This is a genomic window from Streptomyces reniochalinae, assembly GCF_003323735.1.
Classification (GTDB): domain Bacteria; phylum Actinomycetota; class Actinomycetes; order Streptomycetales; family Streptomycetaceae; genus Streptomyces; species Streptomyces reniochalinae.
This window is the reverse complement of sequence record NZ_QOIM01000036.1, coordinates 167864-224328: the sequence shown is the minus strand read 5'-3', so window position 1 is coordinate 224328 and position 56465 is coordinate 167864. Positions and strand designations below refer to the sequence as shown.

Sequence of the window (56465 nt, the reverse complement as noted above, 5' to 3'; positions counted from 1 at the left end):
CAGCAGGATGACGCCTATCTCGGCGCCGGTGGCCACGAACTCCTCACTTGCCTGGAGAGGGAGGATGCCTCCTTGTCCGAAGGCGAGCCCTGCCAGCAGGTAGAGAGGGATGGGTGAGAAACCCACCCGTCCGGCGAGGCGCCCCAGGAGACCGAGGGCGAGAATGATCGCCCCGAGTTCGATGAGCATGGCAGTGGTGTTGTGCACGGGCGTCTATCCTCCGATGATCAGTTCGGCGACGGCGTCCACGCCCTCCCGGGTTCCGACGACGACGAGGGTGTCGCCGATGGCGAGGCGGAAGTCCGGGGTGGGCGAAGGGACAGCCGCGGTCCGGCGCAGAACGGCGACGATGGAGGCGCCGGTGCGGGTACGGGCCTGGGTGGAGCCGAGCGTGCGTCCTGCGTACGGCGAGCGTTTGGTGACCTCGATGTGTTCGGTGACCAGGTCGATCTCGACCTGCTGTTGCAGGTGGGCCACCGGGTCGTCGGTCAGCAGGTTCGCCAGCGCGGTCGCCTCGTGGGGTGTGAGGGTGGCCGCGTCTTTGCAGCTGTCGTCGTCCTCGGGGTCGTGGAAGGCGAGGATGCGCCGGCCGTCCTGGCAGACGACGACCGAGAGGTGGGGACCGGCACCGGTTTCCAGGTCGTAGCGGGTGCCGACGCCGGGCAACGACGTCTTGCGGGTGTGGGTGGAAGGCTCCATGAGGTGCTCCAGAAGGCGCGGATCGGGATGTGCGGCCGGCAGGCGTCGCGACGTGGGGACCGCGTCGCGACATGTGCCTGTACTGCCTCTGCCCGGGAGGACTCCTGCGGCATGCGCCGGACGGCGTGCGTGCGCTGTCAGGGCACGCGGCCGGTGAGCGCCCCTGGTCTGGTCCGGCAGGGGCGGCGATCCGGGAGCGTCAGCGTCAGCGCAGGCGGCAGGTATCCGGCACGCTGCCGCGCGCGGCGTTCTCGACGCGCACCGGGACGGGCGGCGGTGCCGGTGGGCGACAGACCACCGCGACGGACAGATAGAGGGCGTGGCTCCCCTGACCCATGTCACGCCCCCCTTGCCCTCTCGGTGCCATGGCCGTCAGCCGCCAGGACTTCACGTAAGCATTCACCCGCTCAATGGAGCGTAATGCTTCGGCAAAGAATTGTACCGCAGGAAGAATGGCGCAAATGTGCTGTTGCTATTGCACAGGGGGAGAAGAAGGGCGCTGTCCGATCCGCGAATTCACGGAGACCGGCGCTCGTCGCGGTGCGTCCGACCGGCGTCCGGCCTGCCGGGGCGACGCCGCTCGGGGTCGAAGAGGTGCCCGGCGGCCCCGGCGACCACGAGGCCGGAGGTGATGAGCAGTCCGTCACTGATCACCACGCCGAGGCCGAGCAGGACGACGCCGACGGCCAGGGACGACCACGCGCGACCGCGCCGGTACTCCCGCGGCAGGCACGGCCTGCCGCTCTCCATGGCATGTGCGAACCGCGGATCCTCGCTCCGCATCCGGGCGTCCATCTCGTCCAGGAAACCGTTGCCGTGGCGGCCGGCCATGGCCCCTCCCTCCCACTCCCCGGTCTCGTCCGTCGGCGGCCGTCCCGCGGCGGGCGGGCCTGGCCCCGGGGAAGCTGGTGCCGGTTCCGTCTCCACGATCGCGCGGCCCCGCGGCCGCCGCCATCCGCAGCGACACCCATTCCCCGGGGGACCGGAAATGTACCTGCGCTTCTCAGCGGTGCGCGGGACGACCGGGACGCGCCACGCCCCCGCTGCGAACGGAGCGGGGGCGTGGGAACGCGTGGGTGGGGTGTGGCGGTGCTACTTGCGCTGCCACACGTCCGCGACGGCCTCACCGACAGCCGTGGGGTCGGGCCTCTCGGCCGCTTCGGTAGCCCCACCGCTCGGCAGCTGGTGCAGACCGGGCAGTAGTTGTGCCGCCAGCAGCGTGGCCAGCGCGGAGGTGTCACTGCCGGCGGAGCCGTCGGTGCGCAGCACGACCGGCTGTGGAGCCTTGCCCGCGAGCACAGCACCCACGTCCAGCCTGCGCCGCGCCAGCTCGTACTGCAGTACCGCGCGGTTGTCGCGGTAGGCCTGCGCGAGGGTGCGCTGGGCGCGCGCCTCGTTCTCGGCCGCGATCAGCCCGCTGCGGCCCCGCGTCTCGATCTCGAAGCGCACGTTCTGCGCCTCGGTCTCCTGCTCTTCCAGGAGCTGCGCGACCTGTTCGCGCGCCTTGTTGAGCGCCGCCTTCACCTCGACGATGCGCGCGTCGCGCACCTTCTTGGCACGCTCGATGTCCATTTGCAGGCTGTCGATGCGGCGCTTGCGCGAGAGCCCCCACTCCTGTTCGTACGCGGTGGCCTCCTTGGCGACCCGCTCCCGGGTCGCCAGGTGCTGCTGGTACTGCGCGGGCAGTTGCACATCGGGGATGTTGGCACCGGTGATGCGCACGCCGTAGCGCGAGAGCTGCCGGTTCAGCAGCTCCTGCATGTCGGCGACATCCGAGCCCCGCAGGTCGTACGCCTGCTCGGTGCGCACGCGGCGGCCGCGCTGCCGGATCGCGTCCTGCACGGCGTTGGAGAGGACGAGATCGAAGTTGCCCGCGCCGATGGTACGCACGAACAGCACCGCGTCCGTGATGCGGAACTTCAGGAAGAACTCGATCGCGCGCAGCGGCACGTTCTCCCGCGTCGGGCAGGCCACCACCGGTGCCGAGTACGGGATCTCGGTGGCCGTGTCCACCACGAAGTCCACCCGCGACCAGGGATGCCACAGGTAGTGCCGGCCCGGATCCAGGGTGCGCGTGATGGCACCGTACCGGGTCAGAATCCCGTTGGTGCCCTGCTCGATCTCCACGATCGAGGAACGCCACCACCACAGCGCCCCGACGACGAGGAAGAGCAGCCCGAACACGAAGGTGACGGTCGCGAGCGTGTCGAACACCTCGCCCGCGGTGCCGTCAGGGGCCTGCACGGTGGCCATGGCGCCGGCGGCCACGGCGAGCAGACCGAGCCAGAACGGCACCATCCACCACACGCGGCGGCGGTGCTTGGGGATGATGACGGGGACGAGTGTGCCCGCCTCGCCGCCGCGCAGAAGCTGCGGAATGTCGCTCCAGGGCGCCACCTCCTCCGAGATGACGGACCTGCGGCTGCCCACCGCCGTGCTCATTCGGACTCCCCCCAGACATCATCGCTCGGCCCGAAGGGATCGTCGGCGCCGTCCCAGGACCCGCGCCCGCTCCGCTCCGCGGCGGACCGGCCGTCGTTCTTCTCTTCTCCGGCGCTGTGCGGCCCCGCGCCCTCGGGCGCCGCCGCACCACCGCCGCCCACCTGCGCGGGCACGGTCGGCTGATCGGCCTCGCGCAGTGCGCTGATCTCGGCTTCCCGCTCCTCGATCCGGGCCGACACCTCCGCGAGCCGTGCGCGGACCGCCGCCATGTCCTCCTGGGAGAACAGCTCTCCGCCCCGCTCGCCGACCAGTTCGCGGGCGAGCGAAAGGAAGTTCACGCCGACAGCGCCGTCCGCGCCTTCGTCCGCACCGCCGATCCGCACCAGCCTGGGCAGGTGGTCGGCGACCTTTTCCAGGGTGTCCAGCACCTGCTGCTGGTAGCGGTACTCCAGGATCTCCGGCGCCTCGGCGGCGGTGACCGCGCGGATGTCCAGTGCCTGCGCTTCCAGAAGCGCCGCGTTGGCCTTCGCCTCGGACTCCGCCTGTACGTAGCGCTGCCTGGCCAGCGCTCCGGCGCGATTGGTCTCGCGCTCGACGGAGGTGTCCATCTGCGCCTGGTACTGCGCGATCTCCGCCTGGATCGCGGACAGTTCCTCCTGCTGGGAGGCCAGCTCCTTGGTGAGGTCGCCCTCGTCCTGCTCCTTGCGCAGCTGGAGCGCGTACTCGTGCGTGTAGGCCTCCTTGGCGACCCGCACCATCTCCGGCGAGGCCAGGTCCATGCGGTATCCGCGATCCGAGGGTTCGGCGTGTGTGATGTTGGCGTTCGTCAGCTCGACAGCGGGCCGGAACTGCTGGTTGAGCTGCTCCAGCAGTCTGCCGGTGTCCTCGCCCACCATGTCGTAGATGCCCGCGGCCTCCTGCTCGTAGATGAGGCTGCGGATGGTCTCGCTGACGGCGTTGCTCAGCTTCTCCTCGAAGCCGCGCACCGCACCGAGCGTGTAGACGAACTCCACCGGGTCACTGATCCGGAACTGGATGAACAGGTCGATCGACGCCTTCACCCCGCCCCGTGTCGGCGCCTCGCGCACCGGCGCGTTGAACGGGTACTCGCGCGTGGTGTTGATGATGTACGAGACGCGTTTCCACGGGTTGAGCAGGATGACCCGTCCCGGGCCCACCACCTGTTCCAGCTTTCCGAACCGGGTGATCAGCGCGTGGCACCCGTCCGGCACCATCACCATCCCCTGTCGCCACCACACGAAGGCGACCGCTGCGAGGGACAGCACCCAGTAGTGGATGCCGAACAGCGGATTGAGCAGCGGACCGCTGTCGGTGAACGACGAGATGGCGGAGGTGATCGCCACGCCGATCAGGCCCACGACGAGCAGCATCGAGACCGGCAGCATGGTCATGAACGACCGCCCACGCGGCAACACCATCGGACAGATGCGGTGCACCTGTTCCAGCCCGTCGCGTTTGAGCGCGCTGTGGTTGAGTTCCTCCCCGGCCTCGTCGAGCGGCACCGTCTTCTGTTCCATGACGGTGTCGATGGAGCCACCCTGTTCGCGCGCGGCGGGGAAGTCCGACGGATCGATCCCGTCCTCCCTGCGCTCCCCGTCCTGCGCCGCGCCGCCGGCCCTGCGGCGCACCTCCGACTCGGCAGCTTCGCGCGCATCGGCGCCCTTGGTCACGGCCCGTGCGACTCTGCGCACACTCTCCCGTGCCACACAACCCCCTTGTTCACGTGGGACGCGCGTCGCACGCCCCCGTTGCTCTGCACCTGTGAGGGGCCCCGCCCAGAACACGGTGAAGTAAAGGATTCATCAAGGCCCCCGGTAAGCGGCTGCTTCCCCGTTGCCGGCGGTTAACACATACGCGCGCCAACAGTTGCCGTCTCACATGCGGTGTCGGGGCGGATTCGATGCTTGGCGCAGGTTCGGTGCCGAACCAGGTACGCCGCCCGAGCGGACTCGGTGTGGCCCGGGCGCGGGACATCCGCAGGTGTCTTCGTGCCGGACACCTGGGTCACGCCGCACTCCTCGCACCGCGGGCGATGTCCCGGGCGAGTCCCGCGGCGTTGCTGTGCGAGACGACGATCTCGTCGAAGTCACCGCCCGCGGCCGCCCTGTCGAGCAGGACCCGCACCCCGGGCTCGCCACGTCGGGCCGAGACGAGTTGACGCGTCCCGGTGAAGAGGCCCCACACACCGATCTTCGTGAAGAAGGACTGATAGCCCTTGCGGCCTCCGCGGGTCTCGCGCAGCGGTCGCTCGACGCACGTGACCTCACGCACGGCCGCCAGCGGAACCGTCACCGACCGCCTGCGGGCCCACACGCTCTCCCGGCTGCTGAACTCGACCGTCAGCGCACCCCGGTGCACCTTCACCATTGCCATGGACACTCTCCCCCTCTCGTCCGGCACCGCCGGAGGGTGCCGACCCCCGATGAGCACCTGTTCTAGTGAATGTATAACAGATAGAGTGGACTGGTGCACCTAGTACTCGACCTCGACAGTGAGGTGCCGATCTACCAGCAGATCCGGGACCGCGTGGTGGAGGCCATCGCCGACGGCCGGCTGCCCGGCGGCACCTCGCTGCCCTCCACCCGGCAGCTGGCGGTGGACCTGGCCATCAACTTCCACACCGTGAACAAGGGCTACGACCTGCTGCGCCGTGAGGGAATCATCAGAATCAACCGCAAGAGCGGAGCCGTGGTGCGCCCGGACGCGGGCCAGGGCCCCGCGGACGCGGAGGGGGCCGCGCACTGGGAGCGGCGGGCGCGCACGCTTCTCGCCGAGGCCGTGGTGCGCGGAATCCCCAGGCACGAGGTCGTCGACCGCGTGCGAGCCGTCCTGGACGGTTTCGAGGCGGCGGAGGACCTCGGCTGAGCGGTGCCGAGGCGCGGCGCGCTCCCTGCCGCAGGCGTCAGGCGAACAGTCCGGCGGTCGCGAGAGCGGCGGAGCCGAGGGCGACCAGGGCGACGATCATGCCGGTCAGTGCCCGCGGGTTGCCGAGGTTGAGGGTCCAGCCCATACCGACGCGACACGGCACGAGGATCGCCGGGTCGCCGCCGTTGGCGTAGACGGTGCCGCCCGCGTGCCAGTACCGGTCGTCGTCCCGCTGCACGAGCCCGGTGTTCTCCGCGCCCTCGGTGTCCCGCCCTTCCACGAGCCGCTGCCCTGCGGGCCCGACCCGGACGACGAGTCCTGCGACGATCCCGAACGTGACGAGGGCCGGGATGCCGACCACGGCGAACAGCGGCGCCGTGGAACGGACGCCGGACCACACCATGACGGACAGCCCCAGCAGCATGAGGTCGGACACCGCGCAGATCGCGAACAGGGCACGCGAGGTGGCGGCCAGAAAGCGGCGGTGGCGTACCGCTCCGGCCCGCGGTCGCGACGCGTCCAGACCAGGCCGCGAGCGCAGCACGGCGGCGACGAGCGCGAGCACCGCAGCGGTGCCCACGAGCTGGCCGAACACCAGGCTGAAGGCCGTCCAGAAGGTCGTGGCGACCTCGTGGTACCGCGTCCCGTCGCCCGTGCGCGTCGGTATGGCCAACGTCTCCGGCAGCGTCGGGTAGACGGCAGTGCCCACCGCGGCGGTGGCCACGATGACGAGGTACGACGGGACCGACCACGCCCACGGGACGCGCACCGGGTCGGTACGCAGCGAGGTGTCGGCCACCACCCCCTGCCGCAGCCCGGCGTACCACTGTTCCCGCTTCTTCGTCTCGGCCAGGGCACGGTGCGCGCGCAGCCACACCGCGGCGGCGACGGCGCACAGCGGCAGGCCCGCCACCGCCCCGGCCGCGACGCCGTCGAGGAGCGCGCCGAGTCCCGCCGCCGCCGCCGTGGCGGCCGCGGTGGCCCACAGCACCGCCGCGCGGTACTGCCGGCGTACAGCGCCGACCCGCGGGTCCTGGGTCCGGCTCGGGGGCACCCGGACGCCGAAGGGCACCGTTCCGGGGTTCAGCAGCGCGCTCGGCGCCGCGTAGAGGGCGGCGCCCAGGAGCAGGAGCAGACCCGCGTTGAGGAGCGAGCTGACGAGCACGGCATTCACCTGTTCCGTTCCGCACCGGATCGTTCCGCCCCACCGGGCTTCGGTGGTCACCGGTGCCGCCTGGCCTGGACCGTTCGGGCCGAACAGGGAACCGCCGCGCGTGTCCCTCCGGGCCGGTTCCCTGCCCTTCAGTAGCGTAACCGCGCACGGCGGGCCGTCTCGCGGGGCCGCCACCTCAACTGGGCGGTCACCGCGCGGATTTCGTCGGCACGAGCAGGTCAGGTGCGCATGGCCTTGTACAACTCCGCACGACTTGGCATGCTCACTTCGCTTCCATTCCCCCCACTGCAAGGGAGCGCTCATGCGTATCAGATCCGCGGCCATGGCCGTGGCCCTCTCCGCCACCGGGCTTTTGACCGTCCCCGCGCTGGTGCAGCCGGCCGCTGCCGAGTCCTCCACCATCCACGCCCAGCCTCTCGACGCGGGCCGGGTCGCCCAGCAGGTCGACGCGCTGCCGGGCGGCGCCGCCCGGCCCGTGGACATCACACGTGACGGCTCCACGCTGCGCACCGACGGCGCCAGCACGAAGGCGTCCAAGACCCTCGACGTCGACTACCAGGTGCAGGAGACCGGGTACTGGTGCGGTCCCGCCGCCACCCGCATCGCCCTCTCCGCACGGACGGCCCCGCCCTCCCAGGCCGACCTCGCCGCCCAGCTCGGCACCGACGAGAACGGCACCGACCACATCGGCCAGGTCACCACCGTCCTCAACAGCAACCTGGGCACGGACTGGTACAAGACCACGGAGATGCCGAACGACCCGCCCACGCAGCAGCAGAAGGACCAGCTGTGGTCCGATGTCGTCAGGGGCATCGACAACAACTTCCCGCTGGTGACCAACATCGTCGCTCCGCCCGGCAACCAGCCTCCCGGCTATCCGTCGGACCAGACGATCTACCACTACTTCACCGTCATCGGCTACGACGACGCCAACGGCAGCGTGCTGATCGCCGACCCCGCCAACTTCGGCGGCAACCAGATCTACTGGCTGTCCTTCGACCAGCTGGCGAGCCTGGTACCGCCCAAGGGCTACGCCGGCTGAGTCCGATGTCCCCTGCGGCGGTCTGCCGGACGCAGCCACCGCAGGGGCGCTTCCCCCACCTTTTCGATGCTCAGCGCAGGGCCGCCAGGACGGCGTCGCTCGACGAGCACCACACACGGCGTGCCTCGCCGAAACCCGCTTCGCGCAAGGCGTCCAGGTGCCAGGCCGTGGTGACGGGGCGGTCCTCGCGGATCTGTCCCTCACCTCCGGACTTGGGCTGCCGCGGGTCGTCGAACAGGTCGAACCGCCGACGGGCCTGCTCCGCGAGGGCGGGATCCTGTGCGACGCCCGTCCACCACGCGCGCCAGTCCTGCGCGCCCGCCCCGAGCTCACGCTCCTTACGGGCGGCGTGGTGGGTCTCCAGTGCGGCATTGAGCCGCGGCGCCTCGTCGTCGCGCATGTGGTCGGCGTTGAGGAACACACCGCCCTCGCGCAGCACCTCGGCGACCTGACCGTAGACGACGCGGAGCGCGTCGGCGGTGAGCCAGTGCAGCGCCGTCGCCGTGACGACGGCGTCGTAGGGGCGGCGCGGCAGCGCGTCGGGCCAGTTGGGGTCGGTCAGGTCCGCCGTCACGAACTCCACCCTGTGCTCGTCGCGGAAGGTGCCCTGCGCGACGGACAGCAGCACCGGATCCAGGTCGAGGGCCGTACTGCGCGCACCGGGCAGGCGTTCCAGCAGCCGGGCGGTGATGCTGCCAGGTCCGCAGGCCAGGTCCAGCACCACGGGCTCGGGGCCCGCCACCGCCTCGACGACCTCCAGCATGACCCGGAACCGCTCCTCGCGGTCGGGCATGTACCACTCCTGCTGCCGGTCCCAGCTGGTCTGCCACGCCTGCCAGTCGGTCGTGAGGGACGTGTCGGTCACCGTTGTTTCTCCTTCGTCGCTGTCATGGGTCCTCCTGTCGGTGGCGGCTCAGCTCACCTGGTTCGCCCCGGTCTCCGCCGGGAGAGCCGTCTGCCGCCGCCGTCCCAGCTCCTCGGCGTCCAGCAGGCGCCGCGTCGCCTCGGAGACGGGCCGCTCCAGTACCCGGGCGCACGGCCCCGCCTCGGCGGCGCGGCCGCCGTCGAGCACCAGGAGCCGGTCCGCGACGCGGCGCATCAACCGCAGGTCATGGCCGATCCACAGCACGGCTGTCCGGGTGGTGCGCAGGTGCTCCACGTGCGTGAGAACGCGTTCGGCCGTCTCCGCGTCGAGTGCGCTGGTGATCTCGTCGCACACCAGCACATCAGGGCGGGCCAGAGCCGCGCGGGCGAACGCGGCACGCTGGAGCTCGCCGCCGGACAGCGCGCCGGGCGGCCTGGCGGCCGTCCCAGGCGGTACGCCGAACTCGTGCAGCAGTGCGCCGGCTTCTTCGCTGGCCTGGCCGGCCGCAAGGCCACGCAGCCGCACAGCCGTTCGGGCCACCTGGTCGAGAACGGTGCGTCGAGGGTCGAACGAGTCGTGGACCTCCTGCCACACGTACTGCACTCGCCGCTTCTGTTCCCTGTCGCGGTGCACGAGAGCGGGCAGCGGCACCCCGTCGAGCAGGATGTCGCCGCCGCGGCGCTCGTGCAGTCCGGCCAGGCACCGCGCCAGGGTGGTCTTGCCGCTTCCCGAGGGGCCCGCCACCCCGACGCACTCCCCCGCGCGAAGGCGGAGCGAGACATCGTGCAGCACGTCGTGTCCGCGCCGGCGGTGCCACGCGCTAAGTGAGCGTGCTTCGAGCAGCGGCGTACCGTCAGGATGCTCTTCCCCGCGCCCCCGCACGGTGACGGGAGCGGGGGCGGCGGGCAGGACCGCCTCGGGTGTGCCCCGTGCGGTGACGCGTCCCGCTTCCAGGACAACGGCGTCGTCCGCGAGCGCGCGCACCATCGCGTGATCGTGGCTGAGCAGCAGTATCGCCGGTCCCGAGCGGGCCAGTCGGGCCAGCTCGCGGGTGAGAGCCGCCCGCGTCACCGTGTCCAGGCCGGTACCCGGCTCGTCGAGGACGAGCGCCCGGGGTCCGCAGGCGAGTACCTCCGCCAGCGCCACCCGCTGCTGCTGCCCGCCGGAGAACTGGTGGGGGAAGCGCCGCAGCACCGACCGCTCAGGCGGCAGTTGCGACTGCTCCAGCGCCGCGCGGGAGAGGGCGCGGGAGGCACCTCGCCCGCCGCCGGAGGGGGCGTGCAGGGCGGCGATTTCGGTGAGGACCGCGCCGATGCGCCGCGCCGGGTTGAGCGCGTTGCCCGGGTGCTGCGGCAGGTAGGCCACGGTGCCGCCTCTCACACCGGCGGCGTGCGCGGTGATTCCGTGCGCCCCAACGACCTCGGTCTCCCCCACCCGCACGTGTCCCGACAGCCGTACGCCCGTACCCGCTTCTCCCAGCAGGGCGAGGGCCGTGGTGGTCTTGCCGCTGCCGGAAGGACCGACGAGGGCGGTGACGCGCCCGGAGACCATCGTCAGATCGACACCGCGCACCAGAGCCGTGCCGTCGGCGGCGTGAGCGGCCAGCCGCCGCACCTCGATCAGCGGCCGCGTCATGTCCGGCCCTCCTTCCGCGCGACGGGTACCCGGGCCCGGCGGTCACGGCGGTCTCCTGGGGGACGACGGTCGCGCCTGTCGAGCAGGCGGTCGCCCAGGAGGTTGAGGCCGACCGTGAACATCAGCAGCATCGCGGTCGGCGCGCACACCGACCACGGCTGGACGAGCAGCGCCTCACGGCTCGCCGCGATGGTCACCCCCCAGTCGGGCGCGGTGGGCTCCATGCCGAGCCCGAGGAAGTTGGCGGCGGCGACGGTGAACACGGCGCCCGTGACGCGGGTGCCGACATCGGCCGCGACGACCGGCAGCACCGAGCCGCCCACATAGCCCAGCTGGACCCGCAGCCGCGACTCCCCCTGCATCCGCATGGCCTCCGCCACCGGTCCTGCCGCCGCCCGCAGAGCGGCCGCTCGTACGAGGCGCGCGGCGACAGGTGTGTTCACGAGTGCCACCGCCATCGTGACGGCCCACGCGTTTCCGTGACGGCCGACCCCGACAAGGCTGATGACCAGCAGCGAAGGGATGGGGAGGACCACCTCGACAGGGCGCATCAGCAGTTCGTCCACCCAACGGTGCCGGCTGACGGCGGCCGCGAGCCCCACCGCACCGCCCACCAGATAGGCCAGGGCGACCGCGCCGAGGGCGGATCCCAGCGTGCTGCCGCCGCCGCGCAGCAGCAGCGCCAGCACGTCGCGCCCGAGGCCGTCGGTGCCCAGCGGGTGGCGCCCGTCGAGAGCGTAGGGGGCTCCGGGGCCCGAAGCTTCGGCCAGCGGCGCGAGCAGCGGCCCGAAGAGGGCCGTCACGACCGGCACGGCGAACAGCACGGCGGCCACGGCGGTCGTCGCGGCGCCGCCGGCGCCCTTCTTCCGCGCCGTACCCGCCCGCCCCCCGCTTCCCCTGGCCGCGGGCCGCGCCGGCGGGGGCTGCGCAGTGTGTCCGCTCACCTCAGCACCTCCACCCGCGGTGAGAGCCGGTGGGAGACCAGGTCCGCGGCGACGTTCAGGAACAGCGCGGCCGCCGCGAGCAGCAGCGTGAGCGCCTGCACGGTGGGGACGTCCCGGCTGCGCACCGCGTCGATGAGGGCGGTGGCGGCGCCGGGCACCGCGAACACGGCCTCGACGACGAGGACGCCGCCGAGGAGCGCGTCGCCGGTGCGGGCCAGTTGCTGCACGCCGGGTACGGCGGCGTTGGGCAGCACGTGCCGCAGCAGGAGACGCGTGCGGGGCACACCCAGTCGACGGGCGTGCCGCGCGTAACCGGAGTTCAGGGCACCGAGAGTGCCTGCCCGGAACTGCCGGATGAGCTGGGAGACCGTCCGCGCCAGCAGCACGACGACGGGCAGCACGAGCAGGCCGGGGCGGGTGAGCAGGTCACCGGTCGTCGCCCCGATCCAGGTGGACGGCAGCCAGCCCAGTTTCAGCGCGAACACCGCGACGAGCGCGAGGGAGAGCACGAAGTCGGGGACGGAGCTGAGCGCCAGGGTGACGGCGGTGACCGTCCGGTCGAGCCGGCCGCCCGCGCGGCAGCCGGTGACCAGGCCGAGGACGAGGGCCACAGGCACCGCGATCGCCGCGGTGACCCCGGCCAGCAAGGCGGTGGCTCCGACGGAGTGCGCGACGATGCCGGACACGGACTGCCCGCCGGTGAGAGAGGTGCCCGCGTCGCCGGTCACCAGATCCTTGGCCCAGTCGAGGAACCGCTGCGCCGGCGGCTGGTCGAGCCCCATCTCGTGGCGCAGCCGGGCGATCTGCTCCGTGCCTGCCTTGTCGTTGAACAGGACGTCGGCCGCGTCGCCGGGCAGCAGCGAGGTCAGCAGGAAGACCAGCACGGCCAGCAGCACCAGCTGTGCGAGGGCGAGCAGGACGCGGCGCAGTGCGTGGCGTGCCATCAGTCCACCCAGACGGCGTCGAACCGTGCCCAGTCGTCGGTGTTGGGCGGTGCGGGCTTGACCCCGTGCACGGAGGTGGCGACGGCGTTGAGCCAGTCGGGGTGCCCCCACAGCACCAGGCCGCCCTCGTCCCGGATGGTGCGTTGCAGCGCGCCGTAGGCGCGCGTGCGTGCGGTCTCCTTCTTGATGCCTTGGGCGTGCACGAAGTCCTCGTCGAAGTCCGGGTGCTTCCAGGCGCTGGCGTTCTGCGGGGACCCGTCCAAGAGCCGCTCGGAGATGTAGGTGGGTATGGGCATGGCCCCGCACCTGTGGTTGCCGATGTCGCCGGTGGTGAGCTGGTCGGTGTTGTACGTCTCCGGCGGTCCCGAGACGACCTCGACCCTGAGCCCCGCCTCCCCTGCCATGTCGGCGAACAGGTGGGCGGCGTTGACGAATCCGTCGACCACGGTCGAGGTGTAGAAGGTGAGCCGCCGGTTGAGGAGGCCGCTGCGGCGGGCGAGCCGGCGCGCCTGGGCGAGGTCCTGCTCGCGCTGCGGCAGGTGGGAGGGGTAGTAGGCGTATCCCTTGCCGTAGAGGTCGTTGCCGGGTTGGGCGCGGTTGCCCGAGACCACCTCGATGAGCCGCTCGCGGTCCACGAGGAGCTTGGCCGCCATGGCGGCGTCCGGGTCGTCGAAAGGCGGCCTGTCGGTTTTGAGGGCGAAGCCGTCGACGCCGCTGAGCGGCGTCGATACCAGCGCGACGCGGGAGTTGCCCTCGATCAGCCGTGCGAACGTGGGGCTCATCTCGTGTGCGTAGTCGATCTCTCCGGCCTGGACGGCGCTGTTGCGTGCCTCCGACTCGGCCGACAGGATCCGCAGCTCGTCCAGGTACGGGGCGCCGGCCCAGTGGTCGTCGAAGCGGTGGGCGCTCAAGGAGCGGCCGGCCTGGAAGGAAGCGAACCGGAACGCGCCGGTGCCCACCGGCTTCTCCGGGTTCCGGTAACCGCGCCGGACGATCAGCGCGCCGGTGACCGCGAGCAGCGAGGGGAACTCGGCGCTGGGCTTCTTCAGCCGCAGCTCGACGGTGTCCTTGCCCACAGCGCGGCAGTTGCCGAGGTCGAGGGCGGACAGCGAGTTGGCCGCGAGATGATCGGCGGCGTGCGGGTCGAGGATGCGGTGCAGGCTGTAGAGCACGTCCTCGGGCTCCAGCCGGTGCCCATCGTGGAAGACGGCCTTCCGCAACCTGAAGCGCCACACCGTCGAGTCGGCGCTCGACTCCCAGCTGCGGGCCAGCCGCGGCACGGGGCGGAGTGTCGGGCCGAGCTCAACGAGCTTGTCGAACATCGCCTTGTGGCGGGCGATGTCCACGAACTGCCGCTGTTTGTGCGGGTCGAGCGTCTCCTTGGCGCCGGCACCGGGGAAGGCCGCGCGCAGCGTCCCGCCGCGCCGCGGGCGCGTGGTCCCGGCCGACGCGGACCCGTCACAGCCCGACAGCAGCGCCGCCGCGCAGCCGCCGCCCGCCAGTCCGAGGACGTGTCGGCGGGTGCGTTCCTCGGGCACGGAACCGCTCCCCCCTTATTGCGCATCGTATGCAAGTGCGGGTTCTGATCATTGCATCCTCCATGGACCGGGGCAAGGTGCTCAAGTCGACGTCGCACGCTGCGGCGCGCCCCGACGAGGTGCCCCGACCGGGTGCTGTCGCGCGGTGCGGGAGAGGGCATCGACGCAGCAGGCAGGAACCGTGGCGGCGCGCACGGCAAGGGACCCGATGACGCGACCACCGGCGGCACTCATGGGTACGCACCGAGAACCTGTTCAGGACACTGACCGCGTGCCCCGTCTTCACTCGGGTCCTGGCTCTCAAGGAGAAAGGGTCGCCCGGAACTGCGGGTGTCCGGCGAGAAGGAGAAGGTCCCGGCGGAGTCCGGGCGGGGATTCGGCTATGCGGAGACCCAGCGGCAGACGTCAGGGACGCCAGGGACACCGACCACGGCCAAGTGGGCCGCGGCAGGTGCCGTGAGTGCGGCTACGACGGGCCGCTGGTCACGCCCGGCCTGGGCGGAGCGGCCGGCGGTGCCGGGGTGCCGGACCGCTCGTCGGTGTGCCCCACACACAACCGCACGGGCTGCCGTCGGGCACGGGAGACCTGGGCGTTCCACGGGCGGGTGACGGAACCCTCGCGTTCGTACCGCCACCCGCCCGGCCCCGCCTCTCAGCTGGTGTAGTCCTTGATCCAGTACGAGCAGTCGATCCACCCCGGAAGCCCGCCGCTGAAGTCCTTCGCGCAGGCCTTGATCTGAACCTCTGAGTTGTGCGGGATGTTGCTGATCCGGCAGTACTCGAACCCGTTGTTCGCACCGTTCCGGTCGTCGCACGTCGTGATCTCGGAGCGGCCGGGGAACTTGATGCGGAGCACCATGCCGTAGCCGTCCGCCTTGGTGTCCGCGATCCGGAACTTGTTGCTGTCTCCGCTGTTGAACGCCCCGGTTCCGCGACCGTTCGACGCGTCCGCGATGTGCCAGGACCCGACGGCGTTCGCCGGGGCCTGCGCCAGGGCGACACAGGCGGCAGCGCCGACCGCCACGGTCAGAGCACGCTTGATACGGGACATACGCCCCCCATTCTCTTCACTCACGGAATCCCCGAGCGGCGAGCCCGTCGGGGTGTCAGGAGAGGATCATGCCCCGGACAAGCGTGATTTGCCAGCCTTGCTTGGACACTTCTTGGCTGACGCGATGTGTGCGGTATGTCGAGGAGATGAGTTCCCGGTGGCCCGCGTGCCACATGCTCGGACCCGTCCGTGTCTGGGCGTTGTGCGGGCGGCGGCGGAGCCCGTGCTCGTTGCCGCGCCGCACCCGCAGGCCCCCGGTGCGGCGCACCCGTGGCGGCCAGGCGATCCAGCCCTCGTGTGGCCGCCACTCCCCCGCTGCACAAGCCGCCGACGACGATCAGCTTCCGGCCGCGCGTGCGATGCTTGCCGCCATGACGGGGACCGTGTCCGGTGACTTCGAACTGACGATGGACGAGTTGCGCGTGGTGGCACGCTATGTGGCACGGGCCGCTGACGACGTCCTCCCCGTGTTCGAGGACGCGGCACCCGAGGATCCGCGGCCCCGCGCGGCCCTCGACGCCGCGTGGGAGTTCGTCAACGGCGCGAGGCGGACCAGGTTGCAGCGTGTCACTTCGATGGACGCACACCGGGCAGCAAAGGACGCACCCACCGAGGTCTCATGTCTCGCCGCGCGCGCCGCCGGGGACGCCGCGTCCGCCGCCTACCTCCATCCGATCGCGGAGGCTCACCAGGTGGGTCACATCCTGCGTGCCGCCGCGAGCGCGGCGCGCATCGCCGAGATCGGTGCGGGTGGCAATCGCGAGGCCGGGAACCGGGTGATCGAGCAGGCTCGGCACCGCGCCACACCGGCCCTGGTCGATGTTCTTCTCCGGTTTCCCTCCGCTCCCGCAGGCAGGAGCCGTGTCGCGCAGCTCATGGCCGCCCTGGACGCCTCTCTGCGCGACGGCGAGGCAAGTCCCGACCAACCCCGCCTCTCCGGCGGGAGGTGAGGCCAGGCCCACCGAGCTCGCCACGCCGGCGTTCCCTGGCGTGGTGATGACCGCCCTGCGCACGCGCCCTTGGCGAGATGCCCGGCCCGAAACGGCTCTCGAACAGGGGCGCTCGCCTGAGTGATCGTCGCCAAGCACAGGACACATGGGCGGCACCGGCGCGAGCATGTGCTCCGGCCGGTTCTCCACCAGCCCGGAAACGGTGACCTGGGGGAATACGGGAACTTGCCGACGAAGGTGGGCGCAGAGCCTAGAGTGAACGCGGCACCCACAGCGACGGAATGACGTGGTCGCAGCGCGGCCCGGCAGGCGGAGGAGTTCTGTGTCATCGCCCTACGATCCCCAGTACGCTCCCGCAGGCGACGTGGGTGCGGCACTCATGATGGTCGACTCCCGGCTCAGGAGCATTCACGAGGGGAAAAACGCGAACGATCCGGAACACAAGGCGCTCGTCGAACAGTTGACGGCGTCGATGGGCCGCAAGGGTGCCAAGGACATCCTGGACGGCGCGTGCACACTCATCTACATGTTCATGAGGTGGCTGCAGGAGGCCCACGAGGACCATGACAAGGACGTCCTCGAGTACGTGGTGCCCAACCTCGTGGCCACGATGCGCATGATGCCCAAGAGCGTCCGGCCCGAGGCCATCCCCACCATGGCAGGTCTCGTCATCGCGGCGGGCACCGGCCTGAGCCCCAACCTCTGGCGCAAACAGTACGGGGAGTGGACACAGGCGGAGATGAACCCTCTGGAGGTCACCGCCTTCCTCCTCGCGGAACACATCAACCGCATCACCGACGACCAGGACTTCGCCACCCGCATGATCGCGGAAGCCCTGTCCGCCGCGGACGAGGACTGACGACCTACCGCACCCTCGCGAGTCCACCGCGGCGATCAGCGCACCCGAGGCGACGGCGCACGCGGATCAGCTCGCGGCCGCCGGGGCGGGGAAGCACACTGCGGCTCTCCGTCGCTCTCGACGCGGCGCTCGACCGTCTCACCGCTTTCGGGCCCCCTCGCCCGTGCGCGGGCCCGGGGCGGTGGTGAGCGACTCGATGCGGTCGAGCGTCGTGTCGAGAGCGGCCCTCATAGGGGCGGTGTCGCGGCGCAGTTGCGAGAGAAGGATGCCACCTTGGAGAGCGGCCAGGAGGGCGAGGGCCAGCTCTTCCGGGTCGGCGTCTGGACGCAGCTCCCCCCGTTCATACATGGTGGTCAGCCCCTCACGCAGGGCGGTTTCCCACCGGGCGAACCCGGCCGCCAGCGCTCCGCGTGCGGAATCGCCCGCCTCGGCCAGTTCGCCCGCGAGAGAGCCGAGCGGGCAGCCGCCCGCGCAGTGGTGTGAGCGCTGCAACTCCACGACGTGGTCCCGCCACGCGCGCAGGGCCGCCATCGAGTCCAGCTGCCCCAGAACCGGTTGCTGCGCCTCCAGCACGAGGTCGGTGGCGTGCCCGATGACAGCCCGCACGAGCGCGGGTTTGTCCTCGAAGTAATGGTAGATCTGCGACGCGCTCACGCCCGCGGCCGCACGTACGTCGTCGGTACGCGTCCCGGCCACGCTCGTCTCGATCATCAGCCGTGCGGCAGCGTCGACGATCCGGGCACGGGTGGCCTGCCCCTTCCGGGTGAGCCGCGCGGGCACGCGGCTCAGGGCGGCTGAGTCATCGTCGCGGGCGTTCATGGCTCAACCGTATCGGGACCAGCGGCGGAGCCTCCAACGCCCGCGCTCCGATTGACACTTCACTCCGCGCAACCACAGAATGGAATCACCACTCCAGAAAGGGCGTGCCATGACCGTTCGGACCTACGCCGAGCAGGTAGCGGAGTTCCACGCACGTACGGGCGAGCAGATCCCCGAAGAGCAACGTCCCGCCTTCGCCGTTCTCCGCGCCGAACAGGAGCGGCTCGCCGCCGAAGGCGTACCTGCCGGTGCCGCGAAGCCCGGGATCCCGTTGCCCGACGCCGCACTTCTCGACCCGGCGGGCGCACCCACCACCTTGTCCGCGGCGTGCGGCGGCCGGCCCACCGTGCTGGTGCTCTACCGCGGTGCCTGGTGTCCGTACTGCAACCTGGCCCTCCGCACCTACCAGCAAGAACTGCTCCCCGCGCTCGTCTCGCGCGGGGTGGAGCTGGTCGCCGTCAGCCCTCAGCGGCCGGACGGATCGCTGACCACGCAGGAGGTCAACGAACTCAGCTTCACGGTCCTGTCCGACCCCGGGAACCAGATCGGCCGCGCGCTGGGCGTCATGAACACCTGGTCCGCGCAGGCCCGGGAGGCGGTGACCGCCCTCGTCACGGATGTGTCCGCGGCCAACAGTGACGGCACGGACGACGTTCCCATGCCCACCGTCGCCCTGGTCGACGCGCAGGGGGTCGTCCGATGGCTCGACGTCCACCCGGACTACGCGAGCCGCACCGAGCCCGCCGCCGTCCTGGAAGCGCTCGCACTGCTGGACTGAGCCCTCGTCCGGTGCGCGTGAGAAGAACGAGCCCCTGAGGCCTGTCAGGCGAGAGGCCGCGTGCCGGTCCGCTCGCCGCGATGCTCTCCGCCCGGCGGCCTCATCGGCCGGCGGTGTCGGCGCCGGTTTCGCTCGTGCGCCGGCTGGAGCCGGACCCGTGCCAGTCCAGGCACACCACCGTGGCGTCATCCAGCAGGTTGCCGCCGGTGGCTTCCACCAGTGCCCGGGTCATGAAGCGCACGGCTTCGCGCGGATGCAAGTGAGCGTCGCGTGCGATGACAGCGGGCAGGTCGAGGCCGACGGTGTTGCGTTCGGTCATCCCGTCGGTGTACAGCACGAACCGGTCGCCGGGCCGAAGGCCCAACTCCTGCACCCGGTAGGCGCCGTGCCAGGGCGAGCCGAAAGGAAGGTCGATGTGCGGTTCGACCACCGTGACCCGGCCATCGCGCAGCCGCATCGGCCAGGGATGGCCCGCGTTGACCAGCAGGGCCCGCCCGGTGGTCAGGTCGATGCGCAGGAGCTGACCTGTGACGGTGGCCTCGTTGCCGTGGTCGAGGATGGCTTGATGGGCGGCGCGCGCCTGTTGCGCGAGGGTCGCGTGGGCGCGGCGGGTCTGGCGCAGGGCACCGATGACGAGAGTGGCCAGGAGGGCGGCGGGCTCGTTGTGCCCCATGGCGTCGGTGACGGAGAGGTGCAGGGTGTTCTCGTCCAGGCTGTAGTCGAAGGTGTCACCGGCGATGTCCCCGGCCGGCTCCAGCCCCCCGGCGACGGTGGCCTGGCCTGCCTCGACGGTGAGCGCGTCGGGCAGCAGGTTCTGCTGGATCTCGGCTGCCAGGGTGGGGGTGGTGCTCCGCCGGCCCCATTCGTACAGGTCGGTGAAGCGGCGGTTGGCGGTGACCACATAGGCCAGGGCGTGTGCGGCCTGAGCGATCTGCTGCCGGCCGAGGGCGCTGGGCGGATCGGGGATGATCAGTTCCAGTACGCCGATGGCGTCTCCCCGGAGGGTCACCGGCGACAGCACCCGGTGCCCGCCCTGCCGGCCCTCGGATGGCGGTGCGTCGGTGACGTGCAGCCGCTGGGTGCGGATCACCGTGTCGAACACGGTTCCGGGCACCCGCACGGGGTCCTGTTTCCCCTCACGCGACGGCCACAGGGCGGGCAGTCGCCACAGCGTCTCACCACCGAGTTCCGTGATCAGGAAGCACACGTCGCGGGCGTCGAGCTGCTCGGACAGGATGCGGGCCACCACCGCCACGGAGTCGACCGGCGGTGCCTGCTCGACCGCCGCCAGCAGCTGTTCCATGATCACGTTCCGCTCCGTCACCAGAACACCTTCTCAGCGCCCGACGTCTCGTCCCCGCGCCGCTCGTGCGAGCGTCATACGCCGTGGCCGAAGTGGACTTCACCGCTGTGCCGGGCCAGAAGGCCGACTGCGGTCAAGCGGCCACACCCCATCTGACCACTCCGCCGCAGCACGCGGTCACACAACGCACCGAGCGACAGGGTGACCGGCCGTGCGCACGGTGAGGGATCTGAAAGCTGCGGCCCGCCCGCCGAACCCCACCCCCGCCCTGCCCGTCTCTGCCCTTCGCTGCCCTGGTCAAGCCCGCCGCGAAGTCGCTGTGGGGCTACGGTGGTGTCGTCCAGGCCCCTGACGGGACGCTCTGGAAGGTCGCGACCTCGGCGAAGAAGGACACCGGCCCGGCCGAGGACCTCGGCGTCGCCGCCGACGGCACCGGATCGGACCGCGTCGTGCTCGGCAGCACCGCCGGTCCGTTCACCGACCCGGACGGGTACAGCTGGGAGGCCGCGGCCTCTCCACCCACGCTCCGTCCACGGCCCCGGCCCGCTCCTGACCCTCTCCCGTGGGGGCATAGAGTGCGGGCCGCCCGTGCGGACGGCCCGCGCGGGCGGGCGAAAGGCGGACAGATGGAGGGCCAGGGGCGACGCGGACGGGCGCTGCGGCTGCGGGAGACAGGGCGGGCGGTGGGGAGGATGGCACCGGGAGTGCTCAACGCGATCACGGACGTGCCCGGTCTGCGGGTGGGGCAGACCACGCTGGTGGACGACGAGCGCGGTGTGTACTCGGGGGTGACAGCGCTGGTGCCCGACGCGTTGGAGGAGACGCGCGCGGTCCCGGCCGGTTTCCACATGGTCAACGGCTACGGCAAGTTCGTCGGTGCGACACAGCTGATGGAGCTCACGGAGCTGGAGACGCCGGTGCTGCTCACCTCCACGCTGTCGGCGTTCCGCGCGGCGGACGCGCTGGTCGGCTGGGTGCTGGAGCGGGCCGCCACCCCTGTGACCTCACTCAATCCGGTCGTGGGAGAGATCAACGACTCCTGGCTCTCGGCGGAGCGGCGGCCGGTGACCGAAGCGCACGTACGGGCGGCACTGGACGGGGCCGACGAAGGGCCGGTGCCGATGGGCAACGTCGGAGGCGGCACCGGGGCGTGTGCGCTGGGCTTCAAGGCGGGCATCGGCTCGGCGTCCCGAAAGGTGCCGCTGTCCGCCGGTCCTGCGACCGCGGGGGTGCTCGTGCTGGCCAACATGGACGGGGACCTGCGCGTGGCGGGGCGCACGGTACTGCCTGAGGACCTGGGGCTGGAGCGGGCCGGACACACCGCACCCCGCGGCTCGTGCGTGGTCGTCGTGGCGCTGGACGTGCCGTGCTCAGGGCGCCAGTTGGAGCGGATCGCCACGCGGGGCGTGCTGGCGCTCGGCCGGGCCGGCGCCGCGTTCAGCCACGGCAGCGGCGACTACGGGCTGGCGTTCTCCACCCGGGTCGCCGACGCCCCTGTGGTGCTCTCGCCCGCCGATCTGAACCTGGTGTTCACGGCGGTCCTGGACGGTGTGGAGGAGGCGGTGGTCGACGCGCTGCTGGCCGCGCGGACGGTACGGACGCCCGGCGGGCGCACCGCCCACGCCCTGCCGCACGAGGTGCTGCGGGACTGATCCCGCCGGGGCCGGCCCCCGTGCGGCGGACAGCGCCACGGTCGCAGCCCTGCCGTATCGAGGGCGCCGACGCTGCCGGACGCAGAAAACCTTCGCGCGCGCCGCCCTCCGGGTGATGGGATGGCACGGTGACCGATCACGATGAGGCACCGCCTGTCTCCCCGTCGACGCTGAGCTGGGTGAACCGGCACCTGGAGGTCGGCGAACGGGTCGTCAGGGCCGAGACACTGCACGGCGGCATCACTGCCGCGATGCGGAGGCTGACCGTCGTCACGCGGAACGGAACCACCCGCGACCTGGTGCTGCGGAGCTTCGTCGACCCGTTCTACCTCGACCACGCCGAGGACTGGCTGAACAGGGAGACCGGGGCCCTGGCGCTGCTCAGAGGGACCGGCATACCGGCGCCCGCACTGGTCGCGGTCGATCCGGCCGCCGAGCAGTGCGAGTATCCGTCGCTGCTGATGACACATCTGCCGGGCCGCACGGTTCTCGACGACGCGGGAGTGGAGACGCGTGTTCCCCTGCTGGCCCGTCAACTCGTCGCGATCCACGCCTTGCGGCCCGCGGAACGGCCCCGGGAATACGTGGCGTTGACGACCGCGGACACCGTCGCGACGCCGGAGGGCGCCGACGCGGCGGCATGGGCCGCGGCGATCGACGTGATCCGCCGGCCCGCGCCGCCTTACGAAGGGCGGTTCCTGCACCGCGACTTCCAGCCCGGCAACGTGCTGTTCGACCTGGAGTCCGGGGACCCGGCCGGTGCCCGGATCACCGGTGTCGTCGACTGGGCGGCGACCTCGTGGGGCCCTGCGGATCTCGATGTGGCGCACTGCTCCACCACCCTGGCGCTGCTGCACGGCCCGGCGTGGGGCCTGCGGTTCACCGAGGCGTACGAGGAGGCGGGCGGCGTGCTGGCCGCGGACCCGGGCGAGCGGCTGTACTGGCAGGTGCGCGATGGGCTGGCGTCCTCCGAAGAAGTCCGGCCGGTCGCGCAGGCTTGGCGGGAGGCGGGGAGGACAGAGCTGACGACGCGAGCCGTGCAGGAGCGGCTGGACGCCTATGTCACCGCGCTGATGCACGCGCGGGGCTGAGCCATAGCGGCCTGGGCCCGGCCGGCCCGGAGCGGGGGGCCGCACCACGCACTCAGCTGCTCCGTCGGCCGAGTTCGTGACCGCCGGGGCGGAGCGTCCCGCTCCTCGCCGGCCGCTGCGACAGGCGCTCTACGGTTTCAGCGTCTCGCACAGGTTCTCGTAGCGGCCCTGAAGAGTCAGCAGCTCGCGATGGGTTTCGCCACCGCTCTTGGTGAGCCTGACGGACATGAACCCGCGCGAGACGAGCCACTTGTTGTGCGCGGGCCGGTCGCTGGTGTGCAGTCCGACACCCCAGTCGCCCCCGCTGAGGACGTAGGTGTCGGTGCGTCCGGGCTCCGGGTACGAGAGGGTCCCGGTGCCGGACAGGTCACGGCGTACGGTCTTCCCGGTGTCCTTGTTCGTCACATCCATGATCAACGGGCCGCTGATGACGGCGTAGACGGGATCGCCCGCGTCGTTCGTCCAGGTCTTCTGCACCATGTCGACGACGGGGAACTCCGCGTGCGTGGGGAACGCACACACCTCGCCGCGCGGGTAGTCGATCTCGGGCTGGCCCGGATGGGAGATTTCAGGACCGTGCCAGCCGCCCGGGCGGAGGGCCGGACCTCCGTTCCCCCCTGCGCTTCTCCCCTCGCCATGCGCCGTGTCGGCCCCCTCACGCTGCGCACTGTTGCTCGTCCCGCTCGTCCCGCTCGTCCCGCGATGCGCCTTGCTGGGCGTTCCCTTCCCTTCCTGGGCCCGAGGCGTCCCCGGGGAAGCCTGGGCGCTCCCCGGGGACGCCTCGGGCCTGCCGGGAGAAGCCTGGGCGCCGGCCGAGGTGCACAGCAGGGCCGTGACCGCGCATACGGTCACGGTCACGGCCCCTCCCCTCCTGCCGCGGCCCGCCGCACCGGCTCCGCGCCGCGGGTGCTTTCCCTTGACTGCCGCGTCCCTCGTCCCTGTCACCCGCATCCGTGTGCTCCTCCCGGTTGTCCGGTCCCGGCCCCTCGTGCCACGTTCCGGCTCTCCTGCCACGTTGCGACTCTTCGTGTCAGGCTCCGGAACCTGGCCTGGGGACCATCGTGCCCGCCGCTGTCCGTGGCCGGTGGACGATTCGGTCCTGCCCGAAGCGTCGGCGGAACGCGGCCCCGTGCCGGCCCGCGTCGTCCGCGACGGCTCACGACGGCTCACGACGGCTCACGACGGCACCGCACGACATCCCCGGCTCCCACGTACAGCACCGTGACGGAAGGGCACGCTCCGGGGAAGCATGGGGCTCGGCACCCGTGCGGGAGACGACGAGCGAACAGGGCCGGCATGCGTATCCACTTCACCGTCAGCGACCTGGCCCGCGTCCGCGTGGCCGAGGCACCCAGCCCGCTGGCCACGACGACGTTCAGCGCCTTCCGCCTGCGGTACGGCCGCAGCGGCGACCCCGCACTCGACACGTGGCGCCGCACCACACAGGCCGCCCGGCGCGCCGCGTCGGAAGCCGCCGCCCCGCCCGGCACGCCGCCACTGGACAGGCTCGTGGCCACCGCGCCCTCACACCCCGTCCCCCGGCTGTTGCGCCCCCACGTGGCGCTGCCCACGCTCGACGAGGAGGTCGAACGGCTGCTGTCCACGCCGCGGAGCGAACTGCGCGCGGACTGGGGGTATGTCGCCACGCACCGTCCGCTGCCGCGATGGGCCCGCGCCCTGTTGGAGGGCGACGTGGTGGCGCTGCGGTGGCTCGCCGGCGCGGTGAGGGCACACCACAGCGCGGCCGTGGCCCCCTACTGGCACGGGGTGCACACCGCGCTCCGCGCGGACCAGACCGACCGCGTACGCCAGTGGCAGGAGGGCGGGGTCGAGCGGGTGCTGGCCACTTTGCATCCCCGGATGCGCTGGCGCGCCCCGGTACTGGAACTGCCCGACCTGGACGGCCCCGACTACCACCTCGACGGCCGTGGTCTGCTGCTCGCCCCGGCCGCCTTCACCAGCTACGTCCCCTGCGATCCCGGCGATCCGCAGCCCACCCTGCACTACGAGGTCCTCCCCCACCCCGGTACAGCGGCGACGGGCGACCCGCGCGGGGCGCTGGCCGCGCTCCTCGGACACAGCCGGGCCGCTGTGTTGCAGGTCGTCGCCGAGGGCGTCTCGACGAGCCGGCTGGCGCGGCGCACCGGGCTCTCGCCGGCGTCGGCCAGCGAGCACGTGGGCGTACTGCGCCGTGCCGGTCTCGTCACGACGCGCCGCACAGGCCGCACCGCGCACCATGCCCTGACTCCCCTGGGTGCCCAACTTCTGCTTCCGGCCTCGTCACACGGCGCGGAACGAGGCGCCGCGGAGGGCTGTGCCTGCGGACCTCTCCCGCGAAGTGGCTGACGGGGAGCGCGAGCGGGACCCCGCCCGCTCCCTGCGCGGCCTGCCGCACCCGGGGCGCCCTCGCCCTTGGGTACTTCGCGACGGGGCCGGGCCGGAAGGGTGCGGCTACCCGCTGCCCGGACGCACCCGCTCCAGCAGACCGGTGGCCGCGTCCTCGGCCGCCTGGGCACGCACCTGATAGTGCACCTTCTTGCCTGTCGCGGTCAGCGGCAGCGCGTCGGTGAAGCGGTAGGCGCGCGGCCTCTTGTAGGCGGCGAGCATCGGGTCGGCCCGGCAGTGTTTGTCGAGGTCCGAGACGGTCAGTTCCGGGTCGTGGCGGACCACGTACGCGGTGACGAGCTGCCCCCATTCGGGGTCGGGGGTGCCCACCACGGCGCAGTCGGCGACTCCGGGGTGGCGGCCCAGCACCTCTTCCACCTGCACCGGGTGCACGTTCTCGCCACCGGAGAGGATCATGTCGTCGCGACGGCCCATCAGGGTCACGTACTCGTCCTCGTCCCAGGTGGCGAGGTCGCCGATGTAGAGCCACCCGTCCCGGAAGTTCTCCGCCTCCTCGTCGGGTCTGGCGGTGTAGGCGTACGCGGACTTCACAGACCGCACGATCACCTCGCCGACCTCCTGTCCGTCCTTCGCCGCCAGGTCGTCGGGCGCCGCCCTGCGGTCCTCGTACACCTTCACCACGGCGACGTCGTCGTCCGTGCAGGCCCGTCCGGCGCTGCCCGCGTGGTCCGGCAGATCGGCGGGGCGCAGGAAGGTGTTCCAGAACGCCTCGGTGGTGCCGTAGCCGTTGAAGATCCGCGGGGTCAGCGTCGACTGGTAGCGCAGGCAGGCCGCGCGGTCCAGCGGCGCGCCCATGGTGACGATGCCGCGCAGTGTCGCCAGGTCGCGGGGGTGCCTCTCCTGCGCGTCGGCGAGCCGTTCCAGGTTGGTCGGTGCGCCGATGAGGAAGGTCAGCCCCCGCTCCTCGACCAGGTCCAGCACGGTGTCGGCGTCGAAGTGGCGTAGCGGCACCACTTCGCCACCCACGTAGAAGACGGGGTTGGGGCCGCCCGAGTAGAGCCCGCCTCGGTGGAACCACGGGGACATGTTGAGCGTGCGGTCCTGCGGCGTCAGCGGGAAATGCATGATCACGTCGTGGGCGGAGAGCACTTCGGTGGCGTTGTTGAGCGGTACGCCCTTGGGGAGCCCGGTGGTTCCCGAGGTGTAGAGCCGGGTGGTCTCCGCGTAGATCCCGCCCGTGGGGTCCGGCAGCGGCGGCTGTCCGGTACCGCGAGCGACCAGCTGAGCGAACGGCACCGAGTCCGGCAGCGGGCGGTCCTCGTCCGCGCCCGAGTCGACGTGGACCACCGAAGCTGGCCGGTGCGCGGCCAGCGCCAGAGCCTGCCCGGCCCGTTCCGCCACCGCCGTGTCGTAGACGAAGACGGCCGGCCTGCCGGTGTCCAGCACATGCGCGGTCTCGCCTGGCGCCAGCCGGAAGTTCACCGGTGAGCCGACCGCGCCCATGCGCTGGGCAGCCAGGTACAGGAGTGCGAACTCCGGCCCGTTGAAGAGTTGGTAGGCGATTAGGTCACCAGGGCCGGCGCCGGCCGCCGCGAGGCCGGCGGCGACCCGCTCCACTTCCTCGCCCAGTTGGGCGTAGGTCCACGAGCGTCCCGTGACGGGGTCGGAGAGCGCCGGGGAGTGCGCGTAGCGGTGGGTGTTGCGGCTGAACCCCGCCCAGTAGGTGAACCGCTGCTCGAACACGGCGCAGAACGCGCCCGGGTCGTAGGCGGGCGGCGTGCTGTACATGTACGGACCTCCTTGCTTCGAGGGCGCGTTCGGTTGTCTCCGAGGCCGGTTGTCTCCCCGACCATGGGTCGCCCAGGTCGGCCGTCGCCGAGGCCGGCCGTCTCCCAGGTCGGTGGCGGGGGTTCGCAGGGGGAAGCGGAAGGCCGGGTCGAGGACGCCCGGCCGCCCGGTCTCTTGTGTCCGCGCCGACGTTCCGGGGCCGGTGCGGCCTGCCCGAGGTGCCTCCGACGGCGCAGGGCACACGCGTGGTACGGCGGCCCCCGGGCAGCGCACGCCGCCGTCGCCCGCGCCCTGGACCGGAAACGGTCGACCGGCAGCGGGCACCCCGACGGCCGCCGTGCCGGCGGCGGTGACACCGGCGGCGGAGAACGGTGGTCGGGCCGGTCTACGGGTGCCGGCGGCGGTCGGTGCCCGGGATGCCGCGTACGCACGGCCGCGGACGGTCGAGTGCGCGGGGGCGGTCGAGTGCGCGGGCGGGAGCGCCTGGCGTGGATATACGGGGGCTTGTCGGCGTGCGCAGGCTGCGACATCCGAGGACGCCTGGAACAGATCGGACGGCTGTCATGGCGCGGGGGCCCGTCCAGGAGCCCCACTGGTCGTGGCAGTAGCCGAGGTGCGCTCGTGTGCCGCTGGCGGCGACGCACGGGGAATAGCGTCCGGATGACGGGCCCGCGGGGATTCGCACCGTGAGGCGCGGACGCAGCAGCGGTTGCTCAGTCACACCCGCTTTTATATCACTGGCCTATGCATCTAAGTGGCGGGGCCCCGCCGTCCAGCACGCCCCGAAGAGCAGACGCGGACGAACAGTGCCCCGCACGGTCGGCCGTGTCGCGGATACCGGGACGTCCCGCCGGCGACGACGAGGTATCCGAGGAGGCCCTGGGCCGACTGGCGGGCCCGCTACACGGGGGCGCTGTCGCGGCAGGCCCGGTGGCCCCAGCCCGAGGCGACCTTGCCGATCTCCTCGCCCACCTCGTACCGGGACTTGCAGTGCCCGCACCGGCCCGGGAACTTGGCCTTGATCACCGGGCCCGCTCCGCCGCCCGGCCCGCGGGACGTCCGCGCCTTGCGCGAGCGCGCCGCGCGCGGCTTGTCCTCGGTCGCGGGGCTCGGCTGCGGGACACCGGTGGCGCCGTGCGCCGTACCGGCGGGGGCCTGCTCGGTGGCCGCGGTGCCGGCGGCAGCGTCCGCGATCGCGTTGAGCGGATCACCGTTCACCTGATGGGCCAGGACGTGCTCGAAGACCACGTCGCGGCCTGCGAGGAGCGTGTCGATACGGACGACCAGGTCCTTGTTGGCCACGGGCTTCTTCGACGCGGTCAGCCAGCCGTTGCGTTTCCACCCCGCGATCCACTTGGTGACCGCGTTCATCGCGTACTGCGAGTCCATCCGGACCTCCAGCGGCACCGCGGGGTCGGTGGCCTTAAGAAGCTCAGCGAGCGCGGTCAGCTCCGCCACGTTGTTCGTCGTACGGCCGAGCGGTCCCGCCTCCCAGCGCTGCGGGGTGCCCGCGGGGTCGGCGAGCACCCAGGCCCAGCCCGCGGGACCCGGATTGATCTTGGCGGCACCGTCACAGGCCGCGACCATTCGTTCTGGCATCCCCCGATCATGCCAGGCCCTGCTCAGACCGGACACGCCCCTCGGGCCGGGGCAGCGGGCCGATGGGTGCCTCCCCTGTGCGGATATGGGCGCTGCGCTCCATGGGCGTTCCCGCCCGGGTAGGCCAGGCTGGGAGGCGGCTCCGCGCGTCGAGCCGTCCCCCAGGGCTGCCCTCGCACTCCCGCGCCTCCGCACGCCCCCTCACCCACGACCCGCCCCACACCGGAAGGGCCTTGAGATGACCGGCGAGATTCCGTTCGCCCAGCCTCCTCCCCCACCGCGCCGCACCGTGGGCTGGAGGTGGCGGCGCAGCCGGCTGCGGCGCCCCACCGACCGGCTCCAGGCCTGGATCGGGCTGGGGCTGCTGCTGGCCGCGCTCTCGGCCACCGTCGCCACCGCCCTCCTGGCCGGCCGCGCAGCCCATCAGCAGCTGCGGCACACGGCGGACGCACAGGCCCGCTCCCGCCACCTGACGCCCGCGGTTCTCGTCCAGGACGCGCCGGTCCACCCGGAACCGGGATCGGACGAGGAGAAGGAGACCCGGTACCCGGTCACGGTGCGGTATGCCGGACCCGGTGGCGAGCAGCGCACCGGGCAGGCCGAGGTGAGCCCCGGCCTCCCGTCGGGCGCCCGGGTACGGATCTGGGTGGACGGGGACGGATCAGTCGCGGACCCGCCCATGACCCGCGCGCACATCCACCGGCGCGTACTCGTCCGGGCTCTGCTCGCGTCCGCCCCCGTCCCCCTCGCCGCCGCCGCGGTCCACAGGCTGATCGACCGCGGTGTGCAGCGCCGCAATCTGGCCGCGTGGGAAAAGGAATGGGCCGAGACGGCCCCTCGGTGGACCCCTTCCCACTAGAACCTGTCCGGCGGGTCCCGACGCGGCCGCGTCGGTCCCGGCACGGCCTCCCGCGCACCGAACGCGCGGCGATGCGGGCGCTCGGTCTGCGCCGGGAGCCGGTCCGCCGGACGATGTCTAACCCGGCGCCGCACCCGATGGGGAGTCGCTGGTGTGCCTGCGGATCCGCATACCCGGACGCCGGCGATGCACCGTCAGGTAGGACACGCCGTCCTCGCCCGCGGTGACGCTTCGGCTGGAGCCGTGGGGGAGCCAGATCAGGCCGCCCTCGCGCAGCGGTTGGGGCTCTTGCGCCGTGTCGAGAGTGCCGGTCCCGCGCACCACGAGGAGGAGCACGTCCAGGTCCGGTTCGACGTGGGTCTCGATGTGCCGGCCGGCCGGTACGTGCACGAGGTTGGCGTCCAGCTGCCGCCCCGACTCCGTCAGCCGCCAGACCGCCCCGGCCGGTGCGCCCTCCTCGGCGGCGAGCCCCTCGACGTCGCACAGCGGTTTCGGCACCGGGACGTTCGAGGGGTGGGAGCCCGTGTCTGCGTCCGCCATGAGGTGTCACCGTCCGATGTGTGCTGCGGGGGGAGCGGTCCTTCACCGCCCCTGTGTCTGCGCGGGGAGGGGCGGGCCGCGGATCCGGCGGGCGTGACGAAGCCCACGCGGTCGACGGCTCGCTACAAATAGGAATTTAGCATGCGTATTTGCTAACGTCCTCGCGTGCGGCTGACGAGATTCACCGACCTGGCGCTGCGTGCCGTGATGCGCCTCGCGGTCAACGAGCAGGGCGGGCCCCTGGCCACGCGCGACGTGGCCGAGATGATGAACGTGCCCTACACACACATGGCGAAGGCGATCACCAGGTTGCAGCACCTCGGCGTGGTCGAGGCCCGCCGTGGCCGTGGCGGCGGGCTGGAGTTGACCGGTCTCGGACGACGCGTTTCCGTCGGCTGGCTGGTGCGGGAGTTGGAGGGCGAGGGCGAGGTCGTCACCTGCGAAGGTGACCAGCCGTGCCCGCTTCACGGCGCGTGCCGTCTCCGCCATGCGCTGCGCGACGCGCAGGAGGCGTTCTACTCCTCCCTCGAACCACTCACCGTCGCCGATCTGGTGGCGCCCCCCGCGGGACCGGTGCTCGTCGGGCTGGTCGGCCGGTCCTCATGACGTGAAGTGCGCGGGCGCGGCGAGCGGCCTCGCGCGCATGCGAACCGGTCGACGCACACGGCCCGGACGACGCACGCGACCCGCTCGGACTGCACCGGCGGCCTTCCGGACATCCACCTCCGACCGAAGGACGGCGAACACCGATGGACTCCACGTCAGCCGCGCTGGTCACCGCGGTCACCTTTCTCTGGCTCGGGATGGTGCTGGCGATCTCCTTCCTTGAGGCCCCGTTGAAGTTCCGGGCCCCCGGCGTGACCGTGCCCGTCGGGCTGGGCATCGGCCGGCTCGTCTTCCGTGCCCTCAACGTGGTGGAGGTGGTACTGGCCCTGGTCGTGGTCACGGCGCTCGCGACCGGCGGTGCCTCTGTGACGGCGGGTGTGTCGGCCACGGCGGCCGCCGCGGTGCTGGTCGTGCAACTCGCCGTGGTCCGGCCTCGCCTCAGCCGCCGATCCGACAGGGTGCTCGCGGGGGAATCCCTGCCGCGATCCCACGCCCACCTCGTCTACGTGGCGTGCGAGGTGGCCAAGGTCGCGGCGCTCCTCGTTCTGGGCTGCGGCGTCCTCGCGGCCTGAGTACGCAGAGCGTCGCCCCATGAGGGGCGCCGGACACGGCGGCAGCCCAACGGGCGCCGCCGCACGGCGTGTTGTGGGACGCGAGTGGCGGGATGGGCTTGCGGTGGGATGCGCGGTGGGCAAGGATCCGGACGAGGTGGCCGATGCCGTACCGCGGGTGCGTCCTGCGGTCGCAACGGCCGCCGGTGAAGGCGTGTCCGGGGGTGCGGGCCGGTCGAGGACGCCTGCTGCCGCACTGCTCACGGGGAGGACCCATGTTCCGAGTGTTGCGCGCCGGGTGTGTGCTGGCGGCCGGCGCCGCGTTGATCGTCGTACCTGCTCACGCCGTCTCGGCAGCCGGACCGGCTGCCGAGACGGGTGCGTCCCACGTCCTCGGCGCCTGTGCGGAGCTGACCGACCAGGGACCTGGCTGGGCCTTACTGCGCAACGACTGCGGTGCGGAGATCAGCGGTTCCGTCCAGTTGAGCTCCGGCGCGAGCCCCCAGTGCGTGCCGATCCCCGCGCACGGCACGAGCACTGTGCGCTGGAGAGGAAACGGGACGGCCGAGTACGCCTACGACTGCCTGACGCGCGCAGACGAGTGAGGCACTGCGAGTGAGGCACTGACCCCGCCGGCCAGGCGGGCGGGCGGTGCTCTCAGCTCACGAGGCCGGGGAGCGCCGCCTTGGTGGCCTCCGCCATAAGGGCCTTGTCCGACGCGGAGTCCTTGTCGTGGCCGCGGGACATCAACGCGATGATCACCGGCGCTCCGTGCGGGCGCCAGGCAACCGCGATGTCGTTCTGCGTGCCGTAGGTGAGTCCGGATCCGGTCTTGTCGGCGACCTTCCACCCGGAGGGGACACCGGCGCGGATGAGGTCGTCGCCTGTGGTGTTGCCGCGCATCCAGGAGGCCAGCAGCTCGCGCCGGTCCGGGGCCAGCGCGTCGTCGAGCAGGAAGCGACGCAGGTCCTGCGCCAGCGCCCGGGGTGTGCTGGTGTCGTGCGTGGTGCCGGGCGGCGTGTCGTTGAGGTCCGGCTCGGTGCGGTCGAACACGCTGGTCCGATCGCCCAGGCCGCGCATCTTCCGTTGCAGCCCCGCGGGGCCACCGAGTTGCTCGAACAGCAGGTTCGCCGCGGTGTTGTCGCTGTACTGGAGTGCGGCCTTCATCAGGGCGCGCACCGACGCCCCGGTGTCCAGGTGTTTCCTCGTGATCGGCGCGTGGTCCTCCAGGTCGTCGCGCTCGTAGGTGATCACCCGGTTGAGTTGCGCCTCGTCCGCGTGCTCCAGCAGTGCAGCGGCCTGGAGGACCTTGGCCGTGGAACAGAACCCGAACCGCTCGTCCGCGTGGTACTCCACCGTACGGCCGGAGCCCGTGTCCCTCATGTACAGGCCGAGCCTGCGATCGTGCCGCTTCTCCAGGGTCGCCAGCGCTTCGGTGACGCGTGCCGGGGTGCTCTCCCCGGAGGAGGCGGACGGTGCCGCGGAGGCCCCCGCCGACGACCCTGCGCCGGTGGAGCGCTCCTCACCGCACCCGCTGATCACACCGGCCACGAGTACGGGCACCGCGAGCAGTGTGGCCCGCTTCTTCATCGGTCGCATGCGAGGCATCCTGCTGGGCGGCGCCCCAGGCGGGCAAAGACGAGAACGCTGCTGTTGATGCCGTTCCGGCATGGGTCACCGCCCGGCACGGACCGCTCCGCGGCAGGGAGCCGAAGAGAGCCGAACCCGCGTGCGCTCACGCAACGTTCGGGCGTACGGGTGGGCTCGGCCGGAGCAGAGCAGACCCGGGCTGAGACGCCGCCGACGACAGCCGGCGGCGGCAGACAGCCGGCGGCGGCAAGCGCTCGCAGCGGCCGACGAGTGCAGACATCAGCGTCCCGCGGGCCGGCTGCCGGGCAGGGCCTCGCGAGGCCCTGCCCGGTCTCCTGTGGAGCCGCGCGCGATCCGTGTCCGACCGTGAGAGGTGCCGGTACGGGTGAGAGGTCAGGCGGTGGTCCCCGCCTTGATCGCGGCCGCGATCTCGACGGCGCGGCGGGCCTGGTGGCGTGCCGCCTGGAGGGTCACGTCCCCGGGTGCGCCCTCGCCGGCCACGTGGGAGGTGCCGTAGGGGTTGCCCGACTGGAACTGGACGGGGTCGGTGTAGCCGGGGGGCACGATGACGCCGCCCCAGTGGTAGAACGTGTTCGCCAGCGCCAGGATGGTGGACTCCTGCCCGCCGTGCGGGGTGTTGGAGGCGGTGAAGGCCGAGTACACCTTGCCCGCGAGCTTGCCCTGGAACCACAGGGGTCCTGTGGTCTCCATGAACACCCGCAGCTGGCTGGCCGGGTTGCCGAAACGGGTGGGGGTGCCGAAGAGCACCACGTCGGCCCACTCCACGTCGTCGAGGTGCACCTCGGCGACGTCCGCGGTGTCCCGGAGGTGCTGGACCCACTCGTCCCTGGTGTTGATCACCTCCTGCGGTGTCGTCTCCGCGACCTTGCGCAGTCGGACCTGCGCACCGGCCTTCTCCGCGCCCTCGACGGCCGCCTGCGCCAAGGAGTACACGTTGCCCGTGCTGCTGTAGTAAATGATCGAAACGTTCACGGATTCCGACATCGGTTCCTTTTCCTCGTCATCGGGATAGTGTTCCCTTCACCGGTTACGACGACGCAGCCCTGCGAAATGTGAGGCGCCGCGCCCACCTCGTCTTTCGCCGGGGCGTCTCGTCGGGCTGAGCGGCGGGGACGGAGCGAGCGAGGGAGCCGGCGGGACATGACCAACCCATCAGGGGCCGAGCGTGACCGGCCCGATCCGGGTCTGAGCGCGATCATGAGCGAGCGGCACCAGCTGATCAACCTCACCTACCGGCTCCTCGGCTCGCTGACCGAGGCCGAGGACGTGGTACAGGAGACCTACACCCGCTGGTACGCCATGCCGGCACAGGAGCGGGACGCCATCGAGTCGCCCGGTGGCTGGCTGACGACGGTCGCCAGCCGTATCTGCCTGGACCAGCTCGGCTCCGCACGGGCCAGGCGGGAGCGGTACGTGGGCGAGTGGGTCCCGGAACCGCTGCCCACGGGCACCGAGTGGGTCAGCGGACGGTGGGGCGGCGGCACCACGGCCGACCCGGCCGACCGTGTCACCCTCGACGAGTCGATCAACATGGCCTTCCTCGTCGTGCTCGAACTGATGACCCCGGCCGAGCGTGTCGCGTTCATCCTGCACGACGTCTTCCGCTACTCCTTCGCCGAGGTGGCCGCGATCGTCGGGCGGACGCCGACGGCCTGCCGGCAGCTGGCCTCGTCGGCCCGCCGCCGCATCCGCTCGTCGCAGTCCCCCGCCGCCCCTGCCACCCGGCGCGCCGACACCGTCAGGGCGTTCAAACAGGCGTGGGAGGCCAAGGACATCGACGCTCTCATCGGCCTGCTGGCCCCCGAGGCCACGGCGACCGGCGACGGTGGCGGACTCGTGCCTGCCCTGCTCCGCCCGGTCGAGGGCGCCGAGGAGGTCGCGCGCTTCTTCGCGGGCCGGATCGACGTGGTGCCCGACCTGACGCTCCTGGAGAGCACGGTCAACGGTCAGCCGGGGCTGGTCGCGAAGATGGACGGTGCGCCCGTCTCCGTGCTGGCGTTCGACATCGCGGGCGACCGGATCACGCAGATCTGGTCGGTGCTCAACCCCGACAAGCTGCGGCTGTGGCGGGCGGGTTCGTCCCTTCCCGAGGGGCGCGGAGACGCGGAAGGCTGACGCCCGCCGCGTCGCGCCGCCTCACTTCCGTGCCATCAGCAGGTACTCGTGCGACCGGTTCGTGCGCATCGGGTCGCCCTCGTCCTTGACCGGCCAGTCGTACAGGTGTACCCGCTCGTCGCCCAGGGTCAGATGGCGGCCGAGTGCCCGCCCGGCGTCCCAGGCCAGCGGGACGAACCGGTCGGCGATCCGCCGGTTCTGCACGGCGATGACCGCGTGGGCGCCCGGCCGCATCACCGCCGCGATGGCGGCGAAGGTTTCGTCGAGTGCCGCCAGGTAGGCGTCGTAGTCGCGCAGCGCGTACAGCTGTCCCGGGTCGGGCGCCGCCAGGTCCAGGTCGGTGCCGAAGTACGGCAGGTCGCACAGGACCAATGCCACACTGTCGGGCTCGAGCGGCGGCTTGCGGGCGTCGCCGCAGAGCATGCGCTGCTCCGGATGGCGTGCGACGCGTTGCCGTGCCTGCCGCGCGCGCTCCGGGTTGATCTCGATGCCGACTCCGAGCCGTCCCTCGGCCGCGCAGGCGACCAGTGTGGTGCCCCACCCCGCGAAGGGGTCGAAGACCAGGTCGCCAGGGACGGTCAGCTCCGCGATGAGCGGGCGCAGCTGACTGACGAGACCGCTCTGCCCGGCGGCTTCTTCCTGGGCGAACTCGGGGTCCTCCGCACCGAGCACGCGCCAACTGGAGATCCCCATGGGGTCACGCAACCTTTCCTGTGGAGCCGGTCGGGGAAACGGCCGGTTCTCCCTCGGACGGCACCGGGCGCACCGGGTGCACCGCGGCCTGCGGCAGTACGCGTTCGAGGCGCAGCACGCCCAGCGCGGAGCCCGCGGTGGCCGCCGCCAGGAGCAGCCACATCGCGAGGGACGACAGCGAGAGCAGCGCCGTGAGCACGGTCGGTGCCAGCGCGATCGGCACCGCCCACGACAGCTGGTAGACGGCGAGGTGCCGGCCGCGGGTCTCCTCCGGCGCGGCCTGCGCGACCAGCGCCGAGGCCGTGGCGCCGTGCAGCAGTTCGCCCGCGGTGAAGGCGCCGGTCGCGGTGAACACGCCGGCGATCAGCGCGGCCCCGGTCGACACGCTGCCCAGCACGGCGAACATGACGAACGACAGCGCGAAGACGCCCGCGCCCAGCGCCACGGCGCGGGTCCTGCGGTACCTGACCAGTATCCGGGTCACAGGAACCTGGAGCACCGCGATACCGACCGTGTTGACCGCGAACAGGACGCCCACCAGCGAGACGGGGGCGTCGAGTTCCCGGGTGACGTACACCGGCAGAGCCACGGACAGTACCGTGTATCCGAAGGCCGTCGGGATGTTCAGCAGGGTGAGGCCCAAAAACGGGCGGTTCCGCGCCACCAGCAGGTAGCCACCCTTGCGGGAGACGCGGGCGCCGGGCTGCCGCGCCGGCGCGGTGGGGCGGATCGTGCTGAGCAGCGCGGCGGAGAGCAGGTATCCGGCGGCCGCGCCGAACACGACGACGTAGAACCCCGACTCGTCGAGGGCGAGGGCCGCGCCCGCGAGGAGACCGCCCATCCCGAGCCCCGCGTTGCGCAGGCTGCGTTGCAGGGCGAGCAGCTTGTCCCGCGCGGTGCCCTGCACGATCTCCGCCACGAAGGACTGGATGGCCGGCGGGTAGGAGGTGTCGCCGAGAGCGACCGGCAGCACCACCGCAAAGACGGCCACGCCGTTGTCGACCAGTGGGTAGGTGCAAAACGCCGAGGCGCGCAGCACGTATCCGCCCACCAGCACGGCGCGGGCGCTGAAGCGGTCGATGAGGACGCCGGCGACCGGGTTGCTCACCAGGCCGATCACCGCGGCCGTCGTCACGATGGCGCCGACCTGGGTGAGGGGCAGACCGGTGACGTGGTGGAAGTAGAGGAGGGACAACGGCAGGTACATGCCGCTGCCGGTCGCGTCGACGACCATGCCCGCCATGTACTTCACGCGCACGGACGTGAGGACGGACGCCGGTTTCCCCCTCATGACGCCTCCGTCCTGTGGGCGCCCCGCTCGCGCCGCGGCGGTGGTCCCTCGGCGGGGAGCGGCACGATCTTCGTCTGTCCGGCGGCCCGGTCGCCGAGGGCGCGGAGCCTGCGCTCGCACGCGCGGCGGGTCGGTGCCGAGCCCACCGCCGCCATGAGGAAGTCCGCGGAGCCGGCGGCCGGGGCGATCACCTGTCCCTCTTCGGCGAAGAGCCAGAAGCCTCTCACCCACGCGTCGTCGGGGACGGCGGGCAGCGAGCGCACCAGTCCGGGACGCTTCATCGTGAGCACCTGGCCCGACATGCAGCGCGGCAGCAGCAGCCCGCTGTCGTCCACGGCGCCCTCGACGGCGGGCAGCGACAGACCGGCCTCGGCGCGGGTCACCTGCACGGCGAGCTGGATGCCGAACAGGGTCTCGAAGACGTCGCGGATCTTGGCGCCGCCCGATCTCGCCGCGATCTCGCACAGCACCAGACGGTCGTCGGGCGTGTGGAAGACCTCCGCGTGGAAGGCGTGGGTGTCCAGCCGGGAGCTCTCCGGCTTCAGGGCCGTCAGGGTCTGCTCGACCAGCCGGAGCAGCCGCGGGGTGAGCGGGTCGTCCCGCTCCAGGGTCAGATCGATACGCGGGCCCGGGTCGGTTCCGAAGGAGGCCAGGTCGTACTGGTACTGGGAGGGCCAGGCCGCCACCATGCGGCTGTCTGCGACCAGACCGTCGACATGGCACATCCGCCCGGGCACGAAGCCCTCGATGAGCAGGTCGTCCCGCGCGCCGTCCCGGTAGTCGCGTGCGAGCCGCAGCTCCAGCTCTTCCCTGTCGGCGATGATGCTCAGACCGACGGAGTTGTACCCCGCCCGGTCCTTGAGCACGACGGGGAACCCGTGGCGTGCGGCGAAGTCGCGGGCCTGCTCGGCGGTGCAGGGCGCGGTGTGCGGCGCCACCTCGATCCCGGCCCGCTGGGCGAGCCGCTTCATGAGGACCTTGTCGCGGAAGGGCGCGATGTCGGCGCTCCACGCCCCGTCGAGGCCGAGGTGCTCGCGCAGTCGGGCGGCGAGCGCCACGTCCGCCTCGTGGTGGGCGATGACGTGCGTGATCCGGTACTCCTGCGCGAGGGCGAACGCGCGGCTGTGCACCCTCTCGTCGTCGAGGGTGTCGAAGAGTTCGAGGTGGGTGAAGTCGTGGCCGCCGGCGCCGGGGAGTTGCTCACCGGCCGACTCGATCTTGTCGCGGGCGGCGAGGACGACGATGTCGCCGCGGTACGGGCTGCTGTCCTCGATCCCGGGCGCTTCGCCGTTCAGCCAGCGGCGGTAGGGAAAGGCGGCGAGGGGGTTGCGGTGCAGAACGAGAACGCTCACGCCTGCCTCACCGCCCCGTCGCTCACCGGAGCCGCCTGGGCCAGGCCCAGCCGGCCTTCGGAGCTTCTCAGGCGGACCTTCACCACGTCGCCGACGAGTGCGGCGCCGCGCCGCAGCGCCGCTGTGGTGTCTTCCCCGGTGACGGCGACCAGGCCGAGGCGGTCCCAGTTGTCCCGCAGGGGACGTACCGTCTCCCCCGGCTCGGCGCTGATGCGCACCGCGAGCACGTCCGCCAGCGCCTGTGCCTCGGCCGCGCCGTCGATCGAGTCCACGACGTCGCCCGGGCGGCCCACCACCGACCGCACGGCGGCCCCGCCGTGCGCCTCGGGACGGTCGGGCAGCCGCTCGGCCAGGCCGAAGGGAGCGGCGAGTGCGAGCGTGACGGTGTCGATGCCGTAGACGCTGTGGACGAGGTCGGTGATGGCGTCACCGGCGATCCGGTTGTGGCTCTCGATGACGCGGGGGCCCCGAGCGCCGATCCTGATCTCGGTGTGGCAGACACCGTCCCTGACGCCGAGCCGGTCCAGGAATCCGGTGACGGCCGCGCGCACCTCCTCCTCGACCGCCGTATCGATCCTGGCCGGCACAGCGTGGGCCAGTTCGGCGAAGTGGGTCCGGTCGGTGAACTTCTCGGTGACGGCGATGACCACGTGGCGCCCGGCGCAGCTGAAGGACTCCACGCTGTACTCGGGGCCTTCGAGGTACTCCTCCATCAGGAAGTCCTGCAGCAGCAGCAGCGTCGAGACCCGGTCCGTCCTGGTGCCCGACAGCCGCCGTACCCCGGCCCAGACCCGGTCGGCGTCGGCGGGCCCGTCGAGGCGGTACACGCCGATACCGGCGGTGGCGTCGGTCGGCTTGACGATGAACGGGTAGCCGCAGGTCTCCCCGAAGGCGTCCAGGTCCTCACGCCCGCGCAGAAGCCGCGCGCGGACGGCGTCGGCGTCGAGCCCGGCCAGATGCGCGCGCATCAGGGCCTTGTCGCGGAAGCGGCGGGTCACCTCGTAGCCGGTGCCGCCCAGGGCGAACAGGTCGTTGACGCGGGCCGCGTTCTCCAGTCCCGGCTCGGTGATCGAGACGGCCGCGGCGAATCCCGGCCGGTCCCACAGCCGCTTGACCAGCGGCTCCACCAGCTCCCAACGGGTGTAGTCGACGACCTCCACGTGGTCGGCGAGGCGCTGCTGTTCGGCGCTGGTCTTGGTGGGATGCTGCAACAGCACGACGTGCAGCCCCAGCCGCTTCGCCTTGGCCACTGTCTCGTCGGTGGCACCGACGAGCAGCAGCGAACGCTCAGGATTCATGGGTCGGTCGGGCTCCGTTCCGGTGTGCGGGCTGGGCGTCCGTGCTCGGGTTCTCCAGGTGTGGTGTCGGGGGCGGATGGCCGGTTCTCACCCGGTGCGCCGCCGCACGCGTGCCGCACACCCGGTTCATCCGGCCGTGAGCGACGCGGGGCGGGCCGTGTCCTCGACGCGCTCCTCTGGCACGTCCTCAGCCTCCGGCCACCAGCTGAGGTAGCGCTCTCCGGTGTCGGGGAAGACGGTGACGACCGTGGCGCCGGCGAGGTCGCAGCGGCGCGCCAGCTCCAGGCATCCGTACGCGGCCGCGCCCGACGAGACGCCGACGAGCGCGCCCGCGGAGACGGCGAGGGCGCGGGTGGTGGCCGCCGCGTCCTCGTCCTCGACGGCGATCACCTCGTCGATGACCGTGAGGTCGGTGACCGGGCTGGTGAATCCGCCGTTGAGCCCGGGGATGCGGTGCGGTCCCGGCTCACCGCCGGACAGCAGGGGCGACCCCGCGGGCTCGACGGCCACGACCTTCAGCTCGGGGTTGTGCTCCCGCAGGCAGTGGGCGATGCCGGTCAGTGTGCCACCGGTGCCCACCGCGCAGACCAGGTAGTCGACGCGGCCGCCGGTGTCCCGCCAGATCTCAGGACCCGTCGTCTCGTAGTGGGCCCGTACGTTGTCGGGGTTGAGGTGCTGGGCGGCGTACCAGGACCCGGGGGTCCCGGCGTGCAGCTCCTCGGCGCGTTCCACGCAGCCGGCGAAACCCCTCGCGGAATCGGTGAGTTCGATCCCGGCGCCCAGCATGCGCAGGGTCAGCAGGCGCTCCCGCGAGGCGTTGTCGGGCAGCACGATCCGGCAGCCGTAGCCGCGGGCCGCGGCCAGCGCCGCCAGGGCGATGCCGGTGTTGCCCGAGGTGGACTCGATGACCGTGCCGCCGGGCCGCAGCGCCCCGCTCTCCTCGGCGGCGCGCAGCATGAAAGCGGCGGCCCTGTCCTTGATGCTGGACAGCGGGTTCGCCGACTCCAGCTTGGCCAGCACGTGGGCGTCGTCGGGCAGCCCGGGGAGCCTCAGCCGCAGCATCGGGGTGTTCCCCACGAGTTCGTCGACTGAGCCGACGACGCCGCCGGTGGATGGTTCGGTCACGGGGCCCTCCGCATCTGTTCCGCCCGGCACGTGCCGCGCATCGCGCGCTCCGGCACATGCCCGTCCAGAATCTGCCGCCCTCCGTGCGCGAAGACCATGTGGCCCATGGTTCGGGTTGCCGCAGTGCATCGATTGCGGGGGTCGCCCGCGCCGCCGCTCCTGACGCGACTCCGTACGTTCGAGCCGGAGGTCGAGGACTCATCCGAGTACGGGGGTACGTTGATGAAGAGCCAGGACGCCGCCGAGACATGTCTGCCCGATCTGCTCCACGCCCAGGCTCTCGCCCGCCCCGGCGACATCGCCGTGGTCCACGAGGGTGAGTCGCTCACCTTCCGAGAGCTGGCAGACCAGGCCGACGACGTGGCACGTTACCTGCACCACCTCGGCGTCGGCCCGGACGCGTGCGTGGGGCTCTTCGTCGAGCCCTCCCTGGATCTGGTGAGCGGCGCCTGGGGTGTACTGCGTGCGGGCGGAGCCTACCTCCCCCTCTCCCCCGACTACCCCGCCGAGCGCATTCGCCTCATCGCGCAGGACGCCCGCATGCGCGTCGTCCTCACGCAGGACTTTCTGCGCGACCGGCTGGCGACGTTCCTGACCGCGGACACCGCCGTCATCACGCTCGACAGCGTCGTGGAGTTCATCAAGGGCAGGTCCGGCGCGGACGCGGCCGAGCTGCCCAGCGGCCCGCGCCCCGCCGACCTTGCGTACGTCATCCACACCTCGGGCAGTACGGGGAAACCCAAGGGAGTGGCGATCGAACACCGGTCGCTCGCGCACCAGATGCGCTGGCTCACCGACACGTTCGCGCTCGACCGGCGCGCCACCGTGCTGCACAAGACCCCGGTCAGCTTCGACGCCGCGCAGTGGGAGATCCTCGCCTGCGCCGGCGGCAGCCAGGTCGTGGTCGGGTCCAGCGGCATCCACCGCGACCCCGTGCGCCTCGTCGAGGCCGTCACCCGGCACGGCGTCACCACTCTCCAGTGCGTGCCGACGCTGCTCCAGGCGCTCCTCGACACCGGCGAGCTGAACCGCTGCACCTCGCTCACCCACCTCTTCAGCGGCGGGGAGGCGCTCTCCCGTGCACTCGCGAGGAAGCTGTCCGAGGCGCTGCCGGGCGCCGCCCTGGTGAACCTCTACGGCCCCACCGAATGCACCATCAACACCTCGGCCCACACCGTCGACCCCGCCACCCTCGACGGGGGCCCGGAGGCCGTTCCGATCGGCACGCCGGTGCCCGGCCTGCGCTACCACATCCTGGACGCCGCGGGCCGCCCCGTGGCGCCTGGCGAGACGGGAGAGCTGCACATCAGCGGTGTGCAGCTGGCACGCGGCTACCTGCACCGGCCCGAACTCACCGCGGACCGCTTCCGGCCGAACCCGGCGGCCCGGCCGGGCGACGCGGACGGTGAACCCGGCCACGAGCGGCTGTACCGCACCGGTGACCTGGCCTCGTGGAACCCCGACGGCACCGCCCAGTTCGCGGGCCGCGCCGACAACCAGGTCAAGCTGCGCGGCTTCCGCATCGAACTGGACGAGATCCGCCTGGCCATCGAGGCACACGACTGGGTGCGGAACGCCGCCGTGCTGCCGCGCACCGATCCCCTCACGGGCGCCCGGCACCTGGTGGCGTGCGTCGAACTCAGCCCGCGTGAGGCCGCGTTGATGGACCAGGGCGAGTTCGGCGAACACCACGTCTCGAAGTCGTCCAAGTTGCAGGTCAGGGCACAGCTGTCGAACCCGGGTGTACGGGACGCCGCCGACCTGGCCGGACGGCCCGCCATTCCGCTGCCCGGCACCACCACAGGCGCCGAGCAGCGGCGCCGGGCCTTCGCCCGCAAGACGTACCGCTTCTACGAGGGCGGCCCGCTGGAGCCCGCGGACGTGCTGGCCGCGCTCGCGCGGCGGACCCGTGGCCGCGGATCGCGTCGGCCCGAGGAGCTGACGCTGCCCGAACTGGGCGACATCCTCGGCAACTTCGGGCAGTACCTCAGCCCGGAGCGGCTGTTGCCCAAGTACGCGTACGCCTCGCCCGGATCCCTCTACGCGACGCAGCTGTACCTGGAGCTGTCCGGGGTCGGTGGCCTGGCGGCAGGTCACTACTACTACCACCCCGTCCATCGCGAGCTGGTGCTGATCCACCGCAGCGAGACGGCGGACCGCCCCCTGGCGCGTGTGCACCTCATCGGCCGCAGAGCGGCGATCGAGCCGGTGTACAAGAAGAACATCCGCGAGGTACTGGAGATCGAGGCCGGGCACATGGCCGGCCTGTTCGACGAGGTGCTGCCCGCCCACGGCCTCGCCCTCGCCGAGGCGGAGCACAACAGCGGTCTTCCCCGGCTCCTCGGCTGCGACGACGAGGATCACCACCTGGGCTCGTTCGAGCTGGTGCCGTGGACGGAGGCGCACGCCCAGGCACCCGCGCAGCGTTCCCTCGACGTCTACGTGCAGTTTCACCCGGGCAGCGAGGCAGGCGTGCCCAGCGGCCAGTACCTGTACCGGGCGGGCCGACTGCACCTGATCAGCGACGAGCTGGTGCTCAAGCGGCACGTGGTCGCCATCAACCAGGCGGTGTACGACCGGTCCGGGTTCGGTGTCACCCTCGTCAGCCGTGCCGCCGAGCGGGGCAGGGAGCGGCTGGGCTATCTCGACCTGGGCCGCGAGCTGCAACACCTGATGATGAACGCAGGCCACCTCGGCTTCATGCCCGCCGGCTACAGCTCGCGCTCCGGTGACGACCTGCCCGCCGCCCGGCACATGACGCGGATCCTGCGGCAGGCCGGGCGGCCCACCGGGGCGTCGTACTTCTGCGTCGGCGGCACCGTCAGCGAGGAGCAGCTCCGCCACGAGGGCATGCACGAGGACCAGGTGCACATGAAGGGACCCGAGGAGCTGATCAGGGACGACCTGGTGGCTTCACTGCCCGAGTACATGCTGCCGAGCCGGATCCTGGTCGTCCCCGAGCTACCGCACTCCCCCAACGGCAAGCTCGACACCAAGGCGCTCGAAGGGCATGTCGCGGAGGTGTCGGCCCGAGCCCGGCCGCTGGTGGAGCCGCGCAACCGGACGGAGGCGCGGCTGTGCGGTCTGTGGAAGGCGGCACTGAAGCGGGACTTCGTCTCCGTGCACGACGACTTCTTCCAGCTCGGCGGAGACTCGCTGATCGCGGTCGCCCTCGTCAGGCAGATCAACGAGGCGTTCGGCTGCACCATGCCGTTGCAGTCGCTGTTCGAGGCGACGACCGTGGCGAAGCTGGCCGAGGCGGTGGGCGCCAGAGCCGCCGTCGCCGCCTCCCGGATCACCCCACTGCGGTCCGAGGGCAGCGGACCCGCGGTCTTCTGCTGGCCCGGCCTCGGCGGTGTCACGATGAACCTGCGGCTGCTCGCGTCCCGCGCACCCGGGGACCGACCCGTCTACGGCATCCAGTCGCAGGGCGTCAACGAGGGCGAGTCGCCGCTGCCGTCCATCGAGGAGATGGCCGCCGTCGACATCGCGGCGCTGCGACGCGTCCAGCCCGAGGGGCCGTACACCCTGTGGGGCTACTCGTTCGGCGCGCGGGTCGCGTTCGAGACGGCCTGGCAACTGGAGCAGTCGGGTGAGCGCGTGGAGCAGCTGTTCCTGCTGGCACCCGGATCGCCACGGGTGACCGGCGCCCCGCAGACGGCTCCCGGCGCGGCGGCGACCCGCGCGTCGCATACACCGGGCTCCGGGGTGACCGGCACCCCGCGGGCGGCACCTTCAGAGGCGCCGGCCCGCACCTGGCGGACGGCGCCCGGCACGGCGGTGGCCGACTTCGCCGATCCCGTCTTCACCACCCTGCTCTTCTCCGTCTTCGCCGGAACGGTCCGCAGCCCGGCTCTGGAGGAGTGCCTTCGCCAGTCCACCGACGCGGAGAGCTTCGCACGGTTCATCGGCCGGCGGTTCCCGCAGCTGGACCCGGGGCTGATCCGCCGCGTGGTGGCCGTCGTCCGCCGCACCTACGGATTCACCTACCACCACGTCGCCCCCGGCACGCGCCGGGTCTCCGCGCCCGTCACCGTCTTCAGGGCACGCGACGACGCGCCCTCCTTCATCGAGCGCGCGCCCGGCCACACAGCGGCGCCGCCCGCCGTCGTCCAGCTGGAGACCGATCACTACGGAGCGCTGCGCGATCCGGGCGTCGGCGAGTTGGTCAGGGCGCTCCGGCGCGCCACGTCTCGGCCCGCACCGCGCCGTGCGACGTCACTAGAGTATTGAGCGAGGATCACTGGGGTGACCGGCGTTCGTGGTTGCGCCATCCGGAGCGTTCACCAAGGATTCGACAGGGCGCGGTGCCGCCCGGTGCGCTCGCGGAGCGCATGGGCCCGGCCGCCGCGCCGTGGCCGGCCATGAGGGGGCCGGGGCAGGGAGAACGGGGGGGAACCTTATGCGCGTGCGCCGCCGTCGGCCGGGGACGAGGTTTCGTGCGAGACCGTCGACGCCCCGCGGCGGGAGAGAAAGCCGCCCCCGTCGTCACTTACCCGCGAACAGCGGTCGGTCCGGTGCCCGCCGGCTTCGGCCGGCGTCCCTGACCGGTCGAGAGCCGAGCGGCGGCAGCCAGGTCGCGTCGACGGGAAGGACGGCGTCATGAGCGCAGGCAGCAGACAGGCCCGGGACACCGTCCTGGCCCCCGCCGACTCACCACTGAAGTCCTTGCTACAGATCGCCGACACTCTCAGCAGTCTCGAACGGTACGCCACCGAGACCGCGGATCAGCTGCTTCTGTCCGAGGGGGACGCGGAGGTTCCGGGCCGCATCCGGCACATCGAGGGACAGGACGTGGTGCAGGCGGCGATCGGGGATGTGCTGTGGCGTGCGAAGCGGGAGATCCTCACCGCACAGCCGGACGAACCGCGCACCGAGGCCACACTGGACATGGTCCACGCCGCGGTCCGCGACCCCCTGGCCCGCGGAGTGGCCATGCGGACGCTCTTCCAGCACAGCGCCCGCTTCTCCGAGCCGGCGAAGAGGTACGTCCAGCAGGTCATGGGACACCGGGAGGTGGAGGTGCGCACACTCCCCGAGTTCTTCGAGCGGCTGATCATCGTCGACGCCGAGGTCGCCTTCATCGCCGGGGCGAGGCACCCGCACAGCGCCGCGCTGATCAGGGACGGCGTCGTTGTCGCGTTCCTCGCAGGCGTCTACGAGAGGGCCTGGGTGCGGGCCGAACAGTTCCCTTTCCGGCCGGTGCGGGCGGCGGACGCCGCCCGCGAGGTCATACCCGACGTGCGCCGGGCCATCACAGCGCTGCTGATCGAGGGCCGTTCCGACAAGGCGATCGCGCGCCGCCTGGGCATCAGCCTGCGTTCCGTGCAGGGCCACATCGCGTCGCTGCGCGAGCAGTACGGTGCCCAGCACCGCTTCCAGCTCGGTTACCTGATGGCGCGCGGTGAGCACTCCGTCGCGCACACGGCACTGGTCGAGCCGCCTGCGGAACCGCCGCCCACCGTGCGGGTTCCGGCTCGTGGAGAGACCTTCTGAGGGGACGGCCGCGCCTCGGCCGGTGGCAGACCGGTGGCAGACACCGCCCGCCCGCCGCTCCTGGCGGCCCGGTCCACCTCGGCGGGTGTTGCCGGCACTCCGCTTCTTCCGGACCGTCTTGTGACCGAGAAATTGGTGACCCGAACCCTTCGAAGCCCAGCCTTGACACCGATCTGTGCGGAAAACATACTCAAGCGTGCGTGGGGGCCGACGGCATTCGTGGTTGGTTGCCTTCGCTCCGCCGGGGGGATATGCGTGAAGCGAGCTGGCCATGTACATTCCATTCATCTGCGCAGACAGCACGGTGCTCTCTCCTCCCCCCTCGCTTGTGGCACCGAAGGCATGGTTCCAGCGACCCGACCCGGCTTGTCCGAGGTAACGCCCGGCACGGACGCCGCCAAGCCATCCGCGCCCCGTCGTACGGGAGTTGGCACCCTGCCCTGCCGCCTTCACGGCTGCCTCGCACCGCGCGTCCGCTGCCTCATTCCACGGTCTTCGGCACGCCGGTTTTCGCATCACCCTTGTTGAGGTGATTCGTCGCTACACCTTCCCTGCCGCTGACTTGGAAGAAGCACGACATGACTGACGCAAGATTCTTTGCGAGAGCGTTCGACACGCCGTCGGAGCCAATCCGAGGGACCGACGAGGCGCAGCCTTCGGAAATGCACGGCATTGCCCCGCCCATGGCGCGTTTCCGTGCGCTGGGTCCGTTGGAGGCCATGGTCGCCGGCGGCCCCGTGAATCTGGGGGCGCCCAAGCAGCGGAAGCTGGTCACATTACTGGTCAGCCGGGTCGGCCGCCCCGTACCTGTCGACGTGATGCTCGAAACGCTGTGGTCCGAGGGTCCGCCGCCTTCGGCGATGGCCTCGCTCCAGTCGTACGTGGCCAATCTCCGCAGGGCACTGGAGCCGGACCGGGCTCCACGGACGCCGACAAAGGTGTTACGGACCAGCGACCGGGGCTACCTGCTGGACGGCCACGTCGTCCAGGTGGACGTCCAGCGGTTCGAGAGACGCACCAAAGCGGGGTGGGACGCGTGGAACCGCGGTGACCCGCAGGAGGCGTTGAGCGAGTTCGAGACCGGGTTGGCGCTGTGGCGCGGCGAGGCCTACACGGAGGTGTCCCACTCGGTCCATGTGGCGGCCGAAGTGGCACGGCTGGAGGAGCTGCGGCTGTCGGCCGTCGAGGGGCGCTGCGCGGCGCTGCTGGCCGTCGGGGCCCACGAGATGGCAGTCGCCGAACTGGAGGCCTTCACCCAGGCCCATCCGCTGCGCGAATACGGTTGCGAACTCCTGAGCCTGGCGCTGTACAGAGCTGGACGACAAGCCGACGCGCTGGCGGTGCTGCGGGCCAACCAGAGGCGGCTGGGTGAGGAGCTGGGCATCGACCCCAGGCCGGCGTTGCAGCACCTCGAACGCGAGATCCTCAGCCACGCGCCGGGCCTCGACTGGCGCCCGCCGCCGGCCGGTCGGACACCGGCAGCACCTGCCGCCCCTGTGGCCGCGCCCCGGGTCCACGTCCGCACGCCCGTCCCGCCGCGGCACACCGCGGCCGATGTCGAGGAGACCTTCGTCGGCCGCGAGGGGGCACTGCGGCAACTCGCGGCGGTCTCCGCAGCTGCGGCGGCCGGCCAGGGGCGGGTACTGACGGTGTCAGGAGAGCCGGGTATCGGGAAGACCAGTCTGCTGCGCCGTTTCACCGAACTGGCGGAAGCACCTGTCCTGTGGGGTTCGTGCCCGGGACACGTCACGACACCGCCGCTATGGCCCTGGCGCCAGGTGCTGGGAGCGGCCGGCGCCCACTGCCCGCGCCAACCGGTACCCGAACCCGTGGCCGAGGTCCTCGACGGGTCGACGCGACAGCCGCCGGACCGCGCCGACGCCGACGCCGACGCCGACACCCTGCGGCGGTTCGAGGCGATCGTGCAGTACCTGACCGAAGCGTCCCACGTCACACCGCTGGTGCTCGTGCTCGACCACCTTCACCGCGCGGACCCCGGCTCCCTGCGGCTGCTGGCCCACCTGGCCGAGTCGGTGCGGGCGAGTCGGCTGCTGGTGGCGGCGTCGTACCGCTCCGGTGAGGCGGCGGCGCCGGCTGAGACGTCGGACGCGCTCGCCCGCGCGGAGATCACCCGGGTGGAGCTGACCGGTCTGAACGTCGCGGAGACGCGCGCCCTGGCGAGTGCGACGCTCCGGCGGGAGGTGAGCGGGACCACCGCCGAGGAGCTGCGGCACCGCTCGGGTGGCAACCCCTTCTACCTGCGCGAGCTGATCAGGGTCCTGGACGGCGAGGAGCGCCCGAGTGCCCGCACGGCACCGGTACCGGCTCCGGTACGCGAGGTGGTGCTCGGGCGCGTCGCGCGACTCGGTCCGGTCGCCGACGAGTTGCTGTCCGTCGCCTCCGTGGCCGGCCGCGGCTTCGCCATAGACGTCGTGGCCGAGGCCTCCTCGATCGAGATCGGTGAGGCGTTGAAAGCCGTCGACACCATCGTCGCGGCGGGCCTGATCAAGGAGCACCGGCAGCGGCTGGGCTGGTACTTCTTCACCCACGCGCTGACCGCCGACGTGCTGCACCACAGGATGGGGCGCTCTCGCCGGGTCCATCTCCTGCAACGCATCCGTACCGCCGCCCTGCGGCCGAGAAGCGGAAACCTCTTCTCCGGCGCGGAGTGAGGCACGCGCTCGGGCGGAGGCCGGGAAGCGTCGCCCCCGCGGTAGCGGCCTCGCCGACGTCGCACCGGACCGACATCGCAGCGGACCGACGTCGCGTCCGCGCACCGAGGAGACGTGAACAGCGCTTGCTCACGGCCCCGTTGGAAACACATCGAACGGACACCGACCGGTCTCACGTGCCCGCCCGGCCGCCGCCAAGTCCGCGCCAAGTCGGTGGACAGTGGCACCCAAGTCCCGTGAACAACACTGAGGACCGTACCCAGCACCGGAATGATCCGGGCCGAACCAGACAGGTGCCGGCGCGGGATACCTGGAGGATCAATGTCCGAGACAGCCGAGTCGCCGGATCCTCACTCGGCCCTCGCCGACTGGCGCGTCGCTGTCTCGAAAGCCGCCGATCCATGTGCCGTCGCTCCGGCGAGCGGCCCCCACGCCGCCCGGTCCGCTCGGCCGAGCCCTTCGTTCTCTTCGCCCGGCACGGGGGGCTGAGCCCCCCCCCCCACCGAGGCGCGACTTGTTCCCGCGAGCTGAGTGACCACTCCCCTCCCAGAGCTTCCCTCCCCCCACGACGCACTCGCCCGCCGCTGGATGCGCGGTGGTCAGCGCGTGGCACGCCCAGGGCCGGGGACGGCCGCGTCACGTCATGCCGGAACGGCTCCGTGCGTTCCGCTTCGTGAGGTGAGCTTCGTGCGTTCTGGTCGGTCAAAGGGGGGGGTCGGCGGCGCGGTTGCGGCTGCGGTGCGCGACAGCGGACTCGCACCGCTGAGAGGAACTCGACGAGTTAACGGGGAGAACGTGAAGATACAGGTCTTGGGCGCCCTGTGTGCCGAGGTCAACGGAGAATCCATCGTCCCGTCGGCCGCCAAACCGCGGCAGATGCTGTCACTGCTCGCTCTCAGACCCGGGCAGGTGGTGCCCGTTCCCACGCTCATGGAGGAACTGTGGGGGGCCACGCCGCCGCAGAGCGCACTGGCCACCCTGCAGACCTACATCCTGCAACTGCGCCGGCGCCTCGGCAGTGCCATGGGGTCCGGCGTCCCCGGCGCCGCCAAGGAGGTGCTCGCCACGCGGCACGGCGGATACGTGCTGGAAGTCCCCTCCGAGGCCGTCGACGTGCACGCATACGAACGTATGGTCGCGGAGGGCCGGTCGGCCTTCGAGTCCGGTGACGACGCCGTCGCGGCCGACCGCTTCCGGCAGGCGCTCACGCTGTGGCAGGGGCCTTCGCTGGTCGACGTGAGGGTCGGACCCGTCCTCAGGATAGAGGTCATGCGTCTGGAGGAGAGCCGCCTCGGTACCGTCGAGCGGAGGATCGACGCCGACCTGCGGCTCGGCCGGCACACCGAACTGCTGCCGGAGCTGACGGAGTTGACGGCCCGGCACCCCCAGCACGAGGGTCTGCACTCGCAGGCCATGGTGGCGCTGTACCGGTCGGGCCGCCAGGCGTCGGCCCTGGAGGTCTACCACAAGCTGAGGGTCCGGCTGATCAGAAGCCTGGGCGTCGAGCCCTCGCCCCGGGTGCAGCGGCTCCACCAGGCGATGCTGGTCGTCGACCCGCAACTGGACGTCGTCGCAGGGCCGAAGCGCAGCTCGACGTTCGACTTGTACGCGGCCTGACAGGGCCCGGTCCTGGACCGGTCCCCCTCCGCGCGTCCGGCTCCGGTGCGGTGGCGCTTCTGGCGCGGCACGCGCCTGCGCGCGGTCGCCGCGGAGGGCTGCCGCCTGCCGGGCGGGGGCGAAGACCCCCGCCCGGCTCGGCTCTGACGCTCGCGCCGCACCGGCCGACGGCTCAGCCCGCCTTCGTCGCGCAGATGACGACGCGGTTGATGATGGCGTCCGGCGGGATGTCGGCCGGGTCCTTGGCGCGCACCGAGGTGACCTCGAACCCGGACTGCTCCAGCCAGCCGCGGTAGGTGGACACCTTCTGGAGTCCACCGCGCCCCACCACACATCCGAGGATGTAGGCCGGAAAGAAGTCGGCCTGGTAGTCGTCGGCATCCCGGATGTCCTCGGGGTACACGGGCGCGAGCACGACGATCTGCCCACCGGGCTCCAGTGCCCGGTGGGCGTTGCGGAAGAGCGTGAGGACCTCGTCCTTGTCGTACATGTCCACGAAGTGTTTGAGCAGCATCACGTCGTAGCCGCCCGGCAGGGACTCCATGGCGTCGCCGCCCGCGAACGAGCACTGCTCCGCCACACCCTGCGCCTCGAAGTTCCGCAGGCACTCGGCCTCCATCGCGGGCCGGTCGAAGGTGGTCACCCGCAGGCCGGGCGAACCCTTCGTCTGGCAGGTCATGATGGCCCCGAGCCCGTTGCCGCCCTGCACGTCGAGCACGCGCGCCCCGGCCGGTACGTCGAAGCTGCGGAAGAACCAGGGGTACACGCTGGCGGTCTCGCTCTGCGCCAGCGGGCCCCACGCGTCGCGCACCTCCTCGACCTCGGCGGCTGCCTGGAACATCGTCCCCTCGAAGCCGTAGAGCTCCTTGAGTCCGACCACTGCGCCGGTGGACACGCTGTCGGTGAGGTAGTACAGCTGCCGCAGCATGCCTGTCTTCATCATGCCCATGAAGGTCAGGACACGCTGGAGATCGCTTTCCGCGACGTCGCCGAGTGTGTCGAGTGTGTAGCCGCCCGTGGCCTCGTCCAGGGCCACGAAGCCCTCCTTGACCAGCAGATGCAGCAGCTGCTCCACGGCATCGGGTTTCGCGCCGACAGCCGCGCCGAGACCGGCCGCCGTCAGCCCGGGCTCCTTGCGCAGCGCCTCGACGATGCCGAGCTCGAAACAGGCGTAGAGGTTCATGAACCGGGTGGGTCCCACCATGTACTCGCGCATCCGGGCGAGTACGGCTTCGGGGTTGGACACAGGTAATCCCTTCGGATCGGCATGAGAGGCGGAAGAGGCGGGAGGGGGGCCGGGCTCAGGTGGTGCGGTAGGCGACGCGCACGGCCATGTCGGCCAGCTCCTTGCGCCATACGTCTTCGACGGGCGCGTCGGCGATGGCTTTGCAGCCCCGCTCGACGAGGCCGGCGATGTGCTTCTCGACGTCGCCGGGAACCCCTGTGTCCGCCAGTCGGCGGCGCACCTCGTCGGGGGTGTGGCCCGGTTCGGTGATCAGGCTGTGGATGCGCTCGTCGCGCTGCATCGCCCAGCCCAGCAGCAGCGTCATCTTGTGCTGTGTGAGGTCGAGTCCCGTGGGCTTGCCCGTGTCGGCTGAGTCACCGAAGGCGTCCAGCAGGTCGTCTCTGAGCTGGAACGCCTCGCCCACCGCCTCGCCGAACTCCTCGAAGGCGGCCGCGAGGTCGTCGCGGCCCGCCGCGCTCGCCCCCACGACCAGGGGCCGGTGGATGGTGTACCGGCCGGACTTGATCCTGGCGATCAGGCGGGAGATCCGGGGGTTGGCCGAGAACTCGGCTGCCGCGTGGACGTCCATGTACTGGCCGATCATGACCTCGGAGCGCAGCCGGTTCCACTCGGGGACCACCGACCTCGGCGCCTCGGCCATCAACGTCTCCGCGTACACGAGTGCGAGGTCGCCGACGAGGAGGGCCACGCCCTCGCCGTACCGACGCGCCTCACCCTGCCAACCGCGGCTTACGTGCAGCTGCGCGTGGGCCGCGTGGACGGTGGGCGCTCCGCGCCGCCGGCTGGAGTCGTCCAGCACGTCGTCGTGGACGAGCGCCGACACGTGCAGCATCTCCAGGGCCGCGCAGGCTGACACGATGCCGGGGGTGTCGGGATCGCCGCCGGCGGCGAGATAGCCGGTGGCGCAGAAGGCCGGCCGGACGCGCTTGCCGCCCGACGCGATCAGTTGGGACAGCGCGTCGACGGGGACGGCCGCCCTCTCGTGCACTCCGGCCCACACATCGTGTTCGCCCGCCAGCAGAGAGCGCAGCCTCTCCTCGACGCGGCGGAGCACGCCGTCGCGGGTGCGGCGGGCGAGGTCAGCGGAGTCAGCGGCCTCCTGGCCACTGTCGGTGGTCACATCCGGGGTCATGGGTTTCTCCTCCGGTTCGTCGAGAGAGGGGCGCTCGGACACGCGCGCGTGCGTCGCCCGGCCGGGCCGCCGCCGCACGGCCGACCGTGCCCCTGACCTCGGCGGCGACACCCGTACGAGACTGAATCTGGAGTTCCCCTTTAGCGGCGGTGGACTGTGAATGTTGAACGTTGACACCCTTGCCCGCTCGGTGGAAACCTTCCTGGCGTCCGGGTCGGAATCGAACGGGCAGCGCCGAGGGCACGGAAAACCCACGGCGGGCCTCGTCCACCGGGAAAGAGCCCGGGAGAAAGGCCACGGGGAGAGGCCACGGGGAAAGGGTCCACAGCGAAGGGGCCGCAGAGAAAGGGCCGCAGGCCACCGCGCCGTGTTCGGATCTTTGACGGCGATCTCACGCATTCCTCAACGAGCCGACGGCTCGACCACGTCCGCGCCCTTCGCACGGGCGCGTTCACCGTCCTTTGCGGCGGTCGCCGGGCAAGCCACTTCAGAATGGAGATCGAATGGAGTTCCACGCCTGCCCCAGGACTCCGCAACGGGGGTCCGGAGAGGTGACAGAAACCCTCCTCGGCGCCTCGCGTGTCCGGCAGCTGGAGGACAACCTGCGCGCGCTTCCCGGCCTCTACCAGGAGAGCCTGCACCACGTCGCGCCGATCTCCAGACGGACACACCACACCCGCGTGTCCGGGAGCCGGAGCACGGAACGGCTGAACATGTCCGCGCTCGACGCCCGGCACAACATTCTCGCGGTTCTCGAGTCGTGGAGCTCCTTCGTCGTCGACGGACTCGGCCAGGCCGCCCCGACGCGCTCGGTCCCCGACCTGACGCGTTTCCTTTTGCGGAACGCGGAATGGCTCACCGAGCAGCCGCCGGCACCTGATTTCGCGGACGAGATCGACGGTCTGCGAAGGGAGTTGCTGCGGACCATCGACCCGGAACGCGGCGAGCCGCGTGCGCCCGTCTGGGAATGCGTGGTGGCCGACTGCGCCGGAAAGATCTCCGCGCCCTCCCAGTCAGTCGGCACCACGGGCGCGACGAGAATCCGGTGCTCGTCGGGACACGCCTGGGACATGCACGAGTGGATCACCCTCCGGCCGCTCGTGGAGCGCCGGCGGAAGGCCGTCGGGACATGAACAGACCGCCGCGCCACCGGCTGGTGCCCACCAACGTGGCCGCACTCGCCGCGGGGGTGTCCGAGGCGACGATCCGCAAGTGGGTGAGTCGCGGACAGCTCACCCGCTACGGCACACCGGGCCGGTCCGAGTTCGACATCGACGAACTCACGCGGATCGCCCTGCGGCGCCGGCGTTAGACACAGCACATCGTGGCCGTCCCAGGACACGCGCGGGTCAGCGGGGGATCTGCGAGTGCCGGGGCGGCCTTTGCGCGCGGGTCTCGTAGACGCGCTTGTGGCCGCGGATCCCCGCCAGCCTGAAGGGACCCGTGGTCTCAGCCGGGGTGCGGTGCTCCTCGCCGTCGGTCGGGAAGGAGCGCTCGTGCAGCGCGCGGTAGCGGGCGTGGTCGACCGGCTCGCGCCGGTCGATCGCCGCACGGTGCGCCGCGGTCCGCAGGTGGGCGCGGTAGCCGGGCACGACGGTGCCGGCGAAGAACTCGGCGACGCTGCCGGAGCCGTAGCTGAGCAGCCCGACGGCCTGGCCGCTCAGGTCGTCCGCCTGGTCGAGCAGCGCGGCGAGAGCCAGGTACACCGAGGCGGTGTAGCTGTTGCCGATGACGTTGTTGTAGGCCGTGGTCAGGCCGAGGTCGCGGGCGACCCGGTCCTCGTCGACTCCGTGCCCGCAGTGGTTGAGCAGGTGCCGGTGGGCCTTGTAGGCCATCTTCGTGAACGGCTGGTGGTAGCAGAACGCGGTGAACTCCTCGAGTGGGCGCCCGCCTTGCTCCGTGTAGTCCTTCCAGCAGCCCTCCGCAGCCAGGAGGTACGCGGTGATGGACTCCTGCCCGTCGACCAGGGCGGCCTCGCGGTAGTTCGGCCGCCAGAAGTCCATGACGTCGGCGGTGAACACGCCGGACGGCTCCTCGATGCGCACCAGTGCGGGCTCCGCGCCGACCAGCATGGCCACCGCGGCGGCTCCCTGGGTGGCCTCGCCCGGGCTGTCCAGCTCGTACTTGGAGACGTCGGCGGCCACCACGAGGACGCGCTGCGCCGGGTCGCGGCGCACCAGGCCGATGGCGAACTGCAGGGCGGCCGTCGCCCCGTAGCAGGCCTGCTTGAGTTCGACGACCCGGGTGGCCGAACCCATGCCGAGCAGCGAGTGGACGTAGATACCGGCCGACTTCGCCTGGTCGATCGAGGACTCCGTGGCGAAGATGACCGTCCGGATGTTCTCGCTGCCGTGCCGTTCGAGGAGAGGCGCCGCGGCGGCCGCGCCCATGGTCACGATGTCCTCGTCGGCGGCGGGCACGCTCATCGACCGCTGGCCGATGCCTTTGTGGTACTTGGCGACGTCGGTGCCGTTGTGCTGGGCGAGGGCCGTGTGTGCCAGGACGTATTCTGTCGTCGCGAACGACAGGTCGTGGATGCCTATGGGTGACGTGTCGGCCATTTCTCTAGACACCTGCCTTCGCACTCGTCTCGTTCCGCTCCAGGTGGACGTGGGCCCGCATCAGCTCGCCCGGGTTGGTCTGGGCCGCGAGGAGGGAGAGTTCTCCGCACAGCACCGTGGCCGCCGCCAGGACGGCGAGTCGGCGCGCGTTCTCGCCGGCGTCGCGCTCGGCCCGGCAGCCGAGCCTCGCCAGGTTCGTCTCCACGAAGTCGAGTCCCTTGCCGTTGCCGACGGAGCCGACGATCAGGTTGGGCAGGGTGCAGGCGAAGTAGAGGTCCCCGTCCCGGTCCTCGGCCATGACGACGCCCTGGGAGCCCTCGACGATGTTGGCCGCGTCCTGTCCCGTGGCCAGGTAGAACCCGAGCAGCATGTTGGCGAAGTGGGCGTTGGCCGAGCGGATTCCGCCCGCGAGCAGGGTTCCGAGCATGTTCTTGCGGACGTTCAGCAAGGCGATCCCCGCGGCCGTCGTGTGCAGGACGTTGGCGACCACGTCGCGCGGCACGAGCAGCTCGGTGACCACGTTCTTGCCGCGGCCGAGGATGCCGTTGACCGCGGTCGCCTTCTTGTCCGTGCAGTAGTTCCCGGAGATCGACCCGTAGGAGATGTCCGGGATCGTCTTCAGCAGGTGTTCGAGCAACACGTCGGAGGCGAGCGTCGCCATGTTGTGCCCCGAGGCGTCGCCTGTGGTGAACTCGAAGCGGACGAACAGCAGGTTGGCGTTGATCTCGTGGCGTACGCCGATCAGCTCCGCGAACCGGCTACAGGTGCGCACCACCTCGCGCAGCTCGCCGAGGCGCGCGTCGATGGTCCGGGCGGCCGTCAGCGCGGCCTGCGCGTCCACGGCCTCCACGAGGACCGAGCGGGTCATCCGCTCGTCGACGAGGGTGGCGACGATGCCCCGCTCGGAGAGCATGGAGACTTTCGCGCCCCGGCCCACGGAGGGCCACAGCGGCGACTCGTAGGTGGCGAGGGGGACCTGTGTCTCGGTGGTGGCCACGTTTCCCGAGATGCGCACGGGTCCCACCCAGCGCATCGGAACACCGGCGATCGCGTGGTCGGTCATCGTGTGTTTCCCGTCATGTCGTTGGGGAAGTCGAGGTTGCCGGACCTGCGGGCGAACGGCCCGGGGTCGATCCCCCGGTCGGCGCAGAAGCCACGCAGCTCGCCGGTGATCAGCAGGTCGCAGTGCGTCAGTTCGGCGGGGGTGCGCGCGCCGAGCATGGTCAGGAGTGCGGTCAGTTGGTCGAGCCATACCGCTATGCGCTCGACCAGCGCCGACACCCCCTCGTCCAGGA

General features: G+C 71.7%; 51 protein-coding genes and 1 pseudogene (2 of these 52 running past the window's edge). 20 read left to right on the top strand and 32 right to left on the bottom strand.

What is annotated here, in order from left to right; translation table 11 throughout:
- The 7 genes from DQ392_RS17190 to DQ392_RS17165 form a co-directional block, all read right to left on the bottom strand.
- Positions 1 to 207, bottom strand: partial view of a cation:proton antiporter gene (locus tag DQ392_RS17190; RefSeq protein WP_114016501.1) — the beginning only. The gene continues 1011 nt to the left of window position 1, outside the view; only the first 207 of its 1218 coding nucleotides appear in the window; it begins with the start codon at positions 205 to 207; the stop codon falls past the left edge of the window.
- Between the two features lie 6 nt (positions 208 to 213).
- A complete protein-coding gene (locus tag DQ392_RS17185) occupies positions 214 to 699 on the bottom strand; it encodes a cation:proton antiporter regulatory subunit (RefSeq protein ID WP_114016500.1) in 486 nt (161 codons plus the stop codon).
- A 205-nt stretch (positions 700 to 904) separates the two neighbouring features.
- On the bottom strand, positions 905 to 1036 hold the full coding sequence (locus tag DQ392_RS35860) for a hypothetical protein (protein ID WP_281273006.1): 132 nt from the start codon (positions 1034 to 1036) through the stop codon (positions 905 to 907).
- 179 nt (positions 1037 to 1215) lie between these two features.
- Positions 1216 to 1530: a DUF3040 domain-containing protein gene (locus tag DQ392_RS17180; RefSeq protein WP_114016499.1), complete on the bottom strand. Its 315-nt coding sequence runs from the start codon at positions 1528 to 1530 to the stop codon at positions 1216 to 1218.
- A gap of 261 nt (positions 1531 to 1791) precedes the next feature.
- Positions 1792 to 3141, bottom strand: coding sequence for an SPFH domain-containing protein (locus DQ392_RS17175; RefSeq protein ID WP_114016498.1), 1350 nt, complete (start codon positions 3139 to 3141; stop codon positions 1792 to 1794).
- Positions 3138 to 4679, bottom strand: coding sequence for an SPFH domain-containing protein (locus DQ392_RS17170; RefSeq protein ID WP_425470547.1), 1542 nt, complete (start codon positions 4677 to 4679; stop codon positions 3138 to 3140). Before DQ392_RS17170 ends, DQ392_RS17175 begins: the two co-directional genes overlap by 4 nt.
- A gap of 487 nt (positions 4680 to 5166) precedes the next feature.
- Positions 5167 to 5535 (bottom strand): hypothetical protein, encoded by a 369-nt coding sequence (locus tag DQ392_RS17165; protein WP_114016496.1) that lies wholly within the window; start codon positions 5533 to 5535, stop codon positions 5167 to 5169.
- Positions 5536 to 5628: 93 nt separating this feature from the next.
- On the opposite strand from DQ392_RS17165, the gene DQ392_RS17160 reads away from it, so the two are divergent.
- Positions 5629 to 6027 carry a GntR family transcriptional regulator gene (locus tag DQ392_RS17160; protein WP_114016495.1) on the top strand — a complete coding sequence of 133 codons (399 nt, stop codon included), beginning with the start codon at positions 5629 to 5631 and terminating at the stop codon, positions 6025 to 6027.
- A 37-nt stretch (positions 6028 to 6064) separates the two neighbouring features.
- On the opposite strand, the gene DQ392_RS17155 is transcribed toward DQ392_RS17160, so the two are convergent.
- Positions 6065 to 7192, bottom strand: a complete 1128-nt coding sequence (locus DQ392_RS17155; protein ID WP_245981583.1) for a DUF1648 domain-containing protein — start codon at positions 7190 to 7192, stop codon at positions 6065 to 6067.
- 310 nt (positions 7193 to 7502) lie between these two features.
- Between DQ392_RS17155 and DQ392_RS17150 the strand changes: the two genes are divergently transcribed.
- A complete protein-coding gene (locus DQ392_RS17150; protein WP_114016493.1) occupies positions 7503 to 8243 on the top strand; it encodes a C39 family peptidase in 741 nt (246 codons plus the stop codon).
- Between the two features lie 70 nt (positions 8244 to 8313).
- Here the strand turns inward: DQ392_RS17150 and DQ392_RS17145 are convergent, their stop codons facing one another.
- From DQ392_RS17145 to DQ392_RS17120, 6 genes are all read right to left on the bottom strand, one after another.
- A complete protein-coding gene (locus DQ392_RS17145) occupies positions 8314 to 9108 on the bottom strand; it encodes a class I SAM-dependent methyltransferase (RefSeq protein WP_114016492.1) in 795 nt (264 codons plus the stop codon).
- A gap of 48 nt (positions 9109 to 9156) precedes the next feature.
- Complete coding sequence (locus DQ392_RS17140; RefSeq protein ID WP_114016491.1) at positions 9157 to 10743, bottom strand: ABC transporter ATP-binding protein; 1587 nt, start codon at positions 10741 to 10743, stop codon at positions 9157 to 9159.
- Positions 10740 to 11687, bottom strand: a complete 948-nt coding sequence (locus tag DQ392_RS17135; RefSeq protein ID WP_114016490.1) for an ABC transporter permease — start codon at positions 11685 to 11687, stop codon at positions 10740 to 10742. Before DQ392_RS17135 ends, DQ392_RS17140 begins: the two co-directional genes overlap by 4 nt.
- Complete coding sequence (locus tag DQ392_RS17130; protein WP_114016489.1) at positions 11684 to 12631, bottom strand: ABC transporter permease; 948 nt, start codon at positions 12629 to 12631, stop codon at positions 11684 to 11686. The genes DQ392_RS17135 and DQ392_RS17130 overlap by 4 nt, the downstream gene beginning before the upstream one ends.
- Complete coding sequence (locus DQ392_RS17125; RefSeq protein WP_114016488.1) at positions 12631 to 14169, bottom strand: ABC transporter substrate-binding protein; 1539 nt, start codon at positions 14167 to 14169, stop codon at positions 12631 to 12633. The genes DQ392_RS17130 and DQ392_RS17125 overlap by 1 nt, the downstream gene beginning before the upstream one ends.
- 652 nt (positions 14170 to 14821) lie before the next feature.
- Positions 14822 to 15220 (bottom strand): hypothetical protein, encoded by a 399-nt coding sequence (locus DQ392_RS17120; protein WP_114016487.1) that lies wholly within the window; start codon positions 15218 to 15220, stop codon positions 14822 to 14824.
- Positions 15221 to 15591: 371 nt separating this feature from the next.
- On the opposite strand from DQ392_RS17120, the gene DQ392_RS17115 reads away from it, so the two are divergent.
- Both DQ392_RS17115 and DQ392_RS17110 read left to right on the top strand, forming a co-directional pair.
- Positions 15592 to 16170, top strand: coding sequence for a putative immunity protein (locus DQ392_RS17115; protein ID WP_114016486.1), 579 nt, complete (start codon positions 15592 to 15594; stop codon positions 16168 to 16170).
- 322 nt (positions 16171 to 16492) lie between these two features.
- Complete coding sequence (locus DQ392_RS17110) at positions 16493 to 17029, top strand: hypothetical protein (protein ID WP_114016485.1); 537 nt, start codon at positions 16493 to 16495, stop codon at positions 17027 to 17029.
- 138 nt (positions 17030 to 17167) lie between these two features.
- Here the strand turns inward: DQ392_RS17110 and DQ392_RS17105 are convergent, their stop codons facing one another.
- Entirely contained in the window at positions 17168 to 17848 is a 681-nt protein-coding gene (locus DQ392_RS17105; RefSeq protein ID WP_114016484.1) for a TetR/AcrR family transcriptional regulator, read from the bottom strand.
- Positions 17849 to 17957: 109 nt separating this feature from the next.
- Here DQ392_RS17105 and DQ392_RS17100 point away from each other — a divergent pair, with 109 nt between their 5' ends.
- Positions 17958 to 18626: a peroxiredoxin-like family protein gene (locus DQ392_RS17100; RefSeq protein ID WP_114016483.1), complete on the top strand. Its 669-nt coding sequence runs from the start codon at positions 17958 to 17960 to the stop codon at positions 18624 to 18626.
- Between the two features lie 100 nt (positions 18627 to 18726).
- Here DQ392_RS17100 and DQ392_RS17095 read toward each other — a convergent pair whose 3' ends face one another.
- Positions 18727 to 19929 (bottom strand): PP2C family protein-serine/threonine phosphatase, encoded by a 1203-nt coding sequence (locus DQ392_RS17095; protein ID WP_114016603.1) that lies wholly within the window; start codon positions 19927 to 19929, stop codon positions 18727 to 18729.
- A 287-nt stretch (positions 19930 to 20216) separates the two neighbouring features.
- Between DQ392_RS17095 and DQ392_RS35260 the strand changes: the two are divergent.
- From DQ392_RS35260 to DQ392_RS17080, 3 genes and pseudogenes are all read left to right on the top strand, one after another.
- Positions 20217 to 20444 (top strand): annotated as a pseudogene (locus DQ392_RS35260) (glyoxalase); the annotation flags it as partial.
- Between the two features lie 111 nt (positions 20445 to 20555).
- Positions 20556 to 21581 carry a P1 family peptidase gene (locus tag DQ392_RS17085; RefSeq protein ID WP_114016481.1) on the top strand — a complete coding sequence of 342 codons (1026 nt, stop codon included), beginning with the start codon at positions 20556 to 20558 and terminating at the stop codon, positions 21579 to 21581.
- A gap of 128 nt (positions 21582 to 21709) precedes the next feature.
- Complete coding sequence (locus DQ392_RS17080) at positions 21710 to 22672, top strand: phosphotransferase family protein (protein ID WP_114016480.1); 963 nt, start codon at positions 21710 to 21712, stop codon at positions 22670 to 22672.
- Positions 22673 to 22801: 129 nt separating this feature from the next.
- On the opposite strand, the gene DQ392_RS34085 is transcribed toward DQ392_RS17080, so the two are convergent.
- The gene (locus tag DQ392_RS34085; protein WP_147266534.1) at positions 22802 to 23530 is read right to left on the bottom strand and encodes a hypothetical protein; all 729 of its coding nucleotides are present in this window, start codon (positions 23528 to 23530) and stop codon (positions 22802 to 22804) included.
- Positions 23531 to 23968: 438 nt separating this feature from the next.
- Here DQ392_RS34085 and DQ392_RS17070 point away from each other — a divergent pair, with 438 nt between their 5' ends.
- The gene (locus DQ392_RS17070) at positions 23969 to 25018 is read left to right on the top strand and encodes an ArsR/SmtB family transcription factor (protein ID WP_114016478.1); all 1050 of its coding nucleotides are present in this window, start codon (positions 23969 to 23971) and stop codon (positions 25016 to 25018) included.
- A 105-nt stretch (positions 25019 to 25123) separates the two neighbouring features.
- Here the strand turns inward: DQ392_RS17070 and DQ392_RS17065 are convergent, their stop codons facing one another.
- Positions 25124 to 26806, bottom strand: coding sequence for a class I adenylate-forming enzyme family protein (locus DQ392_RS17065; RefSeq protein WP_114016477.1), 1683 nt, complete (start codon positions 26804 to 26806; stop codon positions 25124 to 25126).
- A 900-nt stretch (positions 26807 to 27706) separates the two neighbouring features.
- Positions 27707 to 28405 (bottom strand): ribonuclease H family protein, encoded by a 699-nt coding sequence (locus DQ392_RS17060; RefSeq protein ID WP_245981581.1) that lies wholly within the window; start codon positions 28403 to 28405, stop codon positions 27707 to 27709.
- Positions 28406 to 28643: 238 nt separating this feature from the next.
- Between DQ392_RS17060 and DQ392_RS17055 the strand changes: the two genes are divergently transcribed.
- Positions 28644 to 29264: an Rv1733c family protein gene (locus tag DQ392_RS17055; protein ID WP_114016475.1), complete on the top strand. Its 621-nt coding sequence runs from the start codon at positions 28644 to 28646 to the stop codon at positions 29262 to 29264.
- Between the two features lie 117 nt (positions 29265 to 29381).
- Here DQ392_RS17055 and DQ392_RS17050 read toward each other — a convergent pair whose 3' ends face one another.
- Entirely contained in the window at positions 29382 to 29804 is a 423-nt protein-coding gene (locus tag DQ392_RS17050) for a cupin domain-containing protein (RefSeq protein WP_114016474.1), read from the bottom strand.
- Positions 29805 to 29969: 165 nt separating this feature from the next.
- Here DQ392_RS17050 and DQ392_RS17045 point away from each other — a divergent pair, with 165 nt between their 5' ends.
- The 3 genes from DQ392_RS17045 (at position 29970) to DQ392_RS17035 (ending at position 31566) form a co-directional block, all read left to right on the top strand.
- Complete coding sequence (locus DQ392_RS17045; RefSeq protein ID WP_114016473.1) at positions 29970 to 30410, top strand: RrF2 family transcriptional regulator; 441 nt, start codon at positions 29970 to 29972, stop codon at positions 30408 to 30410.
- A gap of 143 nt (positions 30411 to 30553) precedes the next feature.
- A complete protein-coding gene (locus DQ392_RS17040) occupies positions 30554 to 30982 on the top strand; it encodes a hypothetical protein (RefSeq protein ID WP_114016472.1) in 429 nt (142 codons plus the stop codon).
- A gap of 254 nt (positions 30983 to 31236) precedes the next feature.
- Complete coding sequence (locus DQ392_RS17035; protein ID WP_114016471.1) at positions 31237 to 31566, top strand: hypothetical protein; 330 nt, start codon at positions 31237 to 31239, stop codon at positions 31564 to 31566.
- 52 nt (positions 31567 to 31618) lie between these two features.
- Here DQ392_RS17035 and bla read toward each other — a convergent pair whose 3' ends face one another.
- Positions 31619 to 32560: a class A beta-lactamase gene (gene bla / locus DQ392_RS17030; protein WP_245981579.1), complete on the bottom strand. Its 942-nt coding sequence runs from the start codon at positions 32558 to 32560 to the stop codon at positions 31619 to 31621.
- 384 nt (positions 32561 to 32944) lie between these two features.
- Positions 32945 to 33556 carry an NAD(P)H:quinone oxidoreductase gene (gene wrbA, locus DQ392_RS17025; RefSeq protein WP_114016469.1) on the bottom strand — a complete coding sequence of 204 codons (612 nt, stop codon included), beginning with the start codon at positions 33554 to 33556 and terminating at the stop codon, positions 32945 to 32947.
- Between the two features lie 156 nt (positions 33557 to 33712).
- On the opposite strand from wrbA, the gene sigJ reads away from it, so the two are divergent.
- Positions 33713 to 34687, top strand: coding sequence for an RNA polymerase sigma factor SigJ (gene sigJ / locus DQ392_RS17020; protein ID WP_114016468.1), 975 nt, complete (start codon positions 33713 to 33715; stop codon positions 34685 to 34687).
- Between the two features lie 21 nt (positions 34688 to 34708).
- Here the strand turns inward: sigJ and DQ392_RS17015 are convergent, their stop codons facing one another.
- The 5 genes from DQ392_RS17015 to DQ392_RS16995 form a co-directional block, all read right to left on the bottom strand.
- On the bottom strand, positions 34709 to 35380 hold the full coding sequence (locus DQ392_RS17015; protein ID WP_114016467.1) for a TRM11 family SAM-dependent methyltransferase: 672 nt from the start codon (positions 35378 to 35380) through the stop codon (positions 34709 to 34711).
- Between the two features lie 4 nt (positions 35381 to 35384).
- Positions 35385 to 36671, bottom strand: a complete 1287-nt coding sequence (locus DQ392_RS17010) for an MFS transporter (RefSeq protein WP_114016466.1) — start codon at positions 36669 to 36671, stop codon at positions 35385 to 35387.
- The gene (locus DQ392_RS17005; RefSeq protein ID WP_114016465.1) at positions 36668 to 38023 is read right to left on the bottom strand and encodes an ATP-grasp domain-containing protein; all 1356 of its coding nucleotides are present in this window, start codon (positions 38021 to 38023) and stop codon (positions 36668 to 36670) included. Before DQ392_RS17005 ends, DQ392_RS17010 begins: the two co-directional genes overlap by 4 nt.
- The gene (locus tag DQ392_RS17000) at positions 38020 to 39321 is read right to left on the bottom strand and encodes an ATP-grasp domain-containing protein (RefSeq protein ID WP_114016464.1); all 1302 of its coding nucleotides are present in this window, start codon (positions 39319 to 39321) and stop codon (positions 38020 to 38022) included. Before DQ392_RS17000 ends, DQ392_RS17005 begins: the two co-directional genes overlap by 4 nt.
- A gap of 126 nt (positions 39322 to 39447) precedes the next feature.
- Positions 39448 to 40446 (bottom strand): PLP-dependent cysteine synthase family protein, encoded by a 999-nt coding sequence (locus DQ392_RS16995; RefSeq protein ID WP_245981578.1) that lies wholly within the window; start codon positions 40444 to 40446, stop codon positions 39448 to 39450.
- A gap of 222 nt (positions 40447 to 40668) precedes the next feature.
- Between DQ392_RS16995 and DQ392_RS16990 the strand changes: the two genes are divergently transcribed.
- The 4 genes from DQ392_RS16990 to DQ392_RS16970 all read left to right on the top strand — a co-directional run bounded on the left by DQ392_RS16990 (position 40669) and on the right by DQ392_RS16970 (position 50231).
- Positions 40669 to 44679, top strand: coding sequence for a non-ribosomal peptide synthetase family protein (locus DQ392_RS16990; RefSeq protein WP_245981577.1), 4011 nt, complete (start codon positions 40669 to 40671; stop codon positions 44677 to 44679).
- 369 nt (positions 44680 to 45048) lie between these two features.
- Positions 45049 to 45942 (top strand): LuxR C-terminal-related transcriptional regulator, encoded by an 894-nt coding sequence (locus DQ392_RS16980; RefSeq protein WP_114016462.1) that lies wholly within the window; start codon positions 45049 to 45051, stop codon positions 45940 to 45942.
- Positions 45943 to 46604: 662 nt separating this feature from the next.
- Entirely contained in the window at positions 46605 to 48614 is a 2010-nt protein-coding gene (locus DQ392_RS16975; protein WP_245981575.1) for an ATP-binding protein, read from the top strand.
- Between the two features lie 795 nt (positions 48615 to 49409).
- On the top strand, positions 49410 to 50231 hold the full coding sequence (locus DQ392_RS16970) for an AfsR/SARP family transcriptional regulator (RefSeq protein ID WP_114016460.1): 822 nt from the start codon (positions 49410 to 49412) through the stop codon (positions 50229 to 50231).
- 172 nt (positions 50232 to 50403) lie between these two features.
- On the opposite strand, the gene DQ392_RS16965 is transcribed toward DQ392_RS16970, so the two are convergent.
- Both DQ392_RS16965 and DQ392_RS16960 read right to left on the bottom strand, forming a co-directional pair.
- Positions 50404 to 51477: a methyltransferase gene (locus DQ392_RS16965; RefSeq protein ID WP_245981573.1), complete on the bottom strand. Its 1074-nt coding sequence runs from the start codon at positions 51475 to 51477 to the stop codon at positions 50404 to 50406.
- A 55-nt stretch (positions 51478 to 51532) separates the two neighbouring features.
- Complete coding sequence (locus DQ392_RS16960) at positions 51533 to 52609, bottom strand: polyprenyl synthetase family protein (protein ID WP_114016459.1); 1077 nt, start codon at positions 52607 to 52609, stop codon at positions 51533 to 51535.
- A 551-nt stretch (positions 52610 to 53160) separates the two neighbouring features.
- Between DQ392_RS16960 and DQ392_RS16955 the strand changes: the two genes are divergently transcribed.
- Together DQ392_RS16955 and DQ392_RS16950 are read left to right on the top strand one after the other, a co-directional pair.
- Positions 53161 to 53742, top strand: a complete 582-nt coding sequence (locus DQ392_RS16955) for a hypothetical protein (protein ID WP_114016458.1) — start codon at positions 53161 to 53163, stop codon at positions 53740 to 53742.
- Complete coding sequence (locus DQ392_RS16950; protein WP_114016457.1) at positions 53739 to 53921, top strand: hypothetical protein; 183 nt, start codon at positions 53739 to 53741, stop codon at positions 53919 to 53921. The genes DQ392_RS16955 and DQ392_RS16950 overlap by 4 nt, the downstream gene beginning before the upstream one ends.
- A 37-nt stretch (positions 53922 to 53958) precedes the next feature.
- Here DQ392_RS16950 and DQ392_RS16945 read toward each other — a convergent pair whose 3' ends face one another.
- The 3 genes in view from DQ392_RS16945 to fni are tightly spaced (at most 4 nt apart) and all read right to left on the bottom strand, a layout consistent with a single transcriptional unit that may run on beyond the window.
- Positions 53959 to 55170, bottom strand: a complete 1212-nt coding sequence (locus tag DQ392_RS16945; RefSeq protein ID WP_114016456.1) for a hydroxymethylglutaryl-CoA synthase — start codon at positions 55168 to 55170, stop codon at positions 53959 to 53961.
- A 4-nt stretch (positions 55171 to 55174) separates the two neighbouring features.
- Positions 55175 to 56233 carry a hydroxymethylglutaryl-CoA reductase gene (locus DQ392_RS16940; protein ID WP_114016455.1) on the bottom strand — a complete coding sequence of 353 codons (1059 nt, stop codon included), beginning with the start codon at positions 56231 to 56233 and terminating at the stop codon, positions 55175 to 55177.
- On the bottom strand, positions 56230 to 56465 hold the final stretch of the coding sequence (fni, locus tag DQ392_RS16935; RefSeq protein WP_114016454.1) for a type 2 isopentenyl-diphosphate Delta-isomerase. It continues 856 nt past the right edge of the window; the window shows 236 of its 1092 coding nt (coding positions 857-1092); its start codon lies off the right edge, out of view — the gene reads right to left on this strand; the stop codon is at positions 56230 to 56232. Before fni ends, DQ392_RS16940 begins: the two co-directional genes overlap by 4 nt.

Bases quoted from the DNA above. Each gene is read 5' to 3' on its own strand.
- DQ392_RS17185 (WP_114016500.1), bottom strand. From the start codon at position 699: ATGGAGCCTTCCACCCACACCCGCAAGACGTCGTTGCCCGGCGTCGGC.
- DQ392_RS35860 (WP_281273006.1), bottom strand. From the start codon at position 1,036: ATGGGTCAGGGGAGCCACGCCCTCTATCTGTCCGTCGCGGTGGTCTGT.
- DQ392_RS17180 (WP_114016499.1), bottom strand. From the start codon at position 1,530: ATGGCCGGCCGCCACGGCAACGGTTTCCTGGACGAGATGGACGCCCGG.
- DQ392_RS17175 (WP_114016498.1), bottom strand. From the start codon at position 3,141: ATGAGCACGGCGGTGGGCAGCCGCAGGTCCGTCATCTCGGAGGAGGTG.
- DQ392_RS17170 (WP_425470547.1), bottom strand. From the start codon at position 4,679: ATGGAACAGAAGACGGTGCCGCTCGACGAGGCCGGGGAGGAACTCAAC.
- DQ392_RS17165 (WP_114016496.1), bottom strand. From the start codon at position 5,535: ATGGCAATGGTGAAGGTGCACCGGGGTGCGCTGACGGTCGAGTTCAGC.
- DQ392_RS17150 (WP_114016493.1), top strand. From the start codon at position 7,503: ATGCGTATCAGATCCGCGGCCATGGCCGTGGCCCTCTCCGCCACCGGG.
- DQ392_RS17140 (WP_114016491.1), bottom strand. From the start codon at position 10,743: ATGACGCGGCCGCTGATCGAGGTGCGGCGGCTGGCCGCTCACGCCGCC.
- DQ392_RS17130 (WP_114016489.1), bottom strand. From the start codon at position 12,631: ATGGCACGCCACGCACTGCGCCGCGTCCTGCTCGCCCTCGCACAGCTG.
- DQ392_RS17120 (WP_114016487.1), bottom strand. From the start codon at position 15,220: ATGTCCCGTATCAAGCGTGCTCTGACCGTGGCGGTCGGCGCTGCCGCC.
- DQ392_RS17115 (WP_114016486.1), top strand. From the start codon at position 15,592: ATGACGGGGACCGTGTCCGGTGACTTCGAACTGACGATGGACGAGTTG.
- DQ392_RS17105 (WP_114016484.1), bottom strand. From the start codon at position 17,848: ATGAACGCCCGCGACGATGACTCAGCCGCCCTGAGCCGCGTGCCCGCG.
- DQ392_RS17100 (WP_114016483.1), top strand. From the start codon at position 17,958: ATGACCGTTCGGACCTACGCCGAGCAGGTAGCGGAGTTCCACGCACGT.
- DQ392_RS17095 (WP_114016603.1), bottom strand. From the start codon at position 19,929: ATGGAACAGCTGCTGGCGGCGGTCGAGCAGGCACCGCCGGTCGACTCC.
- DQ392_RS17085 (WP_114016481.1), top strand. From the start codon at position 20,556: ATGGAGGGCCAGGGGCGACGCGGACGGGCGCTGCGGCTGCGGGAGACA.
- DQ392_RS17070 (WP_114016478.1), top strand. From the start codon at position 23,969: ATGCGTATCCACTTCACCGTCAGCGACCTGGCCCGCGTCCGCGTGGCC.
- DQ392_RS17065 (WP_114016477.1), bottom strand. From the start codon at position 26,806: ATGTACAGCACGCCGCCCGCCTACGACCCGGGCGCGTTCTGCGCCGTG.
- DQ392_RS17060 (WP_245981581.1), bottom strand. From the start codon at position 28,405: ATGCCAGAACGAATGGTCGCGGCCTGTGACGGTGCCGCCAAGATCAAT.
- DQ392_RS17055 (WP_114016475.1), top strand. From the start codon at position 28,644: ATGACCGGCGAGATTCCGTTCGCCCAGCCTCCTCCCCCACCGCGCCGC.
- DQ392_RS17050 (WP_114016474.1), bottom strand. From the start codon at position 29,804: ATGGCGGACGCAGACACGGGCTCCCACCCCTCGAACGTCCCGGTGCCG.
- DQ392_RS17040 (WP_114016472.1), top strand. From the start codon at position 30,554: ATGGACTCCACGTCAGCCGCGCTGGTCACCGCGGTCACCTTTCTCTGG.
- DQ392_RS17035 (WP_114016471.1), top strand. From the start codon at position 31,237: ATGTTCCGAGTGTTGCGCGCCGGGTGTGTGCTGGCGGCCGGCGCCGCG.
- bla (WP_245981579.1), bottom strand. From the start codon at position 32,560: ATGCGACCGATGAAGAAGCGGGCCACACTGCTCGCGGTGCCCGTACTC.
- wrbA (WP_114016469.1), bottom strand. From the start codon at position 33,556: ATGTCGGAATCCGTGAACGTTTCGATCATTTACTACAGCAGCACGGGC.
- sigJ (WP_114016468.1), top strand. From the start codon at position 33,713: ATGACCAACCCATCAGGGGCCGAGCGTGACCGGCCCGATCCGGGTCTG.
- DQ392_RS17015 (WP_114016467.1), bottom strand. From the start codon at position 35,380: ATGGGGATCTCCAGTTGGCGCGTGCTCGGTGCGGAGGACCCCGAGTTC.
- DQ392_RS17010 (WP_114016466.1), bottom strand. From the start codon at position 36,671: ATGAGGGGGAAACCGGCGTCCGTCCTCACGTCCGTGCGCGTGAAGTAC.
- DQ392_RS17000 (WP_114016464.1), bottom strand. From the start codon at position 39,321: ATGAATCCTGAGCGTTCGCTGCTGCTCGTCGGTGCCACCGACGAGACA.
- DQ392_RS16990 (WP_245981577.1), top strand. From the start codon at position 40,669: ATGAAGAGCCAGGACGCCGCCGAGACATGTCTGCCCGATCTGCTCCAC.
- DQ392_RS16980 (WP_114016462.1), top strand. From the start codon at position 45,049: ATGAGCGCAGGCAGCAGACAGGCCCGGGACACCGTCCTGGCCCCCGCC.
- DQ392_RS16975 (WP_245981575.1), top strand. From the start codon at position 46,605: ATGCACGGCATTGCCCCGCCCATGGCGCGTTTCCGTGCGCTGGGTCCG.
- DQ392_RS16960 (WP_114016459.1), bottom strand. From the start codon at position 52,609: ATGACCCCGGATGTGACCACCGACAGTGGCCAGGAGGCCGCTGACTCC.
- DQ392_RS16950 (WP_114016457.1), top strand. From the start codon at position 53,739: ATGAACAGACCGCCGCGCCACCGGCTGGTGCCCACCAACGTGGCCGCA.
- DQ392_RS16945 (WP_114016456.1), bottom strand. From the start codon at position 55,170: ATGGCCGACACGTCACCCATAGGCATCCACGACCTGTCGTTCGCGACG.
- DQ392_RS16940 (WP_114016455.1), bottom strand. From the start codon at position 56,233: ATGACCGACCACGCGATCGCCGGTGTTCCGATGCGCTGGGTGGGACCC.